The following is a 57,671-nucleotide window of genomic DNA, read 5'->3' as shown; positions in this document are numbered from 1 at the left end:
CCTTACCGGTTTTGGTAAGCAGTTCTACGGCGTACACCTGTTTAGTAACCCCGTAAGCGAAGAAAGGCTACAGCAGGATTCCGCGCTTGCACTACAAGCGGCAGGTTATGCTACCATAAAAGCTATGCAGGCGTGGTCTACAACCGACTTTAGGGATGACTTAACCCGTATAAAAGTACCTACGCTTGTAATACATGGTAAAGCCGACGAAACGGTTCCTATGGATATATCTGGTGAAAAGACCGCGGCTGCTATTCCTCAGGCTAAGTTTGTAGTGTTTGACGATGCCCCTCACGGACTGGTGTACACTCACAAAGAAAAGTTTAATGAGGAGATTATAAGTTTTATAAACGGTTAATAACTAAATAGATTTAACTAAAGGCGGCGCAAGAATTGCGCCGCTTTTTTTGTTTAAAGGATTTTTGTTCACTAACGCCGTTATACGGTGTTCAAAATTACAATCAACTCGCTTATATAGTACTGAAGCCATTTGTTCAGTAACGTGTGCTAAGAACTATACATAGATTGTTAGAACAAAAATTAGTCGATTGCTGAACGAAAACGAAATAGTAGACCGTTTAACGAAAATCTCTTTTTTTACAGTTTTTGATTATCAAATGTTTGCAGTTTCTTGTTTTTGTGAAAACACATTAAAATGTGGAAGAATCAGCACTGTAAACCAATATACATGGCTTTTTAGAGAGAAATTTCTTAAATTTTTGTGTAGTATTTTTGGGTGTTTTTTTCCCACTGAAAAGCGGACAAAAATTAGCTGATGCCGTTTTATAAATTTAAAGGCTACCTAAAACGGTAGGTAGCCTTTTTTATATCTAGACTCTATTGTATGGGTTGCCATTCAATCTTCCTTGAGAAGTACATTACGGCGGCGAGTATTGCAAACAGGCCAATGCTTCCGGCAAGTAGTGCGTAGTCTTCTAGTTTGATAATCACGTATATAAATGTATACAGCGTGGCGAGAGATGCGCCTACAAGCAGTGTGAGTTTCCTGTTTTTTAACACGGCTGCCGTGTACAGGGTAATCATGCTGACTACTGCCGTGCCTGCTATGCTGTAGGCAAGGTTAAAACTACTGTGTTCTGTAATGGAAACCAGTAAGGTATAGAACATTATGAGCGCCAATCCTATCATGGTATACTGAAATATATGTATAAAAATTTTGCTTATCGTCTGGATTAGGAAGAATACTAAAAACGTTAATCCTATTACCAGGAAACCGTACTTAGCCGTACGCTCATTTTGCTGATACTCATTGTTTTTTATGAGGAACTCTGTGGTTAAGGCATATGCTTTAAGGTCTGGCAAGCTGCCAAAATACTGCTGTACAAACGGCCTGTTTAGGTGTGATACCTTCCAGTTTGCAGCAAAGCCGCTGGTATCTATTTGTTTAGAAACAGGAAGGAAGTTTCCGGTAAATTTAGGATCTGCCCAGTCTGATTTCATTTTTATATCCGTTAGCTTGCCTATAGGTATTACGCTAATACGCTCAGAACCATCATAATTAACGTTTATAGAATATTGTAAAGATGCATTTGGATTTATGGAAATAGGCTGTGTTTCAAGGCTTTCAAATGCCATAGTTCCAGGTTCTTTTACTGTAGGCTCAAACGGATAGCTTCTACCGTTAATGCTTATGGAAAATGCTCCTTTAATGGTTTTAAGGTTTTTAGTGGTAACCAGTATGGTTGCTTTATCCCACTGTAGTATTTGCGGGTCTATTTCCTGTTTGTGCTGCATTATAGGCTTGTAATAACCATTACATTGTATAACGCTCTTAAAAACAGTGGTTTTATAAACATTTCTGTTTTTTTCCTCTGTTTTTACATCAGATTTTATGTTCAGTGTTTCAGGGAAATAATACGCGTAAGCTATCTGGCCCGCACTGAGATAGGGGATTTTTAATATCGGTCCGTACAGGTAAACCTCGCCACCGTACTGCCCGTTGATTTCTTTTTTAACATTGTCTTGAAGCGCTTCGCGTTCCCAAATTAGGCTCTTTACAAATTGCAGCGGGATCAACAGTATCAGCGTTAGCACTCCCACCATAATTACACGTGCAGTGATGCTTTCCATAAAGCCTTGTGGCTGATGAGATTGATTATTTGTTTCCATAGTATTAAAGGTTAAAATATTATTGAATTAATAATGTAGAGATATAGTATGGCAAGAGGTATGTTAAGGAAAAGGATAGAGGTCTTTTTAAAAACCAACGTCCTTACATACGGATAGTTAAGGCTTATTTGTACTGCGGTTAAAACAAGTACAACATTAAAAACGGTAATAAGCAGCGTTACAATTGCCTGCATTATTCCAAGCGTTATTAGCCACTGACGTTTAATTACTAGATCTGTAATAAAAAAAAGCGTCATTATACTAAAGGTTATACCTGCCAGAAATAAGGGTTGCTTTAGAAACTTTTCTACCGAAACCGGTATGTGTTTTACATCCAGCCCATCGAAATCTAAGGGGCTAAAAAACTGCAATATATGTTTCATAGAATTATATTTAAGTGGTTATAAACAAGGGTTTTGTATGCTAATCAGGGTGGATAATACAGCTGCGGTTACAAAGTTTGTAAGCAATAACAACAGCCTGTAAAACAGCGCATTTTGCTTTTCAGGATAAACAGACATCATAATCAGCGTAAACGTAAATGTGACTATATTTATAAAAATTGCTACAACATGGCCTATACCCATTATGTACTCGGCACAGTAGGCTGAAGGGGAATTTTTTACGGCAAAATAAAGGTAGACGCAGTAGATAAATGTAGCTGCCCATACCACTACGGGCAGTCACATAATCGCGGTTGGTTTGCTAAGTCGCTTCATGGTTACAGTATCATGAAGGTTTCTTTAACTCGGTTTATCGGCTGGTGTAACAGCCGTAAATGGTCTATGTCGTAAAATCTTAGGGCAGTGGTTCCTTTTTTATACATGTTGTAAAAGTGACGTAGCCTGTGCGGCCTTATAGCCAAACCTATGCCCATGGCTAAGAGGACCCTTAACCTAATGCAACCGTTGCCAAACAGGTAATACTGCAATGCTATTTCGTCTGTAAGGGTAACCGTATTACCGGTTACAAGCATCTGAAGGATGTCTTCGCGGCTGGCATAGGTGTTTTGTCCGTAGTTCTGTATCAGGAGGAAATTGCCCAGCTGGTGGCCCAAAGTGCCCTCAGGATAGGTAAGCAGGTTGTGTGCCGTAAGGCGTTGTGCATTGCGGTCAAACTGGCGTTTTACGGCCTCAAGTTTATTTTTAAGGGTATTCATAAGTGCTGTTTTTACTTTGAAATTCAAAGTAGTTTTATAAATTTTTTTTACTTTTCAGAAGTCGTATATAAATCAAACAAAAGAAACTGTAACAGTCCAAACCCTAAGGTTATGCCTAGTGCGGCAGGATAGGTGTCTGAACTTGTCATGGTTATAAAAATATCTTTTAGTAAAGTCATAGGGCGGGTTAATATATCCCAACTGTTGTAGCGCATTACACGACCTATGTATATACCCATACCGCTTAACAGACAAACAGTTATCATAAAAATATTAGCCATCGTCCGTGTCCACTGGTTGAGGAGTACGTTATAAACATTTTTCATTGAAGCGAGTCCAAAAAGAAATCCGGAAATGCTGAAAGACCCGAGGATCAGCAAGTCTAACCAGAACGGTACGCTGTTTTCACGCCTAAAGTGAACCAGGTCTGTTACCAGGTAAGGGGCATTTGGCAGCAAGAAGAGCCATGTAGCTAATAGTATATAAAATAAGTATGTATGCCCGCTAATGCGTTTAGAGCTTTGTAATACAATACTTGCAAGCAGCGGCAATGCGGCGAGGAACAAATTCCATATAAGAAACATGTAGTAAGCACTTTGAGTTATCTTTACCCTTATGAGCAGTAAAACCATGCTAAACAGGGCAATAAGTAGCAGCGGCAGGTAGCGCTTCATATTTCGTATTACCATAAATTTTAAAGTAGAATTCATATTTTTTGTTTTTAAAGTACTTTGTATTTCAAAGTTAATGATTAAAAAAATATCAGCTTTTTTGTATCAGTTTTTCAAGCGCATCTATATGGTCCCTAAACGCCTTTCTTCCGGCTGGGGTGGCTATATACTTTGTGTTTGGCTTTTTGCCTATAAATTGTTTTTCTATTGTAATATAGCCTTCGGTTTCAAGGGCTTTGGCGTGGCTGGCAAGGTTACCGTCTGTAACACCCAGGAGTTCTTTAAGCGTATTAAAGTCGGCATACTCATTTACCATAAGTATGCTCATAATTCCCAACCGTATACGGTGGTCAAATGCCTTGTTAATATGCTGTAAAATGTTTTTCAAAACTATTGTTTACGGTCGTATTTGTAATACATTATGCTGCCGTAGAGTATGTGGCATACCCCAAAACCCAGTGCCCAAAATTCAAGTCCGTAGCCCACCGCATAGGTAGCTGCCAGCCCTATTATTATAACGGTAATACCCAGGTATCGCACATCGCGTAGTGTATATTTACTGGCATTTACACAGGCTAAACCGTAGAATATAAGCGTTACAGGTGCTACAAGGCCATAATGGTGGGCATTGACCAAAAGTAATGCGAAAATGCCACCGGTAACAAGCGGAATAGCAAAGTTTGCCAACAATCGTAACGAGGTACTGTTTATTAGGCTGGTACCTTGCTTTTTAGCTTTGGATGCCGACATTATAAGCGCAGTACCTACCGATAATACCAGCACAGCTGCCATTATGCCCAGGCATTGTTTAAATTCAACGCTTTCAAGGGTGATATACGGGTAGCTGTCTCCGGTTATCTGTCTTGCAGCGTAGGCTCCAGCAAGGGCATATATACCTGCTAGTACTCCAGAAATTCCGCTTAATGATATAAACTGCGTAGAGCGGTCCATCATCTTTTTTATATCTTGTATGTCCTTTAAATAATCGTTCATAATTAAAGTACTTTGAATTGCAAAGTAAAGTAATATTTTTTAACCGGCAATGCGCCGGTTAAATTTTTTTTGAAATAATCATGTTTCAATGTTTCAATATATCAATGTATCAATGTATCAATGTATCAATGTATCAATGTATCAATAAGTGGGTATTTAAATTGATACATTGATACATTAAAAAATTATTTTGCCGGAATAAGCCTGTATATGGCAGATGCTGGTTTTTCTACAGCCACGTATATATATCCATCGGGGCCTACGCGAACGTCGCGTACACGGCCTATATTTTTAAGCAGTTTTTCTTGTTTTACCACTTTATTATCTTTAATGTAGCAGAGGTTTAAGTATTTAAAACGAAGAGAGCCCACCACCAATGCACCTTTCCACGGCTTATATACATCGCTGTTTACAAACGCCATGCCCGATGGTGCTATGCTGGGAATCCAGTAGGTAACAGGGTCGGTTATTCCCGGGGCTGTTGTCTTGTTTGTTATTGTAGTCCCATTATAGTTAATACCGTAACTGGTAACGGGCCATCCATAATTATTTCCCGGTTGTATAATGTTTATTTCGTCGCCACCGCGCGGTCCGTGTTCGGTTTCCCAAAGGTCGCCAGTCCATGGGTTAAAGGCAAGGCTTTGCGGGTTTCTGTTGCCATAGCAGTATATGGTGGTGGGTTTTCCGCTTTTATCTTTAAACGGATTATCTGTCGGGATACTGCCGTCCGTGTTAATACGGTGTATTTTGCCCAGCTGGTTGTTTTCCAGCGTTTGCGGATTTTGATTTTCATTACCGCGTTCGCCTACCGAAATGTATAGATGCCCCTGCTTATCAAACACCAGCCTGCTACCATAATGATGGCGGGTAGGGGCGTAAGGCAGCGCTTCAAAAATTATCTTTTGGCCGGTAAGCTTAGTTCCTTCTAGTTTTGCAGACATAACTGCTGTAGTAGCCAGTGTTTTGCCGTTTTCTTTTTTTGGTTTTGAATACGAAAAAAACAATGTGTTATCTGCCGAAAAAGTGGGGCTTACGGCCACGTCCAGCAATCCACCCTGTCCTTCGCTCAGTACTTCTGGTACGCCACTTATTTCGGTTTTCTTCTTATTGTTTATTTTATACATAGTGCCGCCACGTTCAGTTGCTATAAGGCTGCCGTCGGGTAAAAATGCCATACCCCACACTACATCTGTCTTTGTAATTATGGTATCAAGGGTAACGGTAAGCTGTTCACTTTTAAAAGTTCCCGTAATAGGTTCGGTATCAAAGTTAAAGGCTTCTACATTTTGTATGCCTTTTTTAATATATTCGGCAAGCTCGCTTATTTCTTTATCTGTAAAGGTTTTATCAAATGCCGGCATGCCTTCATCTATCCAGCCTTTCTTTATGCTCACCATAAGGTCTTTTACGCTACTGCCGTGTTTCCACTGGCGGTCTGTAAAAGCATCCATTTTTTCGCCGTGGCATCCGCTACAGTAGTTGGCGTAGTTTTCTGCGGGTGTTTTTTCTGCCATAATGTTGTATTTCGGCGCGCTGTAAGCCGGGGTGTCATTAAAACCATACAACGCGGCTAATGCGCCGGCTGCTAACAGGGGGAGTATAAATTTCTTCATAATGGTGTAAACTAAAGATTAAAACTAAACAATTTTGGTGAAAAATACGGCATATACTATTAATCAGCCTTTAAACTATATTTGGTTATATTTGGCACAGTTAATTAAACCACACTTACTTTGAAAACTATTTTTACCCGTTTGTCCCTTCTCGGATGCCTGTTATACGGAAGCGCAGTTTTAGCGCAACAAGCTGATTGCAAATTTTCTGTAGAAGATAAAACCCCGGGCCAGGAGCTGCGCACAACACCGGAGTATTTAATGCATGAATACGCTTTTGGGGGTTCATCTGAATTTTTGTTTTTTTCGCTGTCTAACAGCCAGGATGTGCCTATTTTAAATTTCCAGTTATTGGGCAAGTCTAAGGACTTTTCTAAAATGTATTGTTTTGATAAAGATTCCAGGGTGTACATACAACTTGCAAACAATAAAATTGTGACACTTGTATATGCGGGCGAAGACCAATGCTCTATTATGATTTACGATGATAAAGAACAGGTAAACATACGCACGCTTTCGGTGCCGTTTTTGTTTATCAAAGGATCTTTTGAAGATTTAGAGTCGGCTCCCATATCTTTTATACGGGTAAAATACTCGGGTGAAATGAAGGATTACCCTATAAACACTGAGCTAAAAAGTGAGACGATGAAGCAAACTTACAAGCCGGATCGCTATTTTATTGAAAATTTAAAGTGTATTAAGTAATTTTTTTTCGTTTGCATAACATTGATTGTTAATCACTTTGGATATTTTGCAAAATAAATTGAAAAAAAACTTAGAAAATACTTGGAAATATGTAGTTGTTTGCCCTACATTTGCAACCGCAAAAAAGATGTAACAATCACGATTTGCAAGCTTAGTGCAGGAGAGGTGCCGGAGTGGTAACGGAGCAGATTGCTAATCTGTCAACGCGCAAGCGTTGCCAGGGTTCGAATCCCTGTCTCTCCGCTCTTTTCGGGGTGTAGCGTAGCCCGGTCATCGCGCCTGGTTTGGGACCAGGAGGTCGCAGGTTCGAATCCTGCCACCCCGACCACAGCATCCCGCTTTGTGAGAAGCGGGATTTTTTTTTTGAAATAATTTCGGTACGGTCGCGTAGCTCAGCTGGATAGAGCACCTGCCTTCTAAGCAGGCGGTCACAGGTTCGAATCCTGTCGCGATCACCACCCTAAACCCTCAGTATTACTGAGGGTTTTTCTATTTTATGACATTCCCATTATTGCAAAACGTACACGTTATAACCGTCATTTCTATATTTCGGCGTATAAACCGCACGTAAAATGCACGTAGTTAGTACCACTTTTTAATCACTAAAACTGTTCGTACCATTTAAATGTACTGCCTACCATTTTGTTTTTAAAATTTTCCAAATAATCAATATACGCGGCGGCAACGGTAGAGTGCTGTTTTCCTTTTAGCCAAATCAGGCTCCACATGGTAGTTATTGGCAGACCTTTTACGGGCAATATATGGAGGTCGTTATTAAACAGTTCGTTTTTAATACCTATTAGCGGCATTATAGAATATCCCATCCCCGCAATTATGGCTTGCTTAACGGCTTCGTTAGAGGTTAACTCCATCTTTTTAAGATAGCTAATATCATTTCGGTTAAGGTACTCCAGCATGGTTTGCCGCGTACCAGAGCCTTCCTCACGTACTATAAGCGGCAAATTTTTAAACACTTCTTTAGGTGCATTGGTGTCAAAAGCCTTTGCCTGGTTGCCCACAAGGTAGAGTTTGTTTTTAAGTAAGTCTATCTTTTCAATATCCATTTTTGGCGGCAGTACAGATACCAGCGAAAAATCAACTTCGTTATTGGCCAGGCTTTCTATAACGTTTCGTTTATTGGTTACGTCCATAGTAAGTTCTACGGCCGGATTTAGTGCCAAAAATTCTGATAGAAAGTACGGCATTACATATTTACCGGTAGAAACTACAGCTATTTTTAGCCTTCCGGCTATTTGCCCTTTGTATAAAGCCGACTTGTAGTTTATGGCATACACTTGCTCTATAATAGTTTCGGCGGCTTTTGCAATTTCTTTCCCGAAAGGGGTAATGTAAATTTTTCTCCCTATAGCCTCAGTCAGGGCGATGTCAAACTGGGCCTGAAAATTTCTTAGCTGTATAGAAACTGCCGGCTGGGTAAGATGCAGTTCGTCTGCAGCTTTTGTAATGCTTTCTGTCTCTGCTACTTTTAAAAATATCTGAAGCTGGTTAAGGGTGTATTTCATAAAATATTTTTATGTTTTAGATTTCAAATATAAATAAAAATTTATAAAAAACCCGTTATAGATTTGCCTCAGATAAACAATCATTTTTCAACATGAAAACAATAACAGTAGCAAAGGGCGATGGCATAGGCCCTGAAATAATGGATGCCACGTTAAAAATTATACTTGCGGCAGGAGCCCAAATTAAAATTGAAGAAATAGAGGTAGGCGAAAAGGTGTATCTAAGCGGTAACACCGCCGGTATCGCTAAAGAATCTTGGGATACCATACGCAGAAACAAAGTGTTTTTAAAGGCACCGATTACCACTCCACAAGGCGGTGGCTACAAAAGCCTTAACGTAACCACGCGTAAGTTTTTAGGCCTCTATGCAAACGTAAGACCATGTACCAGCCTGCATCCGTTTGTGCAAACCAAGCATCCTAAAATGGATATTGTAATTATTAGGGAAAATGAAGAAGACCTTTATGCTGGTATAGAGCACCAACAAACTGATGAGGTGGTACAGTGCCTTAAACTGATTAGCCGCCCGGGGTGCGAAAAAATTGTACGCTATGCGTTTGAATACGCAAAACAATACGGCAGAAAAAAAGTAACCTGCTTTACAAAGGATAACATTATGAAACAAACCGACGGATTGTTCCATAAAGTATTTGATGAAATTGCAGCCGAATATCCGGAAATTGAAAACGAGCACTGGATTATAGACATAGGCGCTGCAAAAATGGCCGACACACCGGAGGCTTTTGATGTTATTGTAATGCCAAACCTTTATGGTGATGTACTTTCAGATGTAGCTGCGCAGATTACCGGTTCTGTAGGTTTAGCAGGCTCGTCTAACATAGGCGAAGAATGTGCCATGTTTGAGGCAATTCATGGTTCGGCACCGCGCCGTGCAGGCCAAAATGTTGCCAACCCTTCGGGCTTGCTTCAGGGGGCTATAATGATGCTTACCCACATAGGGCAGTCGGAAATAGCTGAAAAGGTGCAAAACGCATGGCTAAAGACAATAGAAGAGGGTATACATACCTATGATTTATACAAAGATGGTACAAGCACCAGGCTGGTGGGTACAGACGAGTTTGCCGATGCGGTAATAAGCAACCTGGGTAAAAAACCGGATACGCTGCAAAGTGTACACTACGAGCATGATAAGCAGATTATTATTCCGCCTTACAAACGCAGGGAGCCGGCGCACAAAGAACTGGTAGGGGTAGATCTTTTTGTACACTGGCAGGGCACAAACCCGGATGTACTCGCAGAAGCTATGAAAACCATACAGTTTCCGGACGTGGTGCTTACCATGATTACTAACCGTGGTATAAAAGTATGGCCCGAAGGTTTCTCTGAAACGTTTTGCACAGACCACTGGCGTTGCAGGTTTAAGCACGTAACTACCGGTAAGGCTATTGATAAAAATGATATAATCCTGTTGCTGTCTGCCGCACAAAAAGCCGGTATAGACATCGTGAAGACCGAAAACCTGTACACATTTAACGGGGTAGATGCGTACTCTTTAGGGCAGGGGCAATAAATCCTCCATAAAATAATAAGGGATATGGAAACAGTAAAACTGATAGACGGCACCTACCCCGTAGCCGAAGCAAAAGAGATTTTGCTGGGCTTACTAGACTATAAGATAAATTTTCATGCTAAGGAAAACTTTAGGAGTGAGATAAAAAAAGGTGTAAAGGACAGTGCCTCATTAAAGCGTATGGCAGAGCTCTCTGAAGAGCGAAAAATGTTAACGGCATATTTTAAAGGGCTTACGCCGGAAACAACTATAACGCTGAGCGCCATAATTCATTTGAAGGATGTTTCGTAACCGGAATCTTTTGATAGTCACCAATCATGCAAAGGAGCGCGTTATTGCTCCTTTGCTTGAAAAAAACCTTGGTGTTAGCTGCACTGTAGCGCATAATGTAAACACAGATACCTTGGGAACTTTTACAGGCGAAGTAGAACGCGATAAGGATGTGCTTGCCGTACTAAGGCAAAAGTGCCTTATGGGTATGCAGCAGTATAATACTGATTTTGCCATAGCCAGTGAAGGGTCGTTTGGCCCGCATCCTGCTATGTTTTTTGCCCATGCAGACGATGAAGTTGTTATGTTATTAGATACTCGTTACGATATTGAAATTGTAGCCAGGGAAATAAGTTGCGATACCAATTTTAATGGAAAATTTATAAGCTCCCGTACCGACTTAAATGCGTTTTTAGAACAGGTGGGCTTTCCGTCGCATGGTGTTGTGTTTAAAGATAAAGAAGATGGTTTTACCGCTGTAGAAAAAGGTATAACCGACTATTACACCGCTTACAGCATATTTTCCCGCTTTGTGCAGGATTACGGCGGCGCTTACTTAGAAACAGATATGCGTGCCCTGTATAATCCTACACGTATGCGGGTTATAGAAAAAGCCGTAGAAAAGCTGGTAAAAAAAGCATTGTGTAGTTGTCCGGTTTGTAGCAGCCCGGGCTTTAGTGTCACTGGCTACAGGCCGGGTTTACCATGCGGTGCCTGCGGATTCCCTACAAAATCTGCTTTAGTACATACTGCAACCTGTATTAAGTGTAATTATACACAGGAAACACCGTACCCTTATGGTAAACAAAAGGAAGAACCACAATTTTGCGATGTGTGTAACCCATGAAAGAAACTAAAATTATTTCAGACATAGCCCTTGCGGCGCAGGATATACTTCTTGGTAATGTGGTAGCCATACCTACCGAAACCGTGTACGGGCTGGCAGCGTCTATATTTAATGAAAGCGCCCTTAAAGATATTTTTAAAATAAAAGGCAGGCCACAAACCAGTCCCCTTATTGTTCATATAGGCCGCAAAGAACAGGTACAGGATTTGTGTACTAACGTGCCTGATGTAGCGTATGAGCTTATGGATGCCTTTTGGCCGGGGCCGCTAACGTTGCTGTTGCCCAAAAAAGATGTAGTTTCTCACACCATTACCTCCGGGCTAAACAGGGTAGGCCTACGCATGCCTGCTCATCCGGTAGCTTTAGAATTGTTACAAAGATGCCAGGTGCCGTTGGCGGCACCCAGTGCTAACCCATTTTGCAGTATAAGCCCTACAACATCGGCACATGTATTTAATTATTTTAATGGTAAGCTCGGCTATATTCTTGAAGGTGGTGCTTGCAGTGTAGGGTTAGAATCTACCATTATAGGCTTTGAAGAAGGCAAGTGTGTAGTATACCGGCAGGGAGGTGCCCGCCTTACTGATATTGAGAAAATTACCGGCCCGGTGACATTTTATAATAAAACAACAAGCACCAGTAGTGCACCGGGTATGTTAAAACGACATTATGCGCCGCGCACTCCACTGGTTTTTTGCACTGGTAATTTGGCAGACTGTGTTGAAAAACAACAGGGTAAAAAAGTAGGCGTTTTGTCTTTTTCCGTTGCCGATGATATAAAATCAACAAACGTGGTAATAAGCCTGGCGTTGTCATCAGCTGCCAATGAAGATGAAGCAGCCAAAAATCTTTACGCATCACTTCATTACCTGGACAGCCTGGGGCTCGATGTTATAATTACTGCTCCAATGCCCCACACAGCAATAGGAAACGCCATAAACGATCGTCTAAAAAGAGCTTCAGCTCTGTAAAATAAAAAGAATGGATTTATCATTACTGCTTGAAAATCTTAAAAACCCTTCGTTACTGTTTTTTGTACTGGGGATACTTTCGGTATATTTAAAAAGCGATTTAGAAATACCACCCAGTTCATCAAAATTTATATCGCTATACCTGTTGTTATGTATCGGTTTTAAAGGCGGGCAGGAGTTATCGCATGAAACCCTGAGTGTAAACATATTGTACTGCCTATTATTTGGCGTTTTGCTTGCCGCTGTAATACCGGTGTATACGTTTTTTATTTTAAAGAAAAAGTTTAATGTATACGATGCAGCTGCAGTAGCGGCGGCTTACGGCAGTGTGAGCGCAGTAACCTTTGTTACCGCCACTAATTATTTAGAGTTAAAAGGTATGCAGTTTAACGGCTATATGGTTGCTGTAATGGCGCTAATGGAGTCGCCGGCTATAATTGCAGGCTTACTGCTTTTTTCGCTGTATGGCAATCAAAGCAATAAAGGACATAATAAAGAAATACTGCGCCACTCGGTTACTAACGGCAGCGTATTATTAATTATGGGTAGCCTTGTAGTAGGGTACTTTACCAGTACAGCGCAGGCGGAAGGTATAAAACCGTTTACTAATGATATTTTTAAAGGTTTCCTGGCAATTTTTCTGTTAGATATGGGCATTGTAAGCGGTAAAAAGCTATCAGATCTTTTTCACCGTGGCTGGTATCCGTTTGCATTTGGGCTATTGGTGCCGCTTTTAAACGGATGTGTGGTGGCATTTTTAAGTCATTTTGTAACCGATGACGTGTCTAACCGATTCATATTTTCCATACTGGCAGCAAGCGCATCCTACATAGCTGTACCTGCCGCTATGAAAATAGCGTTGCCACAAGCCAACCCCGGCATTTACCTCCCCATGGCTTTAGGTATTACGTTTCCGGTTAATATAACAATCGGATTTCCCATATACTATTGTATATGCGTTATATAATAGTTTGTTTTGTGCTTAAATAGGTAGCGCCCCATTAGGGGCGCTATTTTTGTATTATTTAAACATATCCATGCCGGGTATGTTTGGCATTCCGTCTTTTGCTACAGCCGCCAGCTCTGCCTCGTTTACAGCAGTGGCTTTAGCTATGGCTTTATTAAAAACCAGTACCAGGTAGTCTTCCAGCTGCTCTTTATCTTCCAGTAAAGAGTCGTCTACGGTAACTGATTTTACCGCCCTGTTTGCCGTAAGCGTTACCTTTAATAATCCATCTGAACTTTGCTCGTCTATCAGTACATTATCCAGCCTTTTTTTGGTTTCGTCCATTTTTTTCTGGGTTTCCTGTATTTTACCCATCATTCCCATTAAGTCTCCAAACATAGTATATCGGTTTTAGTTTAAATCTAATACAAAAGTATCAAAATCATTCTTTATTCCCATTACGGTTAAAAGCATTAAAAAATCTGTTTTTGTAATGTAGGTTTGTTTTACTTTTGTAAGGCTTAACCGCATTACCTAAACAAACAGGATGACAGAAAAAATATTACCGCCGGTAGCACCCGTTAAACCCCATACACTGGAAATGCACGGCGATGTACGTATAGATAACTACTATTGGCTAAACCAGCGCGAAGACCAGGAGGTGCTGGATTACCTTAATGCAGAAAACGAATATTACCAAAAACTTACAGCGCATACTAAGCCTTTACAGGAAGCCCTGTTTGAGGAAATGAAAAGCCGTATAAAGGAAGATGATGCATCTGTACCCTATAAGTATAATGGCTACTGGTACATTACCCGTTACGAAAAAGGTAAAGATTACCCTATCTACGCCCGCCGTAAAGAAACGATGGAGGCTCCTGAGGAAATTTTATTTGACTGTAATGTAATGGCCGAAGGCCATAGTTATTTTCATTTGTCTGGCCTTAGTATAAGTGAGGATAACAAATGGGCTTCCTTTGGGGTAGATACCGTATCGCGCAGGCAGTATACCATTCAGGTAAAAAATCTTGAGAGCGGCGAAATCCTTCCGTTTAAAATTGAAAATACTACCGGGGGGTCTACTTGGGCCGGGGATAATAAAACACTTTTTTACACCCGCAAAGACGCTGTAACCTTACGTTCAGAAAAAATATACAAGCATATACTGGGGGCTGACGTATCTGAAGATGTTGTGGTGTATCACGAAAAGGACGAAACTTATAATGTATTTGTTTACAAGGAGAAGTCAAAAAAATACCTGGTTATAGGTTCCGGCAGTACACTAACTACAGAGTACCGCATACTTGAAGCGAAAAACCCGGATGGCGAATTCCGTTTGTTCCAAAAGCGTACGCGTGGCATGGAGTACAGCATTAGCCACTATGCCGATAAGTGGTATATTATGACCAACAAGGATAAGGCGACCAACTTTAAGTTGATGACTACGCCTGAAACGGCTACTGAAAAAGAAAACTGGACCGATCTTATTCCGCACCGCGCTGAGGTGTTACTGGAGGATGTAGATATTTTTAAAGACTACCTTGTAGTAAGCGAGCGCAGCAACGGCCTTAATAAAATAAGGATAATGCCTTGGGAAGGTGAGGAGTACTACCTTCCGTTTACTATAGAGACGTACACGGCAGGTACCGCAGCTAACCCTGATTTTGATACCGATATACTACGTTACAGTTACCAGAGTATGGCAACGCCGTCATCGGTAATTGATTTTAATATGAAAACCAAAGAGAAAACCGTACTGAAAGAGCAGGAGGTACTCGGCGGTAAATTTGATAAAGACAACTATACCGAAGAGCGTATATGGGCTACCGCAAAAGATGGTACTAAGGTTCCTATCTCTGTAGTGTACCGTAATGGTATTAAAAAAGACGGTAGTAATCCGTTTCTGTTATATGCGTATGGCTCTTACGGCGCCTCTATGGATCCGTATTTTTCATCGTTAAGGCTTAGCCTGCTTGATAGGGGCTTTATATACGGTATTGCCCACATTAGGGGAGGCGAAGACCTGGGGCGTGATTGGTACGAGGATGGTAAGCTCCTGAAGAAAAAAAATACATTTACTGATTTTATAGACTGCTCTGAGTATGTTATTGCCCAGGGGTATACATCGGCTATGCACTTATATGCCGAAGGTGGCTCTGCAGGTGGTTTGCTTATGGGCGCGGTTATTAATATGGCACCTCATTTATATAATGGCGTTATAGCACAGGTACCGTTTGTAGATGTGGTTACTACCATGCTTGATGACACCATTCCGCTTACAACCGGCGAATACGACGAATGGGGTAACCCTAACGAAAAGGAGTATTATGATTATATGAAGTCCTACTCGCCATACGATAATTTGGTAGCGCAGGACTATCCTAACATGCTTGTAACAACGGGATTGCACGATAGCCAGGTACAATACTGGGAACCTGCAAAATGGGTGGCTAAATTGCGCACTCTTAAAACAGATAACAACCTGCTGTTTATGGACACTAACATGGATGCCGGACACGGCGGGGCTTCGGGCCGGTTTGAGGCCATTAAGGAAGTGGCTAAGGAGTTCAGTTTTTTATTAGATTTAGAAGGAATTAAGAACTAATTGATTTTTTTTTGTTAGCTTTGCAAGGTTTTGAGGTTACTAAACATTACACACAGCTTACCTTGCTAACTTATTTTTTATGAAAGAAGAAATAAAAGCCCATGATAACATATTGGAATTAATAGGCAATACACCGCTTATTAAAATCAATAAGGTAACCAGTGGATTGAAGGGAAATTTTTTCGCAAAAGTAGAAGCCTTTAATCCGGGACATTCCACAAAAGACCGCATAGCATTATATATTATAGAAGAAGCCGAAAGAAAAGGAATCCTGAAACCGGGAGACACTATTATTGAAACTACTTCGGGTAATACGGGCTTCAGCGTGGCCATGGTTAGCATCATTAAAGGGTATGATTGTGTACTTGCAGTAAGCTCAAAATCTTCAAGGGACAAAATAGATATGCTTCGCGCCATGGGTGCTAAGGTATATGTTTGCCCTGCACACGTATCTGCCGATGATCCACGCTCATACTACAGCGTAGCAAAGAGGCTACACGAAGAAACAAAGGGTTCTGTGTACATTAATCAGTATTTTAATGATCTTAATGTAGATGCCCATTACAAAACTACCGGCCCCGAAATTTGGGAACAAACAAACGGTAAAATCACGCACCTTATAGCGTGTAGCGGTACCGGAGGAACAATAAGTGGCACTGCACGTTTCCTTAAGGAAAAAAATCCTAATATTAAGATTCTTGGTGTAGATGCTTACGGTTCTGTACTAAAAAAGTATCATGAAACCCGTGAGTTCGACAGCAACGAAATATACCCGTACCGTATAGAAGGCTTGGGTAAAAACCTAATACCTACGGCTACTGACTTTGATGTTATAGACCAGTTCATGAAAGTTTCAGACGAAGACAGTGCACACGTAGCAAGGGAAATAGCCCGTACTGAAGGCTTATTTGTAGGTTACACAAGCGGTGCCACACTACAAGCTGCAAGACAGTACGCCGAAGCCGGTGAGTTTGACGAAAACAGTAATGTGGTGCTTATTTTCCCTGACCATGGTTCGCGTTATATGAGTAAAGTATTTAGTGATGAGTGGATGAGCGAGCAGGGATTTTTTGACAGCGTAAATATAGAAGAAGCCCAAAAGATTGAGTTTATTAAGTAATAAACCCTCTTCATAAACCGTACAAGCCCTTGTAGTCTTGCTGCAAGGGTTTTTTCTTTCCCGGAAATATTCTCATAAGTAGATAATAAAAATCCTGCCATGTAACTGGCAGGATTTAAAATATAGAAAAAAAATCTCTATTTATTGTTGTACTTGTTTAGTGCATCCTTAAGAATTTCTACCGAACGGATAAGGTCTTCTTTTTTAAGAACGTAAGCAATGCGTATTTCATTTAGTCCTACGCCCGGTGTGGAATAAAAACCTGCAGCAGGAGCCACCATTACAGTTTCTCCATTATTGTCGTAGCTTTCCAAGAGCCACTGTGCAAACGCGTCCGCATTATCTACCGGCAGGCGTGCAATACAGTAAAATGCGCCTTTAGGTGTTGCTACCTTTACACCTTCTATTTTTTCAAGCGCGGTAACCAGGGTATTCCTACGTTCTTTATACTCGGTTATCACTTCATCAAAATAACTCTGCGGTGTATCCAGTGCTGCTTCGCTGGCTATTTGCTCAAAAGTAGGCGGGCTAAGGCGTGCCTGGGCAAATTTCATGGCGGTAGCCATAACCTCTTTATTTTTAGAAACAATACAGCCTATGCGCGCGCCGCACATGCTGTAGCGTTTAGATACCGAGTCTATCATTATAGCATGCTCTTCGAGGCCGGCAACATTCATTACAGAGTAATGTTTATCGCCATCGTAGGTAAACTCGCGGTATACTTCATCGGCTATTATAAACAGGTCGTGCTTTTTAACCAGTGCTGCAAGCTGGCTTATTTCATCTTCAGTATACAGATACCCGGTTGGGTTACCCGGGTTACAAATAAGTATAGCTTTTGTTTTAGGGGTAATAAGTTTTTCAAAATCAGCAATAGGCGGTAGGGCAAAACCTTCATCTATCGTAGATATTACAGGTACTACCTTAACACCAGATGCTACCGAGAATCCATTATAGTTGGCATAAAATGGCTCAGGGATTATAATTTCATCGCCGGCATCCAGCGTACTTCCCAGTGCAAACAGCAGTGCCTCGCTTCCTCCTGTAGTTATAATTATGTTCTCAGGATGTACATTAACCCCATGTGCCTGGTAAGAAGCTGCAAGTTTATTCCTGTAGCTTTCAAAACCGGCCGAGTGGCTGTATTCCAGTATTTTAATATCGTTGTTTTTTATTGCTTCAAGGGCTACATCCGGAGTTTTAATATCGGGCTGACCGATATTAAGGTGGTATACTTTGTGGCCTTTTTTCTTAGCTGATTCTGCGTATGGAACAAGTTTTCTTATGGGTGATTCAGGCATTTGCCTGCCTTTCTGAGATACCTGTGGCATTAGATTATTTTTTACGAGTTGTTTGTACAAAGGTGCAATATTTTTGCAGAATTTTTAGCGCTTAAGCCCTTAAAATTTCATATTAAAAATATTCTGTTGTTAATAAAACAAAAGGCTGCAATAAATGCAGCCTTTTGTTTTATTACAGGTTTTTGATGTGTTTTATTCTTCGCCGTCTTGCTGTTCAAAATCGTCCAGCAAAAAGTCTACAGCAATTTCCACAATATCACCGTTGTCGTTAAAGCCCCAGTAGGCCGGGTAATATCCATCTCCCCAGCCCGATGAGAACATTATGATGTTATTATCGCTGTCTGTAGCTATTTTATGATCGTTCCAGTCGCCCAGTTCCCTGCTAAAGGTATTTTTACCCGAATACTCTTTAAACTCCTCTGAAAGAACAGCATCATAATAGTCGTATTCTTCATCGGCTTCGTAAAGCGCATCCAGTTTGTCGCCAAACTGGTCCCTCGTTTCCTCGTCCATAAAGCCTGCAAGCCCTGATTCTACGTCAAAGCCAAAGTACTCGTCTTCTTCAAGTTCGGCTACTTCATCTTTAGTTACATCTTCGGTAAGTGCCAGTATCCAGTTTGTAGCATCCTCCGGCCTGAATTTTATTTTAGCAAATGCTATACGGTGGTGCAGTTTATCTACTTCTTCAAGATAAATATAAACAGGGTATTTATCGGGCTCCACGGTTTTATTAAAAGCAGGCTGTTCCTGAGACAGGAAAGGATCGGCAAGCACAACGCGCCCTGTAGGCAGGTTCACATCGCCTGCGTGTATTTTTATAAGAGTACGCTCGTCCATTTCGGCCTTTAGGTCAAAAGGAATGTCTGTTTCGTCTACTTTTCTCATATATGGTTTTTGTTTGATTAAATTTAGCTAATTTGTTTTAGCCGCACGTAAAGTTGGCAATTCTTTAACCCAAAAAAATAAGCCTCCGTATATCAGGAGGCTCATGGTGCGGGGTAAGTTACAGCTTGCTCATATTGTTAGCAAGCGTTTCTATAAACTTGGTTATCGGTCCTTTAATCATCATGGCCATCATGGCATTAAATTCGCCTTCAAACTTAAGTTGTACAGTGCAGCTATTATCGTCTATCGTATCTATAAAGCCGGTAAGCGTAAACGGCAACTTGTCTGATGCTGCGCCCAGAACAACTTTGTTAGGGCTTACTTTGTCTTTAAGTTTAAGTTTTATTTCGGGCATGCCTTTAAGGGCAAAAATAAACGCTTCTTCGCCTATCACTTCAAATTTAGCTATGTTTTCAGGCATTAGCTTTTCAAAGTTTTTTATGTCGGTTAGCGCATCAAAAATATACTGTGCCGGTTTTTGTACCGTTACTTTAGGGCTTTCTAAATTCATGTTACCTAAAATTTTATCTCGTTGGTTATAGAAATTTTATCTGTGTAAGTAATAATGGTAGTGTGTAAAAAGGCTACTGCCCCCACGTACCTGGAGATACGCGCCACTCTTTAAGCGTTTGCTGCTCGGTTTCAGTAATGTATTGTTTACTTACGGCAAGTTCCAGTAGCGTATCGTAGTTGCCCAGGGTATGAAGGTTTACGTTTGCAGCCTTAAAATTTTCTACAGCCACATCAAATCCGTAGGTAAATATAGCCACCATACCTTTTACATTAGCGCCGGCTTCTTTTAGAGCTTCTACAGCCATAAGGCTGCTTTTACCGGTGCTTATAAGATCTTCTATTACAACTACATTCTGTCCTTTTTGTAAAAAGCCTTCAACCTGATTTTGGCGGCCATGTTTTTTAGGTTCAGGCCTTACGTACACAAACGGAAGCCCCATATATTCGGCTACCAGCATACCTATGCCTATGGCGCCTGTGGCTACACCAGCTATTACATCGGGTTTACCATATTCTTTTTCTATGTGCTTTGAAAACTCCTCGCGAATATAGTTGCGTATCGGTGGAAACGACAGTGTTACACGGTTATCACAATATATAGGGGATTTCCACCCCGAAGCCCATGTAAAAGGATTTTTGGGATTTAATTTTATTGCGTTTATTTGCAGCAGCAACTCGGCTGTTTTTTTAGCTGTGTCTGTATTTATAATCATAGCACAAATGTATAAAGTTTTTGTAAACGATAAGCCGCTTTTTTTAACTTCTACCATAGAGAAGGAAACCGACTTTCAGTTATTTTTACTTGAAAGCATAGATATTGAACAACTAATTACAAAGATATTTAACCACAGGATAGACAAGGCTTTTTTGTACCATCCAGACGAAAAGCAGGCACTAAAAATACTTAAGGAACGTATTCCGGTGGCTAAAGCCGGGGGAGGATTAGTATACAATAAAAAGGGCGAAGTGCTTTTTATACTTAGGAACGGTAAATGGGATTTACCGAAAGGAGGTATGGATAAAAACGAAGTCATTGAAGACACTGCCGTGCGTGAAGTAGAAGAGGAAACCGGCATTAAGGGCCTTAAAGTTGGCAGGAAACTGCAAAAAACCTACCATGTTTTTAAGCGAAATGGTACGTACAAGTTAAAGATTACCCATTGGTTTGAAATGAAAACGTCGTATGACGGTCCGCTCGTAGGGCAGGCGGAAGAGGGCATAGAGCAGGTGGCGTGGCTTAATAAAGATCAAATTAAGGAGGCACTTAAGAACTCTTATGAAAATATAAAACTTCTATTTGAGGAGGAAAGCATTGGGCAAACACTATAAACTGCTTTATTTTAAGAACAGTTTAACTATTTAACAGGTTCGTTTTAACAACGTGAGGCGTACCTTTACAGTATCATTAAAGACCAACAATTAGTATAAGATACTTCAGTCATCATAAATACTTTTTAAAAGGGTTTTAAAGATAATTTGTGTTTGTTTTATTGGTTAATGGCCCCGGTACTGTTTATTATTAAACATATCGGGGTTTTTTGCTGCCTTTTAGTTTATATTTTACCAAACGCGGATTTTATTGTTTTTTTAGCAATGTTTTTCTGAGATACTGTGTATTTTTGCAGGAAAATGCGTAAATGGACTTACAAAATATATACGTTTCCGTTAAAGAGCCTAAATTGTACGGGCGCTATATTAATAACGACCACATTACTCCACTATTAAACAGCCTTAAAAATACGTTTGAAGTTTCTACCGAAGGGTATTCTGTAAACAACGAGCCTATTTATAAAATAGTTGCTGGTAAAGGTAGTTTAAAGGTATTTATTTGGTCTCAAATGCATGGAAATGAATCTACCACCACAAAAGCCATATTTGACTTTCTAAATTTTTTAGTTTCCGGTAGCGCAATAGCCCAGGCTTGGCTACAGCATTTTACGTTTTATGTACTGCCTATACTCAACCCTGACGGCGCGCGGCTGTACACCAGAGAGAATGCAAACAAAGTAGACTTAAATCGAGATTCGTTACAGTTAACCCAAACAGAGAGCCAGTTACTACGTTCTGTATTTGACCAGGTGAAGCCTGATTATTGTTTTAATATGCACGACCAGCGCACCATTTTCGGTGTGGGCGAAGGCAAACCGCTGCCCGCCACGGTATCGTTTTTAGCACCATCATTTAATGAGGAGAGGGATATTAATGAGTGCAGGCAGGTGGCAATTAATGTTATCGCTGCAATGAACCATGAATTGCAAAAACACATTCCCGGGCAGGTGGGCAGGTTTGACGATTCTTTCAATATAAATTGCATAGGGGATATGTTTCAGTCATTGGGCGTTCCTACAGTGCTTTTTGAGGCAGGTCATTACCCCGATGATTACGAGCGTGAGGAAACGCGCAAAATGATATTTTTTGCATTATTTTCAGGATTCCTTGCGATTTACGAAAACGTTATAGCTGTTAACAGAAACAACGATTATTTTAATATTCCTCAAAATAAGAATGTTTTTTATGACATCATGTGTAAAAATATTAAAATAAATTATGAAAATAAAGAAAAAATCACGAATTTTGCATCACAATATAGAGAAGTTTTAATTGACAAATCTGTAATTTTTCGAGCGTTTATCAGTGAAATAGGCAATTTGGATGATTTCCATGCTCACGCAGAAATTGACGCTTTTGGAGAAGAATTTTCGACTGAAGAAGGTGCAAAATCACCAAAAATAGGTGATAAAGCGACTTTTTTTATCGGGAAAAACAGGAAAATTGTTAATGGTTTAGAAATATTTTAACAAATTTCTCTTTTTTGAAAATAATTAACAACAACATTTCGACCTTATACCATATATATAACATTAAAAACACACATTTATGAGCAAGTTTCGTTTAGATGAAGTTGATCATCAGATTCTTGATATGCTGATAGACAACACAAGGGTGCCTTTTACAGATATAGCAAAGAAATTACTAATATCTGCAGGTACTGTACACGTGAGAGTGAAAAAGATGGAAGATGCGGGCATCATCATGGGATCATCTCTTACATTAGATTATGAGAAACTTGGTTACTCTTTTATTGCTTATGTGGGTGTGTTTTTGCATAACACTTCTCAAACTAAATTTGTTTTAGAGAGAATAAACGAAATACCTTACGTAACGGTAGCACATGTAACTACAGGTAAGTTTAATATCTTCTGTAAAATAAGAGCAAAGGATACTAAGCACGCTAAAGAAGTAATCTTTATGATTGACGATATTGAAGGTGTATACAGGACTGAAACAATGATTTCTCTTGAAGAGAGCATTAACGACAAGAAAAGGCTTATGCACACAATATTTAAAGATTTGTAAGAATTTTTAAAGAAAGATTAAGACCCTCATGAAGTTTTCATGAGGGTTTTTTTATTAACTTCATCAAAAAAACATAAGCATGTATCCTGCCAGTAGAATAGAACGTTTTGATGAAAACGTACGCCTTAAATATCAGTTGTTTAACAGTATCTTTATAACCCTTCCCTTTACAGATATAGACAATACAGGTGTGCTGTTGCCACTGTTTTCTGAACTGTGCGAGGAAGGGTATAAAAAGCACTTTAGCCCGGAGGAAATTTTTAATCAGTTTGCCGACAAGTACCTGCAGGGTGTGTCTGAAGAGGACAGGATAGGGCTCATGTTCCGTTTTATACAGTATGTAGAGCGCCAGGTGGTTTTATTTGATGCCATAGAAGATGCTGCGTTTACAGAGCTAAATAACCTTGAAGGAAGTGGTACACTGCGTGAGGCACGCGAGAAGGCAGAAAATGCAAGCCTTATGCCTGAGCTGCGCGAATTTTTAGAACATTTTACCGTGCGTCCTGTGCTTACGGCGCACCCCACTCAGTTTTATCCAGGAGAGGTGCTGGGTATCATAACTGATTTAACCGATGCCATACGAAGAAACAGCCTTAGCGAAGTAAAAACACTGCTGGCACAGCTGGGTAAAACCCCGTTTATTAAAAAGGAAAAACCTACGCCTTATGATGAGGCGATTAGCCTGCTGTGGTATCTGGAAAATGTATTTTATAAAGCAGCGGGTGATATTTCTCATTATGTTCAGGAATCCATTTACAAGGGAGAGCTAATCCCTGACCCTATAATTGCATTTGGTTTTTGGCCGGGAGGCGACAGGGATGGAAATCCGTTTGTTACTACAGAAATTACACTTAAAGTGGCCGACAGGCTGCGTACGTCAATACTTAAATGTTACTACTACGACATCAGGCAGTTAAAAAGACATCTTACCTTTGTTAACGTGCACGATAAGGTGGTAGATATTGAGGACAGGCTGTACAGGTCGGTTTTTTACTCAAAGGGCGATATTTACATTACACTGGACGAACTTAAATCTAAATTATTAGAGATTAGGCAAATAGTTATAGAGCATCATCAATCGCTGTATTTAGATGAAATTGATAATCTTATAAATAAAGTAAACCAGTTTGGGTTCCATTTTGCTACACTGGACATCCGTCAAAACAGCCGCATACACGATGCAGTATTTGCCGATGTAGTGAAGCATCTGCAGGAACATCATGAATTTACCGGTGACTACGCCTCGTTATCGGATACAGAAAAAGTACAGGCATTGGCCTCAATCACTGCTGTTATAAAGCCGGAAGATTTTTCTGAAGAAAACACCCGACTGACACTGGAATCCATACAGGCAATAAAGACCATACAAACACGTAATGGCGAACGCGGCTGTAACCGATACATAATAAGTAACAATGAAAGTGCACTCAATGTACTGGAACTTCTTACTATGTTCTCTGTTTTAGGTATTAAAGACCCGCATGTAGATATTACACCACTTTTTGAAACCGTAGACGATCTTAAAGAAGCTGGTGATGTTATGAAGTTGCTGTATGAGCACCCTCAGTATTCAGCGCATTTAAAACGCAGGGACAATAAGCAAAACATAATGCTTGGCTTTAGCGATGGTACTAAAGACGGTGGTTACCTTATGGCCAACTGGAGTATTTATCGTGCTAAGGAAGACCTTACTGCAATGGCACGCCAGTATGATGTAAAAGTGATATTTTTTGACGGGCGTGGCGGGCCACCGGCGCGCGGCGGAGGAAAAACGCATAAATTTTACGCCTCACTGGGGTCTACCATAGAAAATAACCAAATACAAATTACTGTACAAGGGCAAACCATAAGCAGTAATTTCGGTACGCTGGACAGTTGCCGATTTAACCTGGAAAACCTGCTTAGCGCGGGCATAACAAACAGCGTATTTAAAAAAGACGAAAAACAGTTTACAGATGCGCAAAAGGAACTTGTGCAGGACATGGCACGTATGAGTTATGAAAAATACTCAGCGTTTAAAAGCCATCCTAAATTCCTTCCTTATTTGCAGGACATGAGTACTTTAAATTATTACGCCAAAGCAAACATAGGAAGCCGCCCAAGCAAGCGAAATAAGGGTAATGAACTTAACTTTGGCGACCTGCGGGCTATTCCGTTTGTGGGTAGCTGGGCGCAAATGAAGCAAAATGTTCCGGGTTTCTTTGGTGTGGGGCATGCTTTAGGCGAATATGAGCGCAACGGACGTTGGGATGAAGTGGTGGCGCTATACCGCGACTCTTTGTTTTTCCGTACCTTGCTTGAAAATAGTATGATGTCTTTAAGTAAGTCGTTCTTTCCGTTAACAGCCTATATGAAAAACGACCCTGAGTTTGGCGAGTTTTGGCAAATAATATACGATGAGTACCTGGAAACACGTCGTTTATTACTTAAAATTTCGGGCTACAAGGAACTTATGGAAAATTACCCTGACGGATGGGCATCCATTAAAATCAGGGAAGGTATTGTGCTGCCGTTGTTAACCATACAGCAGTATGCGCTGATACAAATCAGGAAAATGAAAAACGGAAACAGGCCGGATAACCTGCTTGAAACCTACGAAAAAATAGTAACCCGTTCCTTGTTCGGAAACATAAATGCCAGCAGGAACTCAGCATAACATATGAAAATTACAGATATACAGCCTTCTGAATATGCTCCGTACCAGGAAGCATACATTAAACTTGTGAGCGATGAGTGGAGCCTTACCGAAGAAATGGAAGTAAGCCTCCATAACTTTATCCATTTTGTTAGGGAAATCCCTATGGATAAATACGAGTATAGATATGCAGAAGGAAAATGGACAATTAAAGACATTATACAGCACCTTATAGACTGCGAAAGGATTTTTGCGTACAGAGCACTTAGAATAGGCAGGGGAGACTCTACCCCCTTACCCGGTTTTGAAGAGAATGACTATGCACTTTCGGCGCAGGCAGACCGACGCTCATTGCAGGATTTGCTTAATGAGTTTTCTATGGTAAGGCATGCTAACATACTTATGTTTAAGTCGTTTACAAAAGACGATTTAATGCGTACGGGTAGTGCAAGCGGTTATACCATTTCTGTGCGGGCATTTGGTTTCCTTATCATAGGGCACCAGTTGCACCATATTAATGTGTTTAAAGAAAGATATTTGTAGCTTTGTATAAACGTATACTATTATTATGATTTCTACAGCTGCCACACCTGAGGAGTATTTTGAATCCTTACCTGCAGACAGGCAGGAGGTTATTAACCGGCTTTATAGTACTATAACCAGCAACTTGCCAAATGGGTTTGACCAGGGGATGAGTTATGGTATGCTTACCTGGGTAGTGCCGCATAGCACCTATCCTAACGGTTACCATTGTGACCCGAAACAGGCACTGCCATTTTTAAGCCTTGCTTCGCAAAAGAATTTTATAGCACTTTACCATATGGGTATTTATGCTGATAAAGCGCTTTACGACTGGTTTGTTGCGGAATACCCCAAGCACAGTAAAACAAAGCTGGATATGGGTAAGAGCTGTATACGTTTTAAAAAGCCCGAAAATATTCCTTTTGATCTGCTGGCGGAGCTTTTTCAAAAAATGACACCTTCTGACTGGGTTATGCAATACGAAAAAATGTTGAATGCCCCGCGCGAAACCAAATAAAAAAATCCTGAAGAGGCCATCTTCAGGATTTTTTCGCTTATAAAGCGATTGACTAAAAACTCAAATTGATATTTCTTATGGGTTAGAAACTTTAGTATAGGTCTCTACCATAAATCCGTCATTTTTTGGATCGTAGGTTTCAACCACAAAGTTACCCGACTCGTCAAAATGTGCTATTGAAGTACCTTGTTTGGTGCGGAATACATATTGCCCCCCTGCGGTTTTGCGTATCACACCATAGTTCATGTCTGATTTAGAGGCGATTTTATATCCGTTTTTATCGGTAACAAAAATGTAGCGCGCACCGTTCATTTCATAATATGTAGGTATACCATCGCCCTGTATTTTTGTAGAAGAAGTAACCTCTACCGGTGTATTTTTTACATCTTTGTTAAGGGCATTGCTGTCGGCGTTTTTCAGTTCTATATTTTGGGTGGCTTCTGTAGTTTCAGTTTTGGTAACTTTTTTTGGTTTACCTGTACCGTTGTTTACAGTTACCGTAGTTGTAGTAGTTTCTTTGGTTACATTAGGGCTTACCTGAGCAAACGCACCCACGCTAAGGGCAAGCATTAGTATTGAACTTATCGTTTTCATAATCATGTTTTTAATGTTACTTATACAAAAGTAAAAGCACGATGTTAAAGCCCATGGTAACGAAACTATAAAGAAAGCCTAAATGTTATTTGCTCCGTTTTGCTGTGTTGTTGTTGCATAAGATTTTGTATTACACATGCAGGGATAAAACTAAGTTGCTCAATAGATTCAAAAAATATATCTTTGCACCCTTTAAAAACAACAATTTATAATGAAAGCAGGTATCGTAGGATTGCCAAACGTAGGTAAATCAACTCTTTTTAACTGTCTGTCTAACGCTAAGGCGCAAAGTGCAAACTTTCCGTTCTGTACCATAGAGCCAAACGTAGGGGTAGTAAACGTACCCGATCCAAGGCTTTTAAAGTTAGAGGAACTTGTAAATCCGGAGCGTGTTGTACCTGCTACCGTAGAAATTGTAGATATTGCCGGTCTTGTAAAAGGTGCCAGCAGGGGCGAGGGCCTTGGTAACCAGTTTTTAGGTAACATACGCGAGTGTAACGCCATTATACACGTACTGCGTTGTTTTGATAACGATAATATTGTTCACGTAGATGGTAGTGTAAACCCTATACGCGATAAGGAAACCATAGATATAGAGCTACAGCTTAAAGACCTTGAAACCATAGAAAAACGCCTTGAAAAAGCTAAAAAAGCAGCTAAGGTAGGTTCTAAAGAAGCTCAGGCAGAGGTAGCACTGCTGGAAAGGATTAAAGACGCCCTGCTACAGGCGAAATCTGCCCGTACGGTAATTCCACAAAACGACGAAGAAGAAAAACTGTTAGAAAGTTTCCAGCTTATAACAACCAAACCTGTACTATACGTTTGTAATGTAGATGAATCATCTGCCGTTAACGGAAACAAATATGTAGAGCAGGTAAGGGAACTGGTAAAAGATGAAAATGCACAGGTGCTATATCTTGCAGTAGGTACCGAAGCCGATATTACAGAGCTTGAAACCTTTGAGGAGCGCCAGATGTTTCTGGAAGACCTTGGGCTAAAAGAGCCGGGTTCGTCTGCACTGATCAGGTCAGCTTACAAGCTACTTTCTTTACAGACTTATTTTACAGCAGGTGTTAAAGAGGTTAGGGCCTGGACTATAAATATAGGTAGTACTGCTCCGCAGGCAGCCGGTGTTATCCATACTGATTTTGAAAAAGGATTTATCCGTGCCGAAGTAATCGCTTACGATGATTATGTAACGTTTGGCTCTGAAAGCAAAGTAAAAGAAGCCGGTAAGCTAAGGGTAGAAGGCAAAGAATACATTGTAAAAGATGGCGATGTAATGCACTTTAGATTTAACGTATAACTGAAAATATATAAACCGTGCCCAGCACGGTTTTTTTTATGTTTTTACTACACGTTGCCAAATAAAAATCTCGTTAATTTACTATATATTTTACAGTGCAATTAAACCTTATTAGCTAACTTTGCACTACGAAATTTCAACCGTATTAAACTATAATCCATATGAGTTCATTTGACGTTGTCGTTATAGGTTCGGGACCAGGTGGTTACGTTGCTGCCATCCGTTCTGCCCAGCTTGGTTTTAAAACAGCTATCATAGAAAAATATCCTACTCTTGGTGGTACATGCCTTAATGTAGGTTGTATCCCCAGTAAAGCGCTTCTTGATTCATCGCACCACTACCATGATGCTACCTCGCATTTTGCAGAGCATGGTATTGATATTGCAGGCGAAATCAAGGTAAACTTTGAGCAGATGATAGCACGCAAGCAGGGCGTTGTAGACCAAAACGTTAGCGGTATTAAGTACCTTATGGACAAAAACAAAATCACGGTTTTTGAAGGTGTCGGCTCTTTTGAAGATGCTACGCACATAAACGTTGCTAAAAACGACGGCAGTACAGAGGTAATCGAAGCTAAAAATACTATTATAGCTACAGGTTCTAAGCCTTCTTCGCTTCCGTTTATCAAAATAGATAAAGAAAGAATCATAACATCTACCGAAGCCCTTAAACTTAAAGAAGTGCCTAAGCACCTTATTGTTATAGGTGGTGGTGTCATAGGGTTGGAGCTTGGACAGGTGTACCTTCGCCTTGGGGCACAGGTTTCTGTAGTAGAATACCTGGACCGTATTATACCGGGTATGGATGGTGCGCTTAGTAAAGAGCTTACTAAAGTACTTAAGAAACAAGGCATGAAGTTCTACACTTCGCACAAGGTAAAATCTGTGGAGCGTGCCGGAGAAGGTGTACAGGTACAAGCTGAGAACGCTAAAGGCGAAACCATTACCTTAGATGGCGATTACTCGCTGGTATCTGTAGGTCGTCGTCCTTACACAGATGGGCTTAATGCCGAAAAGGCAGGCGTTAAAATTACAGAACGCGGCCAGATTGAAGTGAATGATCACCTGCAAACCAGCGTGCCTAACATTTACGCCATAGGCGATGTGGTAAAAGGTGCCATGCTTGCCCATAAGGCAGAGGAAGAAGGCGTGTTTGTTGCAGAAACCATTGCCGGACAAAAACCTCACATAGATTATAACCTTATTCCTGGTGTGGTATACACCTGGCCTGAAGTGGCTGCTGTAGGTAAAACAGAAGAACAGCTTAAAGAGGCGGGTATTGCTTACAAAGTGGGCAGTTTCCCGTTCAAGGCACTGGGACGTAGCCGTGCAAGTATGGATACAGATGGTTTTGCAAAAATCCTGGCGGATGCTACCACCGATGAAGTACTGGGCGTACACATTATTGGTGCCCGTGCCGCCGACCTTATTTCTGAAGGTGTAACAGCTATGGAGTTCAGGGCATCTGCCGAAGATATTTCGCGTATGAGCCACGCACACCCTACATATTCTGAAGCTATTAAAGAAGCGGCACTTGCTGCTACAGATAACAGGGCACTACACGTATAAAATATTTTTTTAATGAATAACAAAACCCGCTGCTCAGCGGGTTTTGTGTTTATTTTTAGTTGTTGTAACTTTGATTCTTTCAAATAAAAACCTTTGAGAAGTACACAAAAATATACCCTTGAGGATCCGATGCTTTTTAAGCAACAGATGCTGGGCTGGGCACAACAATACAGGGAAGTTGTATGGCTTGATTCTAACGGATATAGTCAGCAGTATACGTCTTATGATGCAGTATTGGCTGTAGATGCATTTACGTCCGTGATTACTGACTACTATAAGGCATTCGAAGATTTGACAGCGTACCGACGTGTAACAGCCGACTGGATTTTTGGTTACCTTTCGTACGACCTTAAAAACGATACAGAAAATCTTAATTCGGGTAATTTTGACGGACTCGGTTTTGCTGATTTGTTTTTCTTTCAGCCAAAAAAGTTATTACTGTTAAAAGGCGACGAGCTTGAAATGCTGTATCTGCCACTTTGTGATGACGAAATAGATGATGACTTTCTGGCAATTTCACAATGGAAGCCGGAGCAGGCACTACCCATCTCAAACCCGTTAAACATAAAACAACGTATTTCTAAAGAGGAGTATATTAAAAAAGCCGATAAAATGCTGTCGCATATATACAGGGGCGACATTTATGAGGCAAACTTTTGTATGGAGTTTTATGCAGAAAATGCCGAATTACAACCTTTAGATATTTATATGAGGTTGAACGCTATTTCAGAACCTCCGTTTGCGGTATTCCTTAAAAATTACAAGCACTACTTGCTTAGTGCATCCCCGGAGCGGTATTTGCGCAAGGAAGGAAACAGAGTTATTTCGCAGCCTATAAAAGGTACCGCACGCCGTAGCGAAAACCCATCCGAAGATGCCCAAATTAAACGGGCATTAGAGGCTGACGATAAGGAACGTTCTGAAAATATAATGATTGTAGACCTGGTGCGTAACGACCTTAGTCATACAGCAGAGAAACAGTCTGTAAAGGTGGAAGAGCTCTGCGGAGCCTACACATTTAAGCAGGTGCATCATCTTATTTCAACGGTAACGAGTGTAGTTCACGAAGATTGCGTTGCCGAAGAGGTGTTGCGTACCACTTTCCCTATGGGAAGTATGACGGGCGCACCAAAAATATCTGCAATGCAGATTATTGAAAATCTTGAAGAAACAAAACGCGGCCTGTATAGCGGTGCTGTGGGATATTTTACCCCTAACGGAGATTTTGACTTTAATGTGGTTATCCGAAGCATTTTGTATAATGAACTAAACCGTTATGTTTCATTTTCGGTGGGTAGTGCAATTACAGTAGAAGCTACACCTGAAAAAGAGTATGAGGAATGCCTGTTAAAAGCGGGTGCTATGCACCGTGTTCTAAATAACAATCTGTAATAATATTTATTACCTTTGTAAGTATGCTCCTGCGATTAAAACAACATCTGGATTCACGCTTTCCTTTTTTAAAGGAGAAAAAGTTGTTGTTGGCTGTCAGCGGAGGTATAGACAGCGTTGTTTTAGTGCACTTTTTAAAGGAACTTCATTACAATATCGCATTAGCACATTGCAACTTTAACCTAAGAGGTGAAGAGAGCGATGGAGACGAGGCTTTTGTGCGAAACTTGGCTTTTACCCAAAATATAGACATACACGTAAAGCATTTTGAAACAAAAGTTTATGCTGAATCTTCTAAATTATCTGTTCAGGTAGCGGCACGTAATTTGCGGTATGATTGGTTCACCGAATTGCTACAGCAACATGGGTACGACTATTTGGTTACCGCGCATCACTTAGACGATTCTGCCGAAACATTCCTGATTAATTTTACCCGTGGTACAGGTATTGAAGGTCTGCTGGGCATTCCGGAGCAAAACGGTTATGTCATAAGGCCATTGCTACCGTTTACCAGAGCTGAGATTGAAGCTTATGCAAAGGAAAATAATATTGCCTGGCGAGAAGACAGTAGCAATGCTTCAGATAAATATCTTCGTAATAAGTTACGCCACCATATACTGCCGGTATTAAAGGAGCTCAATCCTTCTTTTGGCGATTCTTTTACAAACACCATAGCCCATCTTAAACAGGTGCAGTCTTTGGCTGCCGATGCTGCTGTGTTGGTTTATAATCAAGTGGTAACAAAAACCGGTAATCAGGAACGAATAAGTATAGCAAAGCTACTTGAGTACGATAACTATAAGGCGTACTTATTTAACTGGCTACATCAATATAATTTTATTGCCTGGACAGACGTTTATGACCTTGTACACGCGCAGCCGGGTAAATTTGTGCTGTCAGATTCACACCGCATACTGAAAGACAGGGATGTACTGATTGTAGAGTGTTTAAAAGTATTGGATGATTCGATGATTCAAATTGATGGAGTGGGTGCATACACTACCGATTCTATAGACTTACAGCTTGATATAGTGCAGGATATGGGCAACGATGTGCCAAAAAATACCGTATTTATAGATTACGAAAAAATAAAAATTCCGTTATTTGTACGTAGGTGGCGCGAAGGTGATAGTTTTTACCCGTTAGGGATGAATGGCCTTCGTAAAAAGGTTTCTAAGTTTTTTAAAGACGAAAAAATGTCGCTTTCAGACAAGGAAAATACCTGGCTGCTTACTACAGAAAACGAAATTATATGGATTGTGGGCCGCCGTGCCGATGATCGTTTTAAGATAACAACACAAACAACACAAATTTTAAAGATCGAGGTTAAATAACCATGAAAAAACTAACATTTTTATTCCTGTTTATAGCGGCGTTCTTTTCGCTGCATGCTCAGGTAAAGGAGCCTGTTAAATGGACAAGTAAAGTAGAAAAGAAGTCGGATACCGAATTTTTGCTTACGTTCAATGCTACCATAGAGCCTAACTGGCATATGTATTCGCAGTACAGCGATGAAAACGGTGCAATACCTATGTCGGTTACTTTTAATAACGCCAAAGACAATTATCAGGTAGACGGCAAGCCAAAAGAGAGTAAGACAGAGAAAGCTTTTAACGATGTATTTGGCGTTACCGAAACATTTTGGAGCAACAAGGCACAGCTGACCCAAGTAGTAAAATTATTGCCTAACAGCAACAAAGTTGTACAGGTAGCTTTTGATTACCAGGTATGTAAAGAGGTTTGTATACAAGATACAAAACTTTTTCAGTTTGATTTAACGGCACTGACCTCTAAACAGGTAGCCCGTTTTGACAAAATCGTTGCCAAAGCAGCTAGTGTAACTACCGTAGCAGAGACCGCTAATAGTAACACATTAAAAGATACAGCTAAAACTGCTTCTGTTGCTGATACTGTAAAAGCAAAGGCCGTGGCTAGTGCTGATTCTACAACTGTAGCGGGTAAGGATGTAGCAGTAGCCTCTAAAACAGATGATGAAAAGAAAGACGAAGGTTTGCTTACCATTTTCATTGTTGCTTTTCTGTCAGGATTTGCGGCGTTACTTACTCCGTGTGTGTTCCCCATGATTCCTATGACGGTTAGCTTTTTTACAAAGCAAAGTAAATCAAGGGCTGCAGGTATACGCAATGCCATTACTTACGGTATTTCTATAATAGTAATATATGTGGTATTAGGATCTGTAGTAACTGCGATTTTTGGTGCTGATTCTCTTAATGCATTGTCTACCAATGTGTTTTTTAACCTGTTCTTCTTTATATTGTTAGTAATTTTTGCGTGTTCGTTTTTGGGAGCATTCGAAATTATGTTGCCAAACTCATGGGCAAACAAAGTAGACCAGCAGGCCGACCGCGGCGGCATTATCGGTATTTTATTTATGGCGCTTGCGCTTGCTATAGTGTCATTTTCTTGTACCGGCCCTATTTTGGGTAACCTCCTTGTAGTAGCTGCATCTAAAGGCGGAATTGCTCCCGTAGTAGGAATGTTTGGGTTTTCACTGGCATTGGCACTACCTTTTATGTTGTTTGCTATGTTCCCGGGCTGGATGAACAGCCTCCCGAAATCAGGTGGTTGGTTAAATACTGTAAAAGTGTCTTTAGGTTTCCTGGAACTGGCACTTGCATTTAAATTTTTAAGTAATGCCGACCTGGTATTACAGCTTCACTTTTTAGAAAGAGAGACTTTCCTTGCTATATGGATTGCAATTTTTGGTGCCCTAACATTATACTTATTCGGAAAGTTAACATTACCTCATGACACACCTTCAGGGTATATTTCTGTCGGCAGGCTGTTGTTAGGTTTAACTTCACTTTCTTTTACCATTTACCTTATCCCCGGGCTGTGGGGCGCGCCTCTTAAAGTTATCAGTGGATTCCCTCCTTCTCCTACATACAGCGAAAGCCCTGAAGGAATAGGAAGTAAGGGTGCATCTTCGGCTGCTGCAACGGTATTACCTGAGGGTGCCCATGCAGGACCACACGGTATAGCGGCATTTAAGGACTATGACACCGCTTTAAAATATGCTAAAAAAGTAGGAAAACCTTTGTTGGTTGATTTTACCGGTTATGCCTGTGTAAATTGCCGAAAAATGGAGGATAATGTATGGATAGACAAGGAGATACTTTCAATTCTTACAAATGATGTAGTACTTGTTTCCCTATATGTAGATTATAAACAAAACCTTCCTGAAAGTGAGCAGTATGTGTCTCCTCAAACAGGAAAGTTTATAAAAACAATCGGTAATAAGTGGAGTGATTTACAGATAACAAAGTATAGTACTAACTCTCAGCCGTATTATGCCTTTGTTGATGGTAATGGACAAGATTTAAAAAATCCTAAACCAGTAGGGTACACACCTGATAAAGAAGAGTATCTTGCATGGTTGAAAGAAGGAATAAAAAATTACAAGAAATAAAGCGCTTTTATTTCTCGCAATAAAACAATAAACCCGATACTTTACTATCGGGTTTATTGTTTTTTGTAGCTATTATACTAGAGGGAAATACAAATTAATCGTTGTACCTACGTCTTTTATACTTACGGCATTTATTATACCGTTATGCGTTTGCATTATCTTTTTACAAAGCGCCAGCCCCACACCAGAACCCCTCATGTCTGGTTGAGCATGCAGGCGCGTAAAAATATTAAATATCTTCTCGGCATACTGTGGCTCAAATCCCATACCGTTATCGGTAACTTTAATCAGATAGTAAGGTAAACTGTTTTCTCCTTCCTCAACATTTACCACACCAGGTTCAGCGGTTATGTTTATAACCGGCGAACGCTCTGCACTTGCGTATTTAATTGCGTTACCTATGAGGTTTACAAAAAGTTGTTTCATTAAAAACGGAATACCCATTACAACAGGCAAATCGTGTACTATTACTTCGGCATTTTTTTCACTTATTGTTTCCGTCATGTCCAGCGTAACTTCTTCTATCAGTTGCATTACATTTACAGGAACAAGCGGCGTGTGATGATGTTTTATCCTTGTATACTTAAGAATATCTACCAGAAGTGTTTGCATCCGCTCGGCAGACCCATTCATACGTAAAACCGCATCTTGCACTGTTTCTGGTAAATCTTTCTCTTTAGACAATAGCCTGGATGCGATGAGCTGTATTTTACGTAACGGCTCCTGCAAATCATGTGTACTAATCCAATTGATGTTTTCCAGTTCGCTGTTGGTTTCGCGTAGCAGTTCGCTTAGTTTACGATATTTTTCTTCCTCTCGTGTTATTACAATGAGGTTTAGCTGCCGCTGTAGTGAGTATGCAAAACTTGCTGCCGCTTCGGTTTCGTATGATAGCCATTCGTTAGAAGTGCGGTCTACAATTTCTTTCCAAAGTGAAAACGATCGGCGTGGGGAAAGTCCTTTTTCATCTTTGATAATAGATTTAGAAGGGTCACCTCCCCAGTGCACTTCGGTCTTTGTTTCCTGTCTGTACCACATAATGCTGCTTATGTTGTGTATATCAAGCGATTGGTACAACAGTCCTGACACGCTTTCACTTATATTCCTTAATTCCGGAAGCACATCAGACAATTTCGTTGTGGTGTAGGAGGTATGGCTACTGTAAGTGGCGCACCACGAAGCCAAATGTAACACCTGTTCCTCTGACGGTGTAATGCCCGAACTATATACTGTGTTATTATACACAATGCTTACTCCGGAAGCATTACAAAGGTTCAGGATTTCGGGCTGGCTGATTATTTCCTGCAAGCCGGCTTCGTTAGTTAGGGTAATATTAGTTATACGTTCCAGCGCAGCGTTTACCTTTTTAGATAGCTCATATTCTTCAGACGCCTGTCGTACATCTATTTGAGATGTTATAAAGTGCCCCTGTAATTGTGCTGCAAGCCTTAGTTCAGGGGTCAGGTTTTTAGGCGAGTAATGATGGCAGGCTATAAGCCCCCACAGTTTCTTTTTATATATAAGCGATATGGTAAGCGTGGCGCCTACACCCATGTTATGCAAGTATTGAACATGTATGGGCGACGTGCTGCGAAGCACACTAAGGCTCATATCAAGGCTTTTCTGCGCACTGTCGTCCAGTGTATAAATAGGCACAGGAGTGTAGTCGATGTCTGTAATGAGCCTTAATAAGTTCTTCATATACAGCTCTCTTGCCTGTGGTGGTATATCGGTATGCGGGTAGTGCAGCCCCAGGAAAGGTTCTAAATCTTCGCGGCAGCTTTCTGCAAACACCTCGCCGTTATATTCTTTATCAAACCTATACACCATTACACGGTCATAGCCTGTAATTTCCCTTGTTCCTTCTGCTACCAGTTGGCAAAGGTCTTTGAGGGAATGCATATCGTGCATATAACGCAAGAGCTGCGATGTTTGGTTGTACGACTCATTTCCGGCCTGCTTTGTAATATCTACCGGTTCAGCTTCCAGTATCCAGATGTCATCTGCATTTTTGTGCAGAGTGCATAAAAAGTCAACACCCGCCAGGCGCAGTTGCAAAAGGTTTGCAGTTATCTGTTTGCCATCCTCTATAAATTGCTTTAGGCTGATAGCACTTTCTTCGCCAAACACATCGGCAAAGTCTTTCCCTAAAAGCTGTGAGTGAAAAAGGCTAAGGTACTGCGCAGTATTTTCGCTACAGTAGTCTATGTTTAGCAAATCTCCTTTTAGCCCCAGCAAAAAGCCGTGTGGCTGTATGCTTCCTGGTATGTGTATAGGCTCTTGTTCGCAATTTGTAAGATTTACTAAATCACGATTTACAATGTCTTTAATGTTCATAAGCTTTTAGTCATCACTTTTGGCTAAAATGCGTGTAAATTGATTTAAAGGCGTAGTTAGCGCCTTTTATTATTTCCTCCCTATTATCATTTTGGGCTTCGTATCTAAGCAAAGTTTCTAAAAAAGCTTTCCACATTGGCCCTGTTTTTTCTTTATATCCTGCAAAATAACTTGTCCCCGTATTTTCATCAAGGCCAAGTTGTTTCAGTACATTTTTTAAAATTATCCTTCCGCCCAGGGTAGAACCTTCCATTACATAAAACACACCCATTGCAAAGCCTTCAGTTATAGTTTCTAATCCTTCGCTTATAGGGTGCTCATTACTACTGTATGACTTACCAAGCGAATCAAGATCAGCTTCAATATGTTTTATTTTTGCCCTTTCGTTTAAATCGGGTACAACGCCCTTTAAAACCGGAAATATATTTTGCTCTGCATCTAAAACAATATCGTGCATAAGGCACAGATATGTTGTATAACTATCTATAGTTAAATCCGGGCTCATTAAGCTTTCAGAAAGCGGTAAACTCTCCAGTGCGGTATGGGCTGCGGCTGTTTGTGTCTTTAAAATTTCGGCAAACGAAATAGTCGTTGCGGTGTTATCCATCAAAATGGTTTATTAATATTGGTAAACAAAGTTATGTTCGGTTGTAATAAAGCTTTTCCAGTTTATAGAAAGTACATGTTCTATAGACTTTTTAAGCTTTTCAAAGTCTCCTGATTTTGGCAGATAGTACGTAGCTCCATACAGTCGGGCTTTATCAATCAGCGCCTCATCTTTAGAGGTTGAAAGCATTATAACAGGCAAATCGGCTGTTACAGTATTTTTTCGTACCATTTTCAAGGCTTCTAGTCCGTTTATTCCGGGCATATTTATATCCAGGAATACCACGTTAGGATTAGGTGGCGGGTTTTCAAGCGCATATATTAAATCGTTAGCACAAACCTGTGTATATACTTCAAAGTTCTCATCTAGCCCTTCAACAATTTCCTTGAAAAAGTTAAGGTCATCCGTATCGTCATCCGTGTAAAAAATATTTTGTTTTCTCATCTTTGAGGTCCTGATTTTGCGTTTTGTTATGGGGTAAAGAAACAAATATAGTTATTTATAAACCAATACTATTATTTAAGTGTAATATTAACGCATGGTGCATGTGCAGGTTATTTAGTTAAACACTTTTTTACGCAGATCCTTATTGTACTATTTGTAATTCAATAGAGGTTAAAGGTGCAGCAACGGTTTATTAAAATGCAGTTTCGGTTATTATCGTTTGAGGGAAAATAAGTATCTTCACGCCGTTTTTTTATACAGCTACAAAAGCAATCATTACATGAAAAATTTAAACAGGTATTATCCTCAGCTTCTGGCCCTGATAGGGTTTGTTATTGTTGCACTAATTTACTTTTATCCGGTATTACAGGGCAACAAAGCTTTTTACCAGTCAGATATAGCACAATATACCGGTATGGCTAAGGAACAAAATGATTTCCGTAAGGAAAACGATGCTGAGCCGTACTGGACAAATCACGCTTTTGGTGGTATGCCGACCTATCAGATGGGGGCAAACTATCCGCATAATTATATAAAAAAACTTGATGCCGTTTTGCGTTTTTTACCCCGCCCGGCAGACTACCTGTTCTTATATTTTCTGGGCTTTTTTGTATTGCTAAGGGTACTTAAGGTAGATACTCTTAAAGCGTTTTTCGGGGCGCTGGCCTTTGGTTTTAGCACATACATGATTGTGATACTTGGAGCTGGGCATAATGCCAAGGCGCATACCATTGCTTATATGCCTATGGTTATAGCAGGTATTATATTGGTCTTTAGGAAACGTTATGTGGCAGGAGGATTACTCACCCTTATAGCTACTGCGCTGGAAATAAACGCAAACCATTTCCAGATGACTTACTATCTGTTGTTCCTGCTTTTGTGCATTGGTATTTACTACGTTATAGACATTGTAAAACAGAAAGATTTTAAACACCTGTATACTTCAATTGGTGTTTTTGCAATAGCCGGTATAGTAGCATTAGGAATGAACGCTACGAGCCTAATGGCAACATCTGAATTTACAAACTACAGTATACGCGGCAAAAGCGAGCTTACCTTTAAGCCTGATGGCAAGCAGGTAACCAGCAACGCCGCCATGGATTACGACTACATTACAGAATACAGTTATGGTAAAGCCGAGAGTTTTGACCTTTTAGTACCAAGGCTTTTTGGTGGTGGTATGCAGGAAAAAGCAGGAGAAGGTTCTAAAATATACGACTTTTACCTGGGCTTAGGCTTAGAGCCTGCACAGGCCAAAGAATATTCTGAAACCATACCGTCTTACTGGGGTGATCAGCCTATAGTAGAGGCACCTGCTTACATAGGTATTGTGGTGTTTTTCCTGGCGATATTTGCATTGTTTGCAGATAAGCGCAACCTTAAGTATGCTTTCCTTGCCGGTGCTGTTTTATCGTTGTTATTGTCGTGGGGTAAAAACCTTCCGGGCCTTACCAATTTCTTTATAGAAAATGTGCCGCTTTATGATAAGTTCCGTGCGGTTTCGTCTATTCAGGTATTGTTAGAACTGTGTATGCCCGCGCTTGCCTTTATGGGCTTGCAAACGTTCTTTACACTGGATAAAGAGAAACAGTTTAAAAACCTTTGGCAGTCTGCAGCAGTGGTATTAGGCATACTCGTTCTTTTATTTTTAATGAAAGGCTCGTTTAGTTTTGAAAGCCCGCGCGATGCTGCCATGGCACAGCAAATGTTTGGTGCCGACAACTACAAGCAAATCGGTCCAGGATTTTTGGCTGCGCTTCAGGAAACGCGTATGGAAATGTACACCGCAGATATTACAAGAGCGTTGTTTCTGGTTGTGGCTGCTGCCTTAGCATTGTTCCTGGCGTATAAGCAGAAAATTAATGAGGTTATTGCAGTTGTCATTGTAGGTACGCTTGCTGTAGCCGACCTATACACAGTAGACCGCAAATATGTAAATAACGATGATTTTGTTTCGGCACGTAAAATGACAGAGCCATTTGAGCTTACAGGTGCCGATGAATTTATATTAAAAGATAAGAGCCATTACAGGGTTTACGAACCATTTGCCAGGCTGCAGGGCCGCACGTCGTACTACCACCAGTCGGTAGGGGGGTATAGTGCGGTACGTCCGCGCAGGATGGATGAATTATTTACGCACACCTTTGAGAGTGAAAAGGGTAACGGAATGGCTCCGCTGTTTAATGTGGACCAGGAAACCATGAAACTTAAAGCCCCTGTACCGGTGTTAGACCTTTTAAATATTAAGTATTTGGTAATGCAGGGCCAACAGGGAGATTATGTGCCGGTAACCAATCCTTTTGCTGCCGGTCCGGCCTGGTTTGTAAGTACTGTAAAACCTGTTACTACTGCCGATGATGAGTTTAAAGCTACCATAGCGCTTGATGTAAAAAACCAGGCGGTGGTAAATAAAGATAAATTTGCCGAAGCAGCAGCTAAAACTACTTTTGTTAAAGATAGTACAGCAACCATTAAGCTCGATTCTTATGAACCAAATCACCTTGTTTATACCACAAGCAATAAAAACGAAGGGTTTGCTGTGTTCAGCGAAATGTATTATCCTAAAGGCTGGAATGCCACTATAGATGGTAAGCCTGCAGCACATTATCAGGTAGATTACACACTGCGTGCTATGCTTATTCCGGCGGGTAATCATAAGGTAGAGTTTAAATTTGAGCCTCAGGTTGTAAAAACAGGAAGTACAATAGCACTGGTAAGTTTTGTAGCGTTTATTGGCTTGCTGGGCGCAGGTGTTTGGTTTGAAAATAAAAAGAACAAGCAGCAGGTAACTGCTTAAGCAATCGGGGTTTTGAAGGTACTTATCATAACATATTACTGGCCGCCTGCGGGAGGTCCCGGGGTGCAAAGATGGTTAAAGTTTGTAAAATACCTGCCGTCTTTTGGAGTGCAGCCGCATGTTTACATTCCCGAGAACCCCACGTACCCTTTAACAGATGAAGGACTATTGGCTGAAGTTTCGCCGGAAGCTATATTGGTTAAAAAGCGTATTACAGAGCCTTATGCCTGGGCATCTGTTTTCAGTAAAGGGAACACAAAGAAAATAAGCAGCGGTATTATTCCGGATAAAAAGAAACAGTCGGCTCTTCAAAGCCTGATGCTTTGGGTAAGGGGAAACCTTTTTATACCCGATGCGCGAGTGCTGTGGGTAAAGCCTTCAGTACATTTTTTGGCAGATTACATACAGCAGCACGATATAGATACCGTTATTACTACAGGCCCTCCGCACAGCCTGCACCTAATAGGCTTAGGATTAAAACAAAAAGCTGCTATTAAGTGGATTACTGATTTTAGGGATCCGTGGACTACCATAGGCTATCACAAAGAACTGAAGCTTAGTAAGTATGCCGCCAACAAGCATAAGACCTTAGAAAGCCGGGTTTTAAACACCGCGGACGCTATATTGGTAACAAGCCCTACTACGCGTAAGGAATTTATGGAACTTACAGATAAGCCTATATCAGTAATCACAAATGGCTATGACAATGAAGTTGTTGTAAAGCAACCGTTAGACGATAAATTTACGTTGGCGCATATCGGCTCATTTTTGAGTGAGCGTAATCCTAAGGTGCTATGGCAGGCGTTAGCAGAACTTGTAAACGACAATCCTGAGTTTGCTGAAAAATTCAGGTTAAAACTCATTGGTGCTGTAAGCCGGGAAGTGTTGAATAGTATTGCTTATTACGGTTTAAATAGTTACGTAGATAACTTAGGTTATGTATCACACGCAGAGGCGGTAGCACAGCAACGTAAAAGCCAGGTGTTGTTGCTTATAGAAATAGACAGACCCGAAACGAAGTGTATAATCCCCGGTAAGTTGTTTGAATATATGGTCTCTAACCGCCCGATACTTGCCATAGGCCCGGAAGGTGCCGATATGGCAGAAATTGTAAAAACGACCAATACCGGAGTGTTTGCTTTATATACCGAAAAGCAAAAGATTAAAGATACTTTAACCCAGTATTTTTCCGAATATCAAAAAGGAACACTTAAGTCGCATGCTATAGGGTTACAGCATTACTCACGTAAAAACCTTACAGAACAACTTGCATTGCTTTTAAAATCAGTATAGCAAAGATTAAAACAGAGTAAGCTGACTGCTGTTTACAGGCTTTTGTTTGGGTGGCCGGGCTGGTCCGTATACTGTGCGGCCTCCGTATTTATAAGATTCATTTCTCTCTTTTTGTATAAGTGCATCAAAGTTTTCATTTGGTATAAAGTGCTTTTCAGCTTCAAAAGAAAGTTCAGACAGTTTTTTAATAGCCGCAATCTTTTCGGAGTTGCCTATTTTTGCCCTCCCTATAGCGTTATTGAGCGTTTTAATGGTTTCATCAAACACATTTACCGGTACCGGGAAGGGATGACCGTCTTTACCTCCATGAGCAAATGAAAAACGTGCAGGATCAGTAAATCGGGTAGGGGTGCCATAAATAATTTCGCTAACCAACGCCAGGCTTTGCAGCGTACGTGGCCCCACTCCCTGAAGCATTAATAGACCTTCAAAATCCTTTGGCTCGTTTTCGTGCGCTACCCATAACATTGCGCCCAGTCGCTTCATATTTACGTCTTTCATGCGAACATCATGATGCGCAGGCATAGTAAGGTGGTGTAACTCACGCAGCACCTTGTCAGGATGTTCTTTAACAATACAAAGCGACTTTTCTCTGGTACGTTGTGCCGATTGTGCGGTAAGGTTAAGTATTTCCCCTTGATTTTCGCCGTAAATAAATGTATGGGGTTCTTCTATAAATGACTTTAGGTCTTTACTGTGCCAGTGGTAACGTCGCGCTGTAGCGGTGTTGTTGTTAAGCCCTTGTTGTACCACACACCAATCACCCTTAGTGTTTACAATGAAATTATGCTGATACAACTGAAAACCGTCTTGTATTGCCGTGTTGTCTACCTTGGCGGTCAGTTTACTCAGCCCTGCCAAATCATTTCCGTCTAATCCGGTACGTAAGCCTACGTTAATGAGCTCTGTAGGTGTATTGGTAGAGTGTTTTCCTTTGCCGCCGCAAATATAAATTCCCAACTCATGGCTTGCAGGGTTTACAGACCGTTTTAGTGCGCCGAGCACCGATGTGGTAATACCACTGGAATGCCAGTCCATACCCATAACTGCCCCAAAGCTTTGGAACCAAAACGGATTTGCCAGTTTAGCAATGGCCTCTGCTGATCCATATTCCATAACTATAGTCTCTATAATAGACAGACCCAGTTTAGACATACGTTCAGCCAGCCAAAGTGGTACGCGCCCGCCGTGTAATGGTAAATCTGCCGAACCGGATTTTTTCATTTGCAATTATTTTCTAAAAAAATATCACAAACATAAGAAAATATTCTTATTTGTAACTAGCAATTTAATCGTTCCTAAAAGTTTTATGCATTAAAAAAACCCTGCCATGTGGCAGGGCTGTAGTAGCATTATTTATTTTTTTGCATATTGTTTGTCTAAAAACAGGTAGCGGTCTCTGTGCGGTTCCTTGTACGCCTTTGGTGTTACGTTTATATCCATAAGGATCATATCTCCCGTTTTACCGCTTGCCGGCCATTGCACGCTTTTTTTACCGTTAGGGTTACCGGTCTTAATAAAATTGGCAAAATATTCTACGCCTATTTCACTTACTTTAAAGTCGTCGCTGTTCCATTCGTACAGTTTATTTCCATTAAGGTTGCCCAGCAGGTATTCTATATCACTGGCATGATTGGCACCTTTAAGTGCTTCGGGCATTTTGTTTTCTTCTTTTTTACCATCAACTTTTGTAATGCCACCGGCAAGGCCTTCTTTTACATTACCAAGTTCAGCTTTAAGCGACGGGCGTGGTTTGCTAAATATATAGGCATATACCGGTTTACCCGAAGTTTCCCTGTGTAAGTCGAGCCATTTCCAGGTGCTGTATACAATAAAATTGTCGCTGGCCAGTGCAGTTGCTGACGCTATAACCTCTTTTTCATCGCCACCCGGATATAATTCAAATACTATTTCAGCATTGTTTCCGTAGCGTTGTTTTACAATATTTGTGTAGTTTTCCGGGTTAGGGTATTGACCGGCCATAAATGCCTGGTAAGGAATTTCAGTTGAAGTCCACCCTGCAAGTAGCGGTACATTTACCTGTTCTCCTGCAGCAAATACTTCGGACGGCAATTTGGTTAAAAAATAGCCATCTACCACTGCCTTTGTACTAAAAGCCCCCGGAGCCGATGCTAAATCCAGTAATTTTTCTGCCGGGATTTCGCGTAAAGCTTTTAGTGTGTTAGCGTTACTAGCTTCGCCAAATTTTGTTCCGCTTTCTTCCTGTTGCTTTAGAGGTATGGCATCGAGCGTAGGGTTTATCATGGCACCACTTTGCCCTATGGCTCCGGCAATAAGATTTTTAGATAGGGGAGAGGCCATTTGTGCCGATACCGAAATAGACCCGGCAGACTCTCCGGCAATAGTTATTTTGTTAGGATCGCCACCAAAAGCGGCAATGTTTTTCTTTACCCAAACTAATGCCGCGTTTTGATCGAGCAGTCCATAATTACCCGACGCGTTATTCGGAGACTCTTTCGTAAGCTCAGGATGCGCAAAGAAACCAAATATCCCCAGTCTATAATTAAGTGTTACCACCACAATTCCTTTTTTTGCCAGAGTTTCGCCATCATAACGGCTTTCGCTGCCGTCTCCGGCTACAAAACCGCCGCCGTAAAAGTAAACAAGCACAGGAAGTTTTGCATCAGGTTTTGCTGAAGGCGTCCAAACGTTAAGATATAAGCAATCTTCGCTCATTTTAGGCGAGCGGAACATCATATCGCCAAATATGTTTTTTTGCATGGCATTAGAGCCAAAGGTTGTAGCATCTCGTACACCAGTCCATTTTGAAGGCGCTTGCGGCTCGCGCCAACGTAAGTTACCTACGGGTGGCTGCGCAAACGGAATGCCTCTGTAGGTGTGTATGCCACTATTAAGGGTAAGCCCCTGCAGTGCACCTTGTTCTACAGTGGTTTGAGGGGCTTTTTGAGCAAATGCTACTCCGCCTGTGTGCAGTAGTACCGCAAAGGCCATAAGTATTTTCTTCATATACTAAATCGTTTTTTTGATGGTACACCAAAGATAAATAAAATTATTACGCTTTATTATAAAGCAATGATGTTAGTGTTTTTTACCTCACCAATCATAAAGGTGCTATGGGTACTGCCTATGTGCTGTAGCGTAGTTAGCTTTGTAACCATAAATTCCCTGTATTCTTCCATGTTTGCCATGTATATTTTCAGGATATAGTCGTAGTCCCCGCTTACGTGATAACATTCTAATACCTCGGGTAACCGGGCTACTTCGCGTTCAAATGTGGTTACATTTTCTTTAGTGTGTTGTACCAGTTTTAAATGACAAAACACCACAAAGCCTTTTTGGACCTTGTTACGGTTTACCACCGCCACATATTTTTCTATGACACCCTCGCGCTCCAGTTTTTTTATACGTTCGTGCGTGGCAGTAGGCGATAGGTTTGCTTTGATAGCCAACTGTTTAGTGGTCTGTGTACTGTCTTCCTGCAAAAAATGCAATAATTTTTTATCTGTAGCATCCATAGTGTACTGATTTTTTTTCGGAGCGATTATTGTAAAATTTGTGTTAAATAGATAAAATTACTAAATAATTGTGTTTTTAAAGAAATAAAATCTATATATAATTTTTTAGGTTGATTTTTTATTTGAATTTACTTCAATTTGTAGATGCATAAACAAACTACAAATACTACTGTTATGAGTGATAAAAAATTTCATCCTGCTGATAAAATCCAGGATTTACAATATTTCGGAGAGTTCGGAGGAGTAAATCCGTCTATTTCTGATTCATCTACTTACACGTTTCTTTCTGCAAAAACGATGTTTGATACCTTTGAGGGCAATGCCGATGGATGTTACCTTTACAGTCGCCATTCCTCACCAAGTAATCTGTATCTGGGGCAGGCGCTTGCGGCTATGGAAGGTACTGAGACCGCTAACGTGGCAGCATCGGGTATGGGAGCCATTACATCGGTACTTATGCAGCTTTGCGGGCAGGGTGACCACATTGTATCGAGCCGTACCATTTATGGAGGGACCTATGCATTTATGAAAAATTTCCTCCCGAAGTTTGGCATTACAACTTCGTTTGTAGACATAACCAAGCATGATAAAGTAGAAGCAGCTATAACTCCTGATACTAAAGTACTGTATTGCGAAACCGTAAGCAATCCGCTGCTTGAAATAGCAGACATTGCCGGCCTTGCCGCTATTGCTAAAAAGCATAACCTTAAGCTGGTTGTAGACAATACATTTTCACCGCTTTCGGTAGCGCCGGTTAAGCTGGGTGCTGATGTGGTGGTGCACAGCCTTACCAAGTTTATAAACGGTAGCAGCGACACTGTAGGCGGGGTTGCCTGTGGTACGCAGCAGTTTATAAACGACATGAGAAATGTAAATGATGGGGCTGCAATGTTACTGGGGCCTACTATGGACAGCCTTCGTGCAGCTAGTATTTTAAAGAACCTGCGCACGCTACACATACGTATGAAACAGCACAGCCATAATGCTATATTCCTGGCAAAGCGCTTTGAAGCTGATGGGCTTAGGGTAGTATACCCAGGTCTGGAAAGCCATCCGGGGCATGAATTGTACAAAGGCATGATTAATCACGAATATGGCTACGGCGGTATGATGACCCTTGATGCCGGAAACCTTGATAAAGCCAATGAACTTATGGAACTTATGCAGCACCGTAACCTGGGTTACCTGGCGGTAAGCCTTGGTTTTTATAAAACGCTGTTTAGTGCACCGGGTACTTCTACATCGAGCGAAATACCTCTTGATGAACAAAAAGAAATGGGGCTTAACGACGGACTTATCCGTTTTTCTATCGGCCTTGATAATGATATTGAACGCACGTACCAACTAATGCGAGAATGCATGGAAGAAGTAGGTATACTTAAAACAAAACCTGTTTTTGTCTGAATTATTTTAATCTTTACGCAATCCGCACTGGTCACTGGTGCGGATTTTTTGTTTCGTCAGCATAAATTAACAGTGGCGGAAACGCGGTATTAAAAACGGTAGAACATCAATAATTATTTATCTTAGCCACTTATAAAAAGTATTACCAATGAAAAAACTTTTATGGATTTTTGTGCTTTCTGGAGCTACAGTTTACGCCCAGCGCAACTTAACCATACAGGAGGCAACCTATGGGGCTTACCAGCAGTTTGCACCTAAAACTATTGTTTCCCCAAAATGGCGCCCCGATGCGCATACGCTTACGTATTTAAACGACAGTTACGAAAAACTTATGTTTCGTACCGAAGCCTCTAACTGGGTAGAGAGTGTTCTTTTAACCAAAGAGGACATTGCCGCTGCCTTAAAGGCAAAATTCAGTACAGAAACTTTTACAGTTAAGATGTTTCCCCCGGACTATGTGTGGAACGACGCTAATACACTTTTCTTCAAAATAGATGGAACTGCTAAAAGTTACCTGGTACTTTTTGACGTAAACAGTAAAACCGTCAAGTCTGCGGTGAGTACTCCCGTTGACGGTGCACAGCAGGCGCTTTCGCCTGATGGTAAAAGTGTAGCTTGGCTAAACGAAAATAACATACGGATATCCAATGAAGCTGGTGCTGTAACAGAAGTTACTAACGATACTGATAAAGGTATTGTAAACGGTAGCGATTACGTTCATCGCCAGGAGTTTGGTATAGACAGAGGTATGTGGTGGAGCGCGGACAGTAAGAAGCTGTTGTACTATCATAAAAATGAAACCATGGTGGCAGACTATCCATTGATTCAGTGGGACGAGCGCATTGCTGCTGTCAAGAATATAAAGTACCCTATGGCGGGTATGAAAAGCGAGGAAGTAACGCTGGTAGTGTTTGATGTCGCTTCGAAAAAACAAATTACTCTTAAGACAGATGGCCCGGCAGAGCAGTTCCTTACGTGCGTTACCTGGTCGCCAGACAGTAAGTTTGTTTTTGTTGGTGTGCTTAACCGCGAGCAAAATTTCCTTAAGCTTAATAAATATGATGCTGCTAACGGTAATTTAATAAAGACTTTGTTTGAAGAAAAAGCCACCACGTATGTAGAGCCATTGCATGGTCTTACGTTTATACCGGGTAATAACGACCAGTTTCTGTACCGTTCAGAAAAAGAAGGTTTTGAACAGTTATACCTGTATAACACCGATGGAAAATTACTAAAAAAATTGGGCTATAAAGATGTTGTGGTTACCGAGTTGCTTAGTTTTGATAAGGGAGCAAAAAATGTTTTCTATCTGGGTACAGCCAACAATGGGCTGGACAGGCAGTTATACAAAACGGAACTGAAATCAGGCAAAACCGTACAGGTTACTACAGTTTCGGGTACTCATGCGGTGGAAGTAAGTGCAGACGGATCTCTTATAGAGGATACATTTAGCAATACTACTACACCAAATGAGGTAAGCATTAAAAACCTTAAGAGTAGTAAAGTAGTTTCTGTTGTAAAAGCAGATAACCCGTATACAGGAAAAACTGTATTGCCGAGAATGGAACTGGTAACCATAACGGCTGCAGATGGTAAAACCCCGCTTAATGGGCGTATTATCTATCCTGCTGATTTTGATGCTTCTAAAAAATACCCTGTAATGTTGTATGTTTACGGTGGACCTCACGCGCAGTTAGTAACAAATAAGTGGCTGGGTGGTACAGGTTTGTTTGACTATTATATGGCGCAAAAAGGCTATGTGGTATTTACCCTTGATAACCGCGGTAGTGATGCCCGTGGGCGCGATTTTGAGCATGTAATTCACCGTAATCTTGGGGTTAATGAAATGGCCGATCAAATGAAGGGCATTGAGTACTTAAAGGCTAAGAATTTTGTTGATGCCGATAGGATAGGCGTTTACGGATGGAGTTTTGGTGGTTTTATGGCTACTTCTTTAATGCTGGACCACGCCGATACTTTTAAGGTAGGAGTAGCCGGTGGCCCTGTGGTAGACTGGAAATACTACGAGGTTATGTACGGAGAACGCTACATGGATATGCCGCAGGAAAACCCTGAAGGGTACAATAGTACAAACACCATACAAAAAGCACAAAAGTTGCAGGGAAGGCTACTTGTTATTCACGGGGCGCAGGATCCTGTTGTTGTACAACAGCACAGTATGGAGTTTATACAGGCGTGTATAAAGGCTGGCAAGCAGGTAGATTATTTCCTTTATCCTACACATGAGCATAACGTTAGGGGTAGGGATCGTTTTCATTTGAACCAAAAAATAGCCGATTATTTTGATACGTACTTGAAAAAGTAAAAAAATAATTTCTACATATAATCCTCCGTATTGCTGGGCAAAGCATCGCCTCAATGCAATACGGAGGATTTTTTTTGCCGAAAAAAATTAACTTTTATTTTTATTTAAACGTTTAATTTATATATTTGCTTCTGTTAGCAAACGATATAGTGAAAAAGAGTTCAATAAAAGATGTAGCTAAGCTGGCCGGTGTTTCTATCGCTTCGGTGTCGTATGTGCTAAACAATACGCCCAATAAAAGCATAAAAGAGCAAACCGTAGCCCGTATTTTAGAGGCAGCTAAAGAACTTAATTATACGCCTAATAAAATTGCGCGCAGCCTTAAAACGCAAAAAAGCTATACCATAGGGCTTATTGTGGCAGATATAGCTAACCCATACTTTTCTCAGTTGGCACGTTTTATAGAAGATGAAGCAGAAAAACAAGGTTACACGCTCATAATAGGAAGCAGTGATGAAAGCGATGCCAAGTTTGCCAGGCTGCTTACGCTCTTTAGGGACAGGATGGTAGACGGACTTATAATAGCACCGGTTGAGGGCGATAAAACCGCTGTGGAGCTGGCTGCGCTAAAAAATATTCCGTTTGTATTAATTGACCGCACCGTTCCCGGATTTGATGCTCCGGCGGTACTTATAAACAACAGGGAAATTTCCCGTAAAACCGCCCAGTATTTAATAGATTCCGGTAAAAAGAACATTGCATTGGTTTCTTATAATACAGGCATTACCAGCCTTTCCGAAAGGATGGAAGGTTATATTGATGCTCTTAAAGAAAACGGGGTTGTCGTTAACAGATCGTTCATATTGTCTATAGATGAAAAACGTATAGATGACGATATGGACGAAAGGCTAACATCGTTGTTTGCTTCGGTTGATAAGCCAGATGCGTTGTTTTTTATTACTAATAAATTATCGGTATCCGGTTTACGATGGTTGATAGAAAATAACATAAAAGTACCCGCAGATGTGGCGGTGGTAGCATTTGACCAAACCGATGCTTATAAACTGTTTCCGGTTCCGGTTACGTTTATCAAGCAACCATTACCCGCTATTGCCTCTGCCGCTATGGAGTTGTTGTTAGAACGAATTGATGACACTGATGCGCCAACTAAAGTACGTGAGATGGAGGCTAGGTTAAAAATTAAGGCCTCGTCAATGTAGCTATTTTTTTGCTAAAATATTTAAACGTTTAAATTAAATTATGTTTGAAGTTTAGCAACTATTATAACTATTTTTTTGTTTAAAAATTTAAACGTTTAAATAAATCATGAAAGAAGATTTTCAAGTGAATAACGATAGGGTTTTTTGTTATGGGGAAGTATTGTGGGATATTTTCCCTGATGGAGCAAGGGCAGGGGGCGCCCCTTTTAATGTGGCGTATAACCTCAAAAAAATGGGCGTCAACTCCCGCGCCATCAGCCGTATAGGTAATGATGATTTAGGCAGGCAGCTTCATGCCAAGCTTACAGGCTGGGGATTCCCCGAATCTGATTTACAGATAGATGCTATACAACCTACGGGTACCGTACTTGCTACATTTGATGCACATGGCGAAGCCCAGTACGACATTGTAGCCCCGGTAGCATGGGATTTTATTGACAACACACCTGGATTGTTTGACGAGGTGAATAATGCCGCGGCCTTTGTATTCGGTAGCCTTATTGCCCGTAGCGCAACGTCAAGAAATACCTTGTTTGCTTTATTGGAGGCATCTAATCTTAAGGTATTTGATATTAACCTACGCGAGCCGTATTGCGATTTTGCCATTATTAATCAATTGCTGCATAAAGCAGATATTGTAAAAATGAATAAGGCGGAAATGCGTCGTGTACTCGAATTTATGGGAACAGCGTATACTACTGAACATGATGCCGTACGCTACATACAGGACCACTTTTCGGTTAATGAAATTTTAATATCTAAAGGAAGTAAGGGCGCACTGTATTACGACGGCCATCAAGATTATTTTGCGCCAGCCATCCCGGTAACCGTAAAAGATACCGTGGGCAGCGGGGATTCATTTTTGGCCGGATTTATATCAAAACGTATTCAGGGGGCTTCTCCCGAAGATATAATGCTTCGCGCTACCGCACTGGGCGCATTTGTTACCTCGCAGGAAGGTGCGTGCCCAGAGTATACATTTGCTGATTTTGAAAATTTTGTAAGTCATAAAACCACCACCAGTATTTAGTTTTTATCTGTAACCAATATCTCAAATACTATAAAACAATGAACGCAAAATTTACTGAAAAAAAGTACCGTGTGGTACTCATCTTTGTAACCTCCCTATTCCTTATGTGGGCTATTGCCATAACCATGGGAGATATTTTAAACAAACACTTTCAAAACGTACTTAATATTTCCAAGGCAACGTCAGGGCTGGTACAGTTGTCTATTTTTGGAGCGTATGCGCTCATGGGTATTCCTGCCGGGCTTTTTATGAAGAAGTACGGATATAAAAAAGGAGTGCTTCTGGGGCTGGGGCTTTACGCTTTTGGAGCTTTCCTTTTTATACCTGCCGCAAATAACGAGTCGTTTGGGTTCTTTAGGTTAGCGTTGTTTATTCTTGCTGCCGGCCTTGCTACGCTGGAAACCGTGGCGCATCCATTTGTTGCTGCCCTGGGCGACGAGCGTACCAGCGACCAACGCGTTAATTTTGCGCAATCGTTTAATGGGCTTGGTGCTATACTGGGGCCGTTACTGGGTGGCTACTTTATATTTGGATCCGGAGAGCATTCGGGTTTAGAATCCGTAAAAACACTTTACGGAGGTATAGGCGTGGTAATACTTATTGTGGCTCTGGCCTTTACTTTCGTAAAAGTACCGCCATTAAAAGATCCGCACGCGGCAGAATTTGCGACTGAAGAAGCATCGGTTACCGATGTAGTACCGGGTGCACCTTTATACAAACAACGGCACTTTATTTTTGCGGTGCTGGCGCAGTTTTTTAACATTGCTGCACAGAGTGGTACTTGGGCTTACTTTATAAATTACGGCGTAGAAAAAATGGGCCTTACAGATCACCAGGCATCGTACTATTTTTCGCTTAGTATGGCCATGATGATGATAGGCCGTTTTATAGGCACGTTCCTTATGAAGTATGTAGCGCCAAACAAGCTTCTGGCAGTTTATACGCTAGCTAATGTGGTGCTGTGTATTATTATATCCCAAAGTTTTGGATGGGTATCGTTCATAGCACTGGTAATGCTTAACTTTTTCCTGAGCATAATGTATCCTACTATTTTTAGCCTGGGGCTTAAAAAGTTGGGTAATAAAATAGAGCAGGCATCGTCTTTCCTGGTTATGGCCATGTTTGGCGGGGCGGTGTTTCCGCCGGTTATGGGCCTCATTGCCGAAAAAGATGTGGCTTCCTCATATCTGCTGCCTATTGGCTGCTACGTAATAATTCTGCTTTTTGCAGTTAAATTCTACAAGCCTAAAACTATAGGCGTTACCGCAAAAAAATAAGCAAACGTTATGATATCGGTTCATGCATTGCGCATGCTCGCAGTACTGTTTTTTACTGTATGGAGCATCAGCGCCCAGATCGTTATTACCAATAAAAATTTTAGTTTTGGTACAACGGGGCGCATAGGGGCGGCATATTCGCCGGGTATAGATGGCGGCACAGCGCGCCAGATAAATTTAAAAAACCAGTCGTCATTAGGCGGCCGTACAGACCAGGGAGATTACTTTGATTTATTGCCGTCGTTTCACTTTAAGGCTGTTAACGCCAATAACGACAGCACTGCTATTGATTTTCAGGTTAGGCTTGCTTTTTATTCTACTAACGGTACTTTTTTAGGTAATGTGGGTTCATCAAACATAAATGGTTTGGTTACCAGCGTGCCAGAAGCCTTTGTAGAAGCCCGTAACATCGTGGGCAGTAATTGGTCTATATGGGCAGGTGCACGCTATATGCGGTATGATGATATACACATATGCGACTATTTCTATTTTGATGACCATTCTACTGAGGGTTTTGGGATAAAGCATAAAAACACTTCCTTTTCTATGTTTTTCCCGGCGGCTATAGATACAACATCTGCCAATGCCACCCCTTACTCTTACGAAAATATAATTACAGGATACAAATCACTTACCTACAGGCAACGACAAGTGTTTGTATGGGAGCACAGTTTTAAACCCTTTAATCGCAACCTGGTAAAGCTACTTGCCGAATGGCATTCTATAGATGGTATACACAATAACACAGACCGCGACTATCCGTCAGACAACGGTTGGGTTCTGGGTGCAAAGCTCAGTACTGATCTTGTTACCCCGAAACCGGGCTCATTTAATCAGTTTGCTGTCAGGTATGGTGCAGGTGTGGCAAACGGAGGTGATTCGGGCAGTACACAAACCTGGCGCACTTACGGTGCGCCCGATGCTAAAGGTAGGTATACAGGTGCTTATTCATTTACCATAGTAGAACATTTGCTGCTTAACCTTTCCGATCGTTTTTCTGTGAATCCGTATGCTGTATATATAAAGAGTAAAGGAGGTGCCGATACTGATAATAAGGCGCTGGATTTTTACAATAGGGAAATTTTTAACCGAAAAACAGATTTTGCCATTGGCAGTCGTTTTTTCTACTATGCCAAAGACTGGTTTCATATTCTTACTGAGCTACATTATACAGAGCGTAGGGACGGTACTTTTTCTGAAGCTTCTATGGTTAAGTTTACGCTTGCACCCACCATTGTGCCTACTGCCGAGCGTGGCCCGTGGGCAAGGCCACACATAAGGTTTATAGCATCGGTAGCACGATATAACGACAGGGCTGTAAGTACATTATACTCTCCATTTTTAGAACAAGCAGGCCATAAAAGGTTTGGAACTTATTTTGGCGTACGGTCTGAATGGTGGATTTTTTAATCTTGCGGGTATCAATACTATACCAGCAACAAAATGAAAACTTTTAAATTATGAAAATACAATACGGTGCTTCTTTACTTTCTTGGGTATTACCGCAATGGAATCCCGAAGCCGGAAAATTTGCCATAGAGCAAACAGCAAGGCATGGTTTTGATATTATTGAGATATTACTGCCGGGAAGTATGGAATTTGATGTGTCTACGGTTAAGCGCCAACTTAATCAAAACAACCTGGGGGTAGTGTGCTCATTAAACCTTTCTAAAGAAACGCATATTCCGGCGCATCCTGAAAAGGCATTAGCTACTATTGAAAAAGCGTTAGACATTACAGCTGGGCTGGATGCTGACTTTTTAGGCGGTGTACTCCATGGCGGTATAGGTGTATTTACAGGAGATGTTTTACAACAGCAGGAAAAGGAGATAATTGCAGAAGTTTGGCACAAGGCAGGAAGTCATGCGCAGTCATTAGGCATTACCATTGGCATAGAGCCTATAAACCGTTATGAAAGCTATGTATGTAACACAGCTGCCAATGTTTTAGAAATCATAAGCATGGCTAATTCCCCTGCGCTTGCCGTGCATTTAGATACATTTCACATGAATATTGAAGAGAACAATTTTCATGACCCGGTTATAGCTTCCGGAAAATTACTTAAACATGTTCATATCACAGAAAGCCATCGCGGCATGCCGGGAGAAGGCACTGTAAACTGGGATGAATTTTTCTTAGCATTAAAAGAAATCGACTTTGAAGGTAATTTAGTTCTGGAGAATTTTTCATCGTCTGTTCCGGGCATGCAGCAGGCAGTATCGTTGTGGCAGAAGTCGCCCCACAATGCGTTGGCATTGGCATTGGGTAGCCTTGCGTTTATAAAAGATGGAATTCAAAAGTTTATTTAGGACTTATTTTGTAGCTGTTTTGGGTTAAAATCGCGTTAAATAAATCCGTTTTTTAAGTTCCAACGTATATTTTGCAGACAGTATGAAAAACTAGTGAAGTTATGAAAAGAAGATTTTTTTATGTTTTTGTAGCATTGCTTTCGTATGCTGGCTATGCACAAGAAACAGTAACAGACTCTACGGCTACTACTCAGGTAAGCGTCGCCGAAAATCCAAAAATTGCTAAACTACAGGCTGAGAACGAAAAGTATAGGCTCGAATTGCAGGGCTTAGAAACAAACCTTCCGGCATTAGAACAAAAGGCCGATGAGCTGGCAAGAGAAGCACGTTCTTCAGCAGACGATAATAAGGACGCAGCACGCAAATTACAGAGTGATGTTACTGATGGTTCTAAAGCAAGGAAAGCACGTAAGGCGGCAAGACAGGCAGAGAAAGATTCAGATAAGGCCGAAAAAGCGCAGTCTGACCTTGATGATGCCCGTAAAGATATTGAACGCCTTAAAAAACGGATTGAAAAGAACGAGAAAAAAATAGTGAAACTTCAATCGGGTACATAAACATATAACAGTTGATTTAAACGGCTTGCTAAGAATAGCAAGCCGTTTTTTTTAGTCCTATTTTACGTACTTTCGGTACTCATTATATATAGTATGCAAATCAAGTCTAAATTCCCATATTTAAACAGACACATATTTTCCTATATGTCCGGTTTGTCGTCGCAGTACGGCGCCATAAACCTTTCTCAGGGTTTTCCTAATTTTGAGCCCTCCGCCGCGTTAGCTGATTTTGCCAGAGAAAGCCTCTCAGAGAGTACAAATCAATACGCACCCATGCCGGGTCTTTTAGAGCTACGGGAACAGATTGCTGCTATGACAGCCCGTAGCTTTAGTGTTTCTTTAAATCCCGAAACAGAGGTTACTGTAGGTTGTGGCGCCACTGAGATGATTTTTGATACTATAGCGGCATTTGTTTGGCCGGGCGACGAGGTAATTATTATAGAGCCGGGATACGATTGTTATCGTCCGGCAATAGACGCAGTGGGGGGTAAGGCTATAGTTTATAAAATGGCGGCTCCCGATTTTAAAATAAACTGGGAGGAGTTTGCAAATCATATTTCTACCAAAACACGTATTATATGTATAAGTAGTCCTAACAACCCTACCTGCACCTTGATGTCGGCGGACGATATGGAACACTTATACAGTCTTGTAAAAAATACAGACATTATAATATTGAGTGATGAAGTATATGGATATATGGTATACGACGATAATAAACATACTACTCCGTTACAACATCCCGGACTAAGGGAACGTACTGTTGCGGTATACTCGTTTGGCAAAACCCTTCACGTAACCGGATGGCGTGTAGGATATGCGATTGCGCCACAAGATTTAACCGTGGAAATAAGAAAGGTTCATCAAAATGCGGTATTTAGTGTTAGCCATCCGCTACAGCGAGCTATTGCCCGTTATCTTAAAACTACAAATGAATATATGGAACTCTCTGCGTTCTACCAGCGCAAGCGAGATACATTTGCGGAAGTGATGAAACACACCAAGCTTAAACCACTTCCGTGTGCCGGTTCATATTTCCAGTTATACGACTACAGTGCTATCTCAAATGACGATGATTTGAGCTTTTGCGAGAGGTTAGTAAAAGATTTTGGAGTCGCAGCTATACCAGTATCTCATTTGTACAGCGATTTTCACGACGATAAGTTGATAAGATTCTGCTTTGCCAAAACAGATGATTTACTTTTTGAAGCAGGGAAGAGGCTTTCTAAACTGTAAAATAGCCGGTATGCATTACCGATTTTGGGCTTAGTCCTGTAAAATCTATTCGTTTTACTCGTGCCTGTAATTTTTTTTCGATTTTTTTCTTCCCGTAACTCTTGTTGTTTAAGTGGTTTATGGTTTAGAGTTAAAAAAAGTTAAACAAAGTGGTAAGAAAAGAGTTGTTTAAGTGTAAAAGAGTGGTATCTTTGCACCCGCAACAGAGAAGTTAGCGAGGTTCATAGAAAACTTGATGGGATTTAAAAAGAGGTTTTTCTCTTATGTAATAAGAAGAATAAACGTTGAAAAG

At 40.9% G+C, this 57,671-nt stretch carries 51 protein-coding genes and 3 tRNA genes (1 of these 54 running past the window's edge); 34 read left to right on the top strand and 20 right to left on the bottom strand.

Annotated features, from left to right (window positions below):
* On the top strand, positions 1–358 hold the final stretch of the coding sequence (locus tag ACLI08_RS15715) for an alpha/beta fold hydrolase (RefSeq protein WP_411429458.1). It extends 491 nt beyond the left edge of the window; the window shows 358 of its 849 coding nt (coding positions 492–849); its start codon lies beyond the left edge, outside the window; its stop codon occupies positions 356–358.
* A gap of 479 nt (positions 359–837) precedes the next feature.
* On the opposite strand, the gene creD is transcribed toward ACLI08_RS15715, so the two are convergent.
* The 7 genes from creD to ACLI08_RS15680 form a co-directional block, all read right to left on the bottom strand.
* Positions 838–2,130: a cell envelope integrity protein CreD gene (gene creD / locus ACLI08_RS15710; RefSeq protein ID WP_411429457.1), complete on the bottom strand. Its 1,293-nt coding sequence runs from the start codon at positions 2,128–2,130 to the stop codon at positions 838–840.
* A gap of 11 nt (positions 2,131–2,141) precedes the next feature.
* A complete protein-coding gene (locus ACLI08_RS15705; RefSeq protein ID WP_411429456.1) occupies positions 2,142–2,513 on the bottom strand; it encodes a hypothetical protein in 372 nt (123 codons plus the stop codon).
* Between the two features lie 338 nt (positions 2,514–2,851).
* A complete protein-coding gene (locus ACLI08_RS15700; RefSeq protein WP_411429455.1) occupies positions 2,852–3,289 on the bottom strand; it encodes a hypothetical protein in 438 nt (145 codons plus the stop codon).
* Between the two features lie 47 nt (positions 3,290–3,336).
* A complete protein-coding gene (locus tag ACLI08_RS15695) occupies positions 3,337–3,999 on the bottom strand; it encodes a DUF1361 domain-containing protein (RefSeq protein WP_411429454.1) in 663 nt (220 codons plus the stop codon).
* Positions 4,000–4,051: 52 nt separating this feature from the next.
* Positions 4,052–4,348 carry a winged helix-turn-helix domain-containing protein gene (locus tag ACLI08_RS15690; RefSeq protein WP_411429453.1) on the bottom strand — a complete coding sequence of 99 codons (297 nt, stop codon included), beginning with the start codon at positions 4,346–4,348 and terminating at the stop codon, positions 4,052–4,054.
* A 2-nt stretch (positions 4,349–4,350) separates the two neighbouring features.
* Positions 4,351–4,953, bottom strand: a complete 603-nt coding sequence (locus ACLI08_RS15685; RefSeq protein ID WP_411429452.1) for a hypothetical protein — start codon at positions 4,951–4,953, stop codon at positions 4,351–4,353.
* A 185-nt stretch (positions 4,954–5,138) separates the two neighbouring features.
* Positions 5,139–6,566, bottom strand: a complete 1,428-nt coding sequence (locus ACLI08_RS15680; RefSeq protein WP_411429451.1) for a PQQ-dependent sugar dehydrogenase — start codon at positions 6,564–6,566, stop codon at positions 5,139–5,141.
* Between the two features lie 120 nt (positions 6,567–6,686).
* On the opposite strand from ACLI08_RS15680, the gene ACLI08_RS15675 reads away from it, so the two are divergent.
* The 4 genes from ACLI08_RS15675 to ACLI08_RS15660 all read left to right on the top strand — a co-directional run bounded on the left by ACLI08_RS15675 (position 6,687) and on the right by ACLI08_RS15660 (position 7,729).
* Positions 6,687–7,271: a hypothetical protein gene (locus tag ACLI08_RS15675; RefSeq protein WP_411429450.1), complete on the top strand. Its 585-nt coding sequence runs from the start codon at positions 6,687–6,689 to the stop codon at positions 7,269–7,271.
* 159 nt (positions 7,272–7,430) lie between these two features.
* A tRNA-Ser gene (locus ACLI08_RS15670) sits at positions 7,431–7,514 on the top strand.
* Between the two features lie 7 nt (positions 7,515–7,521).
* Positions 7,522–7,599 (top strand) — tRNA-Pro (locus tag ACLI08_RS15665).
* Between the two features lie 53 nt (positions 7,600–7,652).
* A tRNA-Arg gene (locus ACLI08_RS15660) sits at positions 7,653–7,729 on the top strand.
* A 144-nt stretch (positions 7,730–7,873) separates the two neighbouring features.
* On the opposite strand, the gene ACLI08_RS15655 is transcribed toward ACLI08_RS15660, so the two are convergent.
* Positions 7,874–8,794 (bottom strand): LysR family transcriptional regulator, encoded by a 921-nt coding sequence (locus tag ACLI08_RS15655; RefSeq protein WP_411429449.1) that lies wholly within the window; start codon positions 8,792–8,794, stop codon positions 7,874–7,876.
* 92 nt (positions 8,795–8,886) lie between these two features.
* On the opposite strand from ACLI08_RS15655, the gene ACLI08_RS15650 reads away from it, so the two are divergent.
* From ACLI08_RS15650 to ACLI08_RS15630, 5 genes are read left to right on the top strand one after another with little or no spacing between them, the layout of a single operon-like run.
* A complete protein-coding gene (locus tag ACLI08_RS15650; RefSeq protein ID WP_411429448.1) occupies positions 8,887–10,326 on the top strand; it encodes an NADP-dependent isocitrate dehydrogenase in 1,440 nt (479 codons plus the stop codon).
* A 24-nt stretch (positions 10,327–10,350) separates the two neighbouring features.
* Complete coding sequence (locus ACLI08_RS15645; RefSeq protein WP_411429447.1) at positions 10,351–10,617, top strand: hypothetical protein; 267 nt, start codon at positions 10,351–10,353, stop codon at positions 10,615–10,617.
* Between the two features lie 10 nt (positions 10,618–10,627).
* Positions 10,628–11,443 (top strand): DUF6671 family protein, encoded by an 816-nt coding sequence (locus ACLI08_RS15640; RefSeq protein WP_411429446.1) that lies wholly within the window; start codon positions 10,628–10,630, stop codon positions 11,441–11,443.
* A complete protein-coding gene (locus tag ACLI08_RS15635; RefSeq protein WP_411429445.1) occupies positions 11,440–12,414 on the top strand; it encodes an L-threonylcarbamoyladenylate synthase in 975 nt (324 codons plus the stop codon). Before ACLI08_RS15640 ends, ACLI08_RS15635 begins: the two co-directional genes overlap by 4 nt.
* A 10-nt stretch (positions 12,415–12,424) precedes the next feature.
* Positions 12,425–13,381, top strand: a complete 957-nt coding sequence (locus ACLI08_RS15630; protein ID WP_411429444.1) for a sodium-dependent bicarbonate transport family permease — start codon at positions 12,425–12,427, stop codon at positions 13,379–13,381.
* 54 nt (positions 13,382–13,435) lie between these two features.
* Here the strand turns inward: ACLI08_RS15630 and ACLI08_RS15625 are convergent, their stop codons facing one another.
* The gene (locus ACLI08_RS15625) at positions 13,436–13,759 is read right to left on the bottom strand and encodes a YbaB/EbfC family nucleoid-associated protein (RefSeq protein ID WP_411429443.1); all 324 of its coding nucleotides are present in this window, start codon (positions 13,757–13,759) and stop codon (positions 13,436–13,438) included.
* Positions 13,760–13,907: 148 nt separating this feature from the next.
* On the opposite strand from ACLI08_RS15625, the gene ACLI08_RS15620 reads away from it, so the two are divergent.
* Together ACLI08_RS15620 and ACLI08_RS15615 are read left to right on the top strand one after the other, a co-directional pair.
* Complete coding sequence (locus ACLI08_RS15620; RefSeq protein WP_411429442.1) at positions 13,908–15,965, top strand: S9 family peptidase; 2,058 nt, start codon at positions 13,908–13,910, stop codon at positions 15,963–15,965.
* Between the two features lie 79 nt (positions 15,966–16,044).
* The gene (locus ACLI08_RS15615; RefSeq protein WP_411429441.1) at positions 16,045–17,085 is read left to right on the top strand and encodes a PLP-dependent cysteine synthase family protein; all 1,041 of its coding nucleotides are present in this window, start codon (positions 16,045–16,047) and stop codon (positions 17,083–17,085) included.
* Between the two features lie 137 nt (positions 17,086–17,222).
* On the opposite strand, the gene ACLI08_RS15610 is transcribed toward ACLI08_RS15615, so the two are convergent.
* The 4 genes from ACLI08_RS15610 to pyrE form a co-directional block, all read right to left on the bottom strand.
* Positions 17,223–18,416 (bottom strand): pyridoxal phosphate-dependent aminotransferase, encoded by a 1,194-nt coding sequence (locus ACLI08_RS15610; RefSeq protein WP_411429440.1) that lies wholly within the window; start codon positions 18,414–18,416, stop codon positions 17,223–17,225.
* Between the two features lie 162 nt (positions 18,417–18,578).
* Complete coding sequence (locus ACLI08_RS15605; protein WP_411429439.1) at positions 18,579–19,271, bottom strand: DUF4241 domain-containing protein; 693 nt, start codon at positions 19,269–19,271, stop codon at positions 18,579–18,581.
* Between the two features lie 118 nt (positions 19,272–19,389).
* Positions 19,390–19,782, bottom strand: coding sequence for an SRPBCC family protein (locus tag ACLI08_RS15600; protein ID WP_411429438.1), 393 nt, complete (start codon positions 19,780–19,782; stop codon positions 19,390–19,392).
* A gap of 73 nt (positions 19,783–19,855) precedes the next feature.
* A complete protein-coding gene (gene pyrE, locus ACLI08_RS15595; RefSeq protein ID WP_411429437.1) occupies positions 19,856–20,497 on the bottom strand; it encodes an orotate phosphoribosyltransferase in 642 nt (213 codons plus the stop codon).
* Between the two features lie 7 nt (positions 20,498–20,504).
* On the opposite strand from pyrE, the gene ACLI08_RS15590 reads away from it, so the two are divergent.
* From ACLI08_RS15590 to ACLI08_RS15565, 6 genes are all read left to right on the top strand, one after another.
* Positions 20,505–21,113: an NUDIX hydrolase gene (locus ACLI08_RS15590; RefSeq protein ID WP_411429436.1), complete on the top strand. Its 609-nt coding sequence runs from the start codon at positions 20,505–20,507 to the stop codon at positions 21,111–21,113.
* Between the two features lie 308 nt (positions 21,114–21,421).
* On the top strand, positions 21,422–22,582 hold the full coding sequence (locus ACLI08_RS15585; RefSeq protein WP_411429435.1) for a M14 metallopeptidase family protein: 1,161 nt from the start codon (positions 21,422–21,424) through the stop codon (positions 22,580–22,582).
* 79 nt (positions 22,583–22,661) lie between these two features.
* Entirely contained in the window at positions 22,662–23,141 is a 480-nt protein-coding gene (locus ACLI08_RS15580) for an Lrp/AsnC family transcriptional regulator (RefSeq protein WP_322626403.1), read from the top strand.
* A gap of 79 nt (positions 23,142–23,220) precedes the next feature.
* Positions 23,221–25,797 (top strand): phosphoenolpyruvate carboxylase, encoded by a 2,577-nt coding sequence (locus ACLI08_RS15575; RefSeq protein WP_411429434.1) that lies wholly within the window; start codon positions 23,221–23,223, stop codon positions 25,795–25,797.
* Positions 25,798–25,800: 3 nt separating this feature from the next.
* A complete protein-coding gene (locus ACLI08_RS15570) occupies positions 25,801–26,319 on the top strand; it encodes a DinB family protein (protein ID WP_411429433.1) in 519 nt (172 codons plus the stop codon).
* Positions 26,320–26,344: 25 nt separating this feature from the next.
* Entirely contained in the window at positions 26,345–26,815 is a 471-nt protein-coding gene (locus ACLI08_RS15565; RefSeq protein ID WP_411429432.1) for a DUF1801 domain-containing protein, read from the top strand.
* A 75-nt stretch (positions 26,816–26,890) separates the two neighbouring features.
* Here ACLI08_RS15565 and ACLI08_RS15560 read toward each other — a convergent pair whose 3' ends face one another.
* Entirely contained in the window at positions 26,891–27,409 is a 519-nt protein-coding gene (locus tag ACLI08_RS15560) for a hypothetical protein (RefSeq protein WP_411429431.1), read from the bottom strand.
* A gap of 211 nt (positions 27,410–27,620) precedes the next feature.
* Here ACLI08_RS15560 and ychF point away from each other — a divergent pair, with 211 nt between their 5' ends.
* The 5 genes from ychF (at position 27,621) to ACLI08_RS15535 (ending at position 35,105) form a co-directional block, all read left to right on the top strand.
* Entirely contained in the window at positions 27,621–28,715 is a 1,095-nt protein-coding gene (gene ychF, locus ACLI08_RS15555) for a redox-regulated ATPase YchF (protein WP_411429430.1), read from the top strand.
* 161 nt (positions 28,716–28,876) lie between these two features.
* Complete coding sequence (gene lpdA / locus ACLI08_RS15550) at positions 28,877–30,283, top strand: dihydrolipoyl dehydrogenase (protein ID WP_411429429.1); 1,407 nt, start codon at positions 28,877–28,879, stop codon at positions 30,281–30,283.
* Positions 30,284–30,376: 93 nt separating this feature from the next.
* On the top strand, positions 30,377–31,675 hold the full coding sequence (locus ACLI08_RS15545) for an anthranilate synthase component I family protein (protein WP_411429428.1): 1,299 nt from the start codon (positions 30,377–30,379) through the stop codon (positions 31,673–31,675).
* Positions 31,676–31,698: 23 nt separating this feature from the next.
* Positions 31,699–33,009, top strand: a complete 1,311-nt coding sequence (gene tilS, locus ACLI08_RS15540; protein ID WP_411429427.1) for a tRNA lysidine(34) synthetase TilS — start codon at positions 31,699–31,701, stop codon at positions 33,007–33,009.
* A gap of 2 nt (positions 33,010–33,011) precedes the next feature.
* Positions 33,012–35,105, top strand: a complete 2,094-nt coding sequence (locus ACLI08_RS15535; protein ID WP_411429426.1) for a cytochrome c biogenesis protein CcdA — start codon at positions 33,012–33,014, stop codon at positions 35,103–35,105.
* Between the two features lie 72 nt (positions 35,106–35,177).
* Here ACLI08_RS15535 and ACLI08_RS15530 read toward each other — a convergent pair whose 3' ends face one another.
* Genes ACLI08_RS15530 through ACLI08_RS15520 form a run of 3 tightly spaced genes read right to left on the bottom strand, consistent with a single transcriptional unit; the run spans position 35,178 to position 38,493 of the window.
* A complete protein-coding gene (locus tag ACLI08_RS15530; protein WP_411429425.1) occupies positions 35,178–37,442 on the bottom strand; it encodes an ATP-binding protein in 2,265 nt (754 codons plus the stop codon).
* 13 nt (positions 37,443–37,455) lie between these two features.
* Positions 37,456–38,049, bottom strand: coding sequence for a biliverdin-producing heme oxygenase (locus ACLI08_RS15525; RefSeq protein ID WP_411429424.1), 594 nt, complete (start codon positions 38,047–38,049; stop codon positions 37,456–37,458).
* A 12-nt stretch (positions 38,050–38,061) separates the two neighbouring features.
* A complete protein-coding gene (locus ACLI08_RS15520) occupies positions 38,062–38,493 on the bottom strand; it encodes a response regulator (RefSeq protein WP_411429423.1) in 432 nt (143 codons plus the stop codon).
* A gap of 280 nt (positions 38,494–38,773) precedes the next feature.
* Here ACLI08_RS15520 and ACLI08_RS15515 point away from each other — a divergent pair, with 280 nt between their 5' ends.
* Positions 38,774–41,290, top strand: a complete 2,517-nt coding sequence (locus tag ACLI08_RS15515) for a YfhO family protein (protein WP_411429422.1) — start codon at positions 38,774–38,776, stop codon at positions 41,288–41,290.
* 3 nt (positions 41,291–41,293) lie between these two features.
* Positions 41,294–42,583 (top strand): glycosyltransferase family 4 protein, encoded by a 1,290-nt coding sequence (locus ACLI08_RS15510; protein ID WP_411429522.1) that lies wholly within the window; start codon positions 41,294–41,296, stop codon positions 42,581–42,583.
* Between the two features lie 6 nt (positions 42,584–42,589).
* Here ACLI08_RS15510 and ACLI08_RS15505 read toward each other — a convergent pair whose 3' ends face one another.
* The 3 genes from ACLI08_RS15505 to ACLI08_RS15495 all read right to left on the bottom strand — a co-directional run bounded on the left by ACLI08_RS15505 (position 42,590) and on the right by ACLI08_RS15495 (position 46,080).
* Entirely contained in the window at positions 42,590–43,807 is a 1,218-nt protein-coding gene (locus ACLI08_RS15505) for a DUF763 domain-containing protein (protein ID WP_411429421.1), read from the bottom strand.
* Positions 43,808–43,939: 132 nt separating this feature from the next.
* Complete coding sequence (locus tag ACLI08_RS15500; protein WP_411429420.1) at positions 43,940–45,571, bottom strand: carboxylesterase/lipase family protein; 1,632 nt, start codon at positions 45,569–45,571, stop codon at positions 43,940–43,942.
* Between the two features lie 56 nt (positions 45,572–45,627).
* Positions 45,628–46,080, bottom strand: a complete 453-nt coding sequence (locus ACLI08_RS15495) for an Lrp/AsnC family transcriptional regulator (protein ID WP_411429419.1) — start codon at positions 46,078–46,080, stop codon at positions 45,628–45,630.
* A 174-nt stretch (positions 46,081–46,254) separates the two neighbouring features.
* On the opposite strand from ACLI08_RS15495, the gene ACLI08_RS15490 reads away from it, so the two are divergent.
* The 9 genes from ACLI08_RS15490 to ACLI08_RS15450 all read left to right on the top strand — a co-directional run bounded on the left by ACLI08_RS15490 (position 46,255) and on the right by ACLI08_RS15450 (position 57,379).
* On the top strand, positions 46,255–47,484 hold the full coding sequence (locus ACLI08_RS15490) for an aminotransferase class I/II-fold pyridoxal phosphate-dependent enzyme (protein WP_411429418.1): 1,230 nt from the start codon (positions 46,255–46,257) through the stop codon (positions 47,482–47,484).
* 148 nt (positions 47,485–47,632) lie between these two features.
* Complete coding sequence (locus tag ACLI08_RS15485; protein ID WP_411429417.1) at positions 47,633–49,810, top strand: DPP IV N-terminal domain-containing protein; 2,178 nt, start codon at positions 47,633–47,635, stop codon at positions 49,808–49,810.
* Positions 49,811–49,959: 149 nt separating this feature from the next.
* A complete protein-coding gene (locus ACLI08_RS15480; RefSeq protein ID WP_411429416.1) occupies positions 49,960–50,970 on the top strand; it encodes a LacI family DNA-binding transcriptional regulator in 1,011 nt (336 codons plus the stop codon).
* Between the two features lie 106 nt (positions 50,971–51,076).
* On the top strand, positions 51,077–52,000 hold the full coding sequence (locus ACLI08_RS15475; RefSeq protein WP_411429415.1) for a carbohydrate kinase family protein: 924 nt from the start codon (positions 51,077–51,079) through the stop codon (positions 51,998–52,000).
* 38 nt (positions 52,001–52,038) lie between these two features.
* Positions 52,039–53,277 carry a sugar MFS transporter gene (locus ACLI08_RS15470; protein ID WP_411429414.1) on the top strand — a complete coding sequence of 413 codons (1,239 nt, stop codon included), beginning with the start codon at positions 52,039–52,041 and terminating at the stop codon, positions 53,275–53,277.
* Positions 53,278–53,286: 9 nt separating this feature from the next.
* Positions 53,287–54,687: a carbohydrate porin gene (locus ACLI08_RS15465; protein ID WP_411429413.1), complete on the top strand. Its 1,401-nt coding sequence runs from the start codon at positions 53,287–53,289 to the stop codon at positions 54,685–54,687.
* A 50-nt stretch (positions 54,688–54,737) separates the two neighbouring features.
* Entirely contained in the window at positions 54,738–55,586 is an 849-nt protein-coding gene (locus tag ACLI08_RS15460; protein ID WP_411429412.1) for a sugar phosphate isomerase/epimerase family protein, read from the top strand.
* A 101-nt stretch (positions 55,587–55,687) separates the two neighbouring features.
* Positions 55,688–56,143, top strand: a complete 456-nt coding sequence (locus ACLI08_RS15455) for a hypothetical protein (RefSeq protein WP_411429411.1) — start codon at positions 55,688–55,690, stop codon at positions 56,141–56,143.
* Positions 56,144–56,236: 93 nt separating this feature from the next.
* Positions 56,237–57,379 (top strand): methionine aminotransferase, encoded by a 1,143-nt coding sequence (locus ACLI08_RS15450; RefSeq protein WP_411429410.1) that lies wholly within the window; start codon positions 56,237–56,239, stop codon positions 57,377–57,379.
* Positions 57,380–57,671: the final 292 nt, after the last annotated feature.

The organism is Flavobacterium sp. RNTU_13, from assembly GCF_046614455.1.
Taxonomy (GTDB): domain Bacteria; phylum Bacteroidota; class Bacteroidia; order Flavobacteriales; family Flavobacteriaceae; genus Flavobacterium.
Note: the sequence above shows the minus strand (reverse complement) of the source record. Positions and strands in the feature narration are given on the sequence as shown.

Excerpts from the sequence above, each read along its gene's own strand:
- ACLI08_RS15600 (WP_411429438.1), bottom strand. The coding sequence starts at position 19,782 with ATGAATTTAGAAAGCCCTAAAGTAACGGTACAAAAACCGGCACAGTAT.
- pyrE (WP_411429437.1), bottom strand. The coding sequence starts at position 20,497 with ATGATTATAAATACAGACACAGCTAAAAAAACAGCCGAGTTGCTGCTG.
- ychF (WP_411429430.1), top strand. The coding sequence starts at position 27,621 with ATGAAAGCAGGTATCGTAGGATTGCCAAACGTAGGTAAATCAACTCTT.
- ACLI08_RS15625 (WP_411429443.1), bottom strand. The coding sequence starts at position 13,759 with ATGTTTGGAGACTTAATGGGAATGATGGGTAAAATACAGGAAACCCAG.
- ACLI08_RS15685 (WP_411429452.1), bottom strand. The coding sequence starts at position 4,953 with ATGAACGATTATTTAAAGGACATACAAGATATAAAAAAGATGATGGAC.
- ACLI08_RS15590 (WP_411429436.1), top strand. The coding sequence starts at position 20,505 with ATGTATAAAGTTTTTGTAAACGATAAGCCGCTTTTTTTAACTTCTACC.
- ACLI08_RS15680 (WP_411429451.1), bottom strand. The coding sequence starts at position 6,566 with ATGAAGAAATTTATACTCCCCCTGTTAGCAGCCGGCGCATTAGCCGCG.
- ACLI08_RS15645 (WP_411429447.1), top strand. The coding sequence starts at position 10,351 with ATGGAAACAGTAAAACTGATAGACGGCACCTACCCCGTAGCCGAAGCA.
- ACLI08_RS15535 (WP_411429426.1), top strand. The coding sequence starts at position 33,012 with ATGAAAAAACTAACATTTTTATTCCTGTTTATAGCGGCGTTCTTTTCG.
- ACLI08_RS15525 (WP_411429424.1), bottom strand. The coding sequence starts at position 38,049 with ATGGATAACACCGCAACGACTATTTCGTTTGCCGAAATTTTAAAGACA.
- ACLI08_RS15695 (WP_411429454.1), bottom strand. The coding sequence starts at position 3,999 with ATGAATTCTACTTTAAAATTTATGGTAATACGAAATATGAAGCGCTAC.
- ACLI08_RS15450 (WP_411429410.1), top strand. The coding sequence starts at position 56,237 with ATGCAAATCAAGTCTAAATTCCCATATTTAAACAGACACATATTTTCC.
- ACLI08_RS15605 (WP_411429439.1), bottom strand. The coding sequence starts at position 19,271 with ATGAGAAAAGTAGACGAAACAGACATTCCTTTTGACCTAAAGGCCGAA.
- lpdA (WP_411429429.1), top strand. The coding sequence starts at position 28,877 with ATGAGTTCATTTGACGTTGTCGTTATAGGTTCGGGACCAGGTGGTTAC.
- ACLI08_RS15570 (WP_411429433.1), top strand. The coding sequence starts at position 25,801 with ATGAAAATTACAGATATACAGCCTTCTGAATATGCTCCGTACCAGGAA.
- ACLI08_RS15495 (WP_411429419.1), bottom strand. The coding sequence starts at position 46,080 with ATGGATGCTACAGATAAAAAATTATTGCATTTTTTGCAGGAAGACAGT.
- ACLI08_RS15475 (WP_411429415.1), top strand. The coding sequence starts at position 51,077 with ATGAAAGAAGATTTTCAAGTGAATAACGATAGGGTTTTTTGTTATGGG.
- ACLI08_RS15460 (WP_411429412.1), top strand. The coding sequence starts at position 54,738 with ATGAAAATACAATACGGTGCTTCTTTACTTTCTTGGGTATTACCGCAA.
- ACLI08_RS15500 (WP_411429420.1), bottom strand. The coding sequence starts at position 45,571 with ATGAAGAAAATACTTATGGCCTTTGCGGTACTACTGCACACAGGCGGA.
- ACLI08_RS15635 (WP_411429445.1), top strand. The coding sequence starts at position 11,440 with ATGAAAGAAACTAAAATTATTTCAGACATAGCCCTTGCGGCGCAGGAT.
- ACLI08_RS15615 (WP_411429441.1), top strand. The coding sequence starts at position 16,045 with ATGAAAGAAGAAATAAAAGCCCATGATAACATATTGGAATTAATAGGC.
- ACLI08_RS15705 (WP_411429456.1), bottom strand. The coding sequence starts at position 2,513 with ATGAAACATATATTGCAGTTTTTTAGCCCCTTAGATTTCGATGGGCTG.
- ACLI08_RS15530 (WP_411429425.1), bottom strand. The coding sequence starts at position 37,442 with ATGAACATTAAAGACATTGTAAATCGTGATTTAGTAAATCTTACAAAT.
- ACLI08_RS15520 (WP_411429423.1), bottom strand. The coding sequence starts at position 38,493 with ATGAGAAAACAAAATATTTTTTACACGGATGACGATACGGATGACCTT.
- ACLI08_RS15655 (WP_411429449.1), bottom strand. The coding sequence starts at position 8,794 with ATGAAATACACCCTTAACCAGCTTCAGATATTTTTAAAAGTAGCAGAG.
- ACLI08_RS15580 (WP_322626403.1), top strand. The coding sequence starts at position 22,662 with ATGAGCAAGTTTCGTTTAGATGAAGTTGATCATCAGATTCTTGATATG.
- ACLI08_RS15560 (WP_411429431.1), bottom strand. The coding sequence starts at position 27,409 with ATGAAAACGATAAGTTCAATACTAATGCTTGCCCTTAGCGTGGGTGCG.
- ACLI08_RS15585 (WP_411429435.1), top strand. The coding sequence starts at position 21,422 with ATGGACTTACAAAATATATACGTTTCCGTTAAAGAGCCTAAATTGTAC.
- ACLI08_RS15565 (WP_411429432.1), top strand. The coding sequence starts at position 26,345 with ATGATTTCTACAGCTGCCACACCTGAGGAGTATTTTGAATCCTTACCT.
- ACLI08_RS15505 (WP_411429421.1), bottom strand. The coding sequence starts at position 43,807 with ATGAAAAAATCCGGTTCGGCAGATTTACCATTACACGGCGGGCGCGTA.
- creD (WP_411429457.1), bottom strand. The coding sequence starts at position 2,130 with ATGGAAACAAATAATCAATCTCATCAGCCACAAGGCTTTATGGAAAGC.
- ACLI08_RS15620 (WP_411429442.1), top strand. The coding sequence starts at position 13,908 with ATGACAGAAAAAATATTACCGCCGGTAGCACCCGTTAAACCCCATACA.
- ACLI08_RS15485 (WP_411429417.1), top strand. The coding sequence starts at position 47,633 with ATGAAAAAACTTTTATGGATTTTTGTGCTTTCTGGAGCTACAGTTTAC.
- ACLI08_RS15650 (WP_411429448.1), top strand. The coding sequence starts at position 8,887 with ATGAAAACAATAACAGTAGCAAAGGGCGATGGCATAGGCCCTGAAATA.
- ACLI08_RS15630 (WP_411429444.1), top strand. The coding sequence starts at position 12,425 with ATGGATTTATCATTACTGCTTGAAAATCTTAAAAACCCTTCGTTACTG.
- ACLI08_RS15490 (WP_411429418.1), top strand. The coding sequence starts at position 46,255 with ATGAGTGATAAAAAATTTCATCCTGCTGATAAAATCCAGGATTTACAA.
- ACLI08_RS15700 (WP_411429455.1), bottom strand. The coding sequence starts at position 3,289 with ATGAATACCCTTAAAAATAAACTTGAGGCCGTAAAACGCCAGTTTGAC.
- ACLI08_RS15455 (WP_411429411.1), top strand. The coding sequence starts at position 55,688 with ATGAAAAGAAGATTTTTTTATGTTTTTGTAGCATTGCTTTCGTATGCT.
- ACLI08_RS15515 (WP_411429422.1), top strand. The coding sequence starts at position 38,774 with ATGAAAAATTTAAACAGGTATTATCCTCAGCTTCTGGCCCTGATAGGG.
- ACLI08_RS15465 (WP_411429413.1), top strand. The coding sequence starts at position 53,287 with ATGATATCGGTTCATGCATTGCGCATGCTCGCAGTACTGTTTTTTACT.
- ACLI08_RS15575 (WP_411429434.1), top strand. The coding sequence starts at position 23,221 with ATGTATCCTGCCAGTAGAATAGAACGTTTTGATGAAAACGTACGCCTT.
- ACLI08_RS15470 (WP_411429414.1), top strand. The coding sequence starts at position 52,039 with ATGAACGCAAAATTTACTGAAAAAAAGTACCGTGTGGTACTCATCTTT.
- ACLI08_RS15610 (WP_411429440.1), bottom strand. The coding sequence starts at position 18,416 with ATGCCACAGGTATCTCAGAAAGGCAGGCAAATGCCTGAATCACCCATA.
- tilS (WP_411429427.1), top strand. The coding sequence starts at position 31,699 with ATGCTCCTGCGATTAAAACAACATCTGGATTCACGCTTTCCTTTTTTA.